Raw genomic sequence first — 46,736 nt, 5'->3', positions numbered from 1 at the left:
CAGTCGATGGCGCTGTAGTCGTTGTAGGCGATGCGTTGAAACGCCGGGGCGGCGTAGAGCTCGGCATACAAGGTGGCGAGCTGGTCGATCAGCTGTTGGCGGTTGTGCAGTTCGGTCTCGTAGGCGCTGGCGAAGGCGCTGCGCTCACCTTCGTCGTAGCGTTCCTCGAAGCGTTCCCGTGCCTCCTGCTGCTTGCGTTCGATCCGGCGCGGCAACTGGGCCTCGACATCCACGGCGGGGAGGGGGGCCTTGGCGGCGAGCAGGGGGCTGCTGTTCCAGCGCTCCACCTCCCGTGCTTCTCGTTCGACTTCGGCGGCGGCCTCGCCAGCGGCCAGCGTGGCGTTCAGCTCGCGAATGCCGAGCAGGGCCAGGGAGGTGAAATGCTCGAAGTGCCGTTGCGGCTCGGCGCGCCAGGCCTGCAGGGCCTGGACCCAGGCGAGGCGTTGCGCGTTGCACTCCTGGACCATGCCGACGGGGTCTGGCACCGTCAGCGCGAGCACGCCATCGGCGAGCTCTTCGCGTTGTATCAGGGCAGCGATGTACGTGCGTGTGGCCGCCAGGCGCTCGAGGCGAGGGTAGAAGCCATGGACGCTGGTGAAGGGGCCGGTGCTTGGCACGGCGTATTCCAGGACCTCGTCGAGTTGCAGGCGGTCTGCGTGCATGGCCCGGCCCACGCTGCCGGGCGCTTCGCGGGCCGCTTTCAGGTCGAGAGCCTGGAAGCGGCTGGTGAGCTCGGGGTCGTTGTTCGCGATGGCGTGCTTGTACTGGTCCAGCACGGGCTTGGGCCAGGGATCGTTGGCGAAGGCGATCCAGGCGGTCGAGTACAGCAGGGTGTTGATGTTGATGAACGACGCGATGACATCGTGATGTTCTTGCCGGCAGGCCGTGGACAAGGGCTTGCCGGCTTGCGGGGGAGGCTGGAAGGCTGGGAACTGGCGCAGGGCCCCTTCGGGGGTGACCTGGTAGGCGTGCCAGACCCGTTGATCGAGCAGCACGTAGACATAGCCCTGGCGCAGGATGCGCAACTGTTCGTTGTGCATGGGGATGCCGGCGATACCGTTGTAGTTGGGCAGGTTGCGCGTGCTCAGGGTCTTGGGGCTGGGGGCGTAGGCGGTACGTAATAGGAGGATGGGCAGGCCTATACGCTGGCAGGCGGAACAGCGGGGCTTGGGGACGGGGATGGCTTGGCGTTGTGCGTCCAGGATGGATTGACTGAGGCTGAGGGTCATGGATAGCTCCGAGACTGGGGCAGCGCGGCGACAACTTTGGACCAGTCGTGCGGGATGGCCGGTTTGTCGAGCTGATGGCCGAGGGCCGCGTCGGGGCTGTTGATTACCTGCTGAAGTGTTCCGGGGGAATTTCGCATAAGGTCCTCGCTGGCAATGGCCGTACCGTCGTGCAGGCCCATGGCTGGCTGTTGCAGCCAGCCACGGGCGACGTTACGCAGACCTGAAACACTAGCGAGGAACGGATTGTGGGTGGTCAGCAGGGCTTCCCAAATCCGCGTAGGACGTTTCTCTGATTTTCCTTTTCAGCGCTTATTGGCACTATTCAGTTACATCTCACCGGCGAATCCGCGCGGGCAGGCGATCCGCCGCCAAGGTTCAGAGATCCAGCACCAACCGCGCCGAGCGCGCCCGCGAGACGCACAGCATCATGGTCTGCTGCGAGGCTTTCTCCTCGTCGCTCAGGTACTGGTCGAAATGCTCGGCCTCGCCTTCGAGGATCGCCGTCTCGCAGGTGCCGCACACGCCTTCGCGGCACAGGCACTCGACCTTGGCGGCCTTGGATTTCTCGATGGCCTGGAGAATGGTCATGCCTTGCTCGACTTCCAGTTCGGTGCCGGAGCGCGCCAGTACCACGGTGAACGCCGAGCCTGCGGCCGGCGCGGCGGCGGCGAACTGTTCCCAATGCACGCGGGACTCGGCGATGCCGGCGGCGGCGGCGCTGGCGATCACCGCGTCGATCAGCGGCTTGGGCCCGCACACATAGAGATGGGCGTCATCGGCCAGCCCCGCGCACAGCGCGGCGAGGTCGAGCTTGCGCTCCAGGCTGTCGATATAGAAGCGGGTGTTGCCGGCATGCGGGCCTTGCGCCAGGTCGCCCTGGAAGGCGCCGTGCTCGGGGGCGCGGAAGGCGTAGTGCAGCTCGTAGGGGGTGCTGCCGCCTTCGAGCTCGTGCAGCTGCGCCAGGAACGGGGTGATGCCGATGCCGCCGGCGATCAGCACATGGCGCCCGGCGCTTGGGTCGAGGGCGAACAGGTTGTTGGGGGTGGAAATGGTCAGCTCGCTGCCCACCTCGACCTGCTGGTGCATGAACGCCGAACCGCCCTTGGACTGCTCCTCCAGGCGCACGCCGATCTGGTAGCTGTGCAACTGGCGCGGGTCGCTCATCAGCGAGTAGGCATTGCTGAACTGGCTGCCGCAGGCCGACTGCATCTGCACGATGACGTGGCTGCCGCCGCTGAAGGCGGGCAGGGCGGCGCCGTCGGCGCGGGCCAGGGTGAAGCGCTTGATCTGCGGCGTGGCCTGTTCCACGTCGGTCACGCGCACCTTGAACATTTCGTATTGCTTGGCCATGGCGTACCTCGACAACGAAGCCCCGCGCCAGGCCCTGGCGCGGGGCGGGGAGCGTGTTCAGTCGTCCAGGTGGGCGACGGCGATCAGGTTGTGGAAGTGGGCGATGCCGTGCTCGCTCACGCCGCTGCGCTGCGAATCGACCATGATCCGGCCCTGGCCGCGGTAGCCGCGGGACTTCAGGCCCTTCTGCACGCTTTCGACCAGGCGCAGGTCCTCGGGACGGAACACCTCGCGGTACCAGTCGATCAGCTTGTGCTGCTCCTCGCTGAGGTCCTTGTTGAGGAAGTAGATGTCGTAGTGCTGCAGGGTGGTTTCGGCATCGACCGGGAACTCGTAGATCACGGTCATGAAGTTGGCCCCTGGCGGTACGTTGAACATGGTGCACGGCCAGGCCCAGAAGCCGGCGAAGGACGGATCCTTGACCGTTTCATCGAACTTGAACGACTGCTCCGACGGCTTGGCCAGGCCGTACTGCAAGGTCCAGTTGCCGTGCAGGCTATGGCTGTACTGGCCGACGTCCACCGAGTCGGAGAAGCCGGGGTGGGCCGGGGCGCAGTGGTAGCACTCGAGGTAGTTGTCGACGATCGACTTCCAGTTGGCCGGGGTGTCGCTGACGAAGCGTGCGGCCAGGTGCAGGTCGTCGATCACCGCGCAGGCCTCGCGCATGCGTTTTTGCATGCCGGGCAGCTGGTCTTCGACGGAACCGGCGTCGTTGTCCATGTTGATGAAGATGAAGCCGGCGTACTCTTCGACGCGCAGCTGCACCAGGGTGGAGTTGTCCTTGTCGAAGTTGGCCACGTTCTCGCAGTTGCGCGCATGGGCCAGTTCGCCGTCGAGCTTGAAGGTCCAGGCGTGGTACGGGCAGGTGATGACGTTCTTGGCCTTGCCGCTGCCTTCGAGCAGCTGGTGGCCGCGGTGCGGGCAGACGTTGTAGAACGCGCGCAGCACGTCGTCGCGGCCACGCACGACGATGATGCTTTCGCCGATCACCTGGCGGGTGATGTAGGCGTTTTTTTCGGCGACTTCGCTGCGGTGGCCGACGCAGATCCAACTGCGGGCGAAGATCGCTTCCTTCTCGTGCTCGAAGACGGCGGCCTGGGTGTAGAACTTTGCCGGGAGGGTGAAGGCCTCTTCGGGGTTGGCGCAGAAGTCGGCGGGCAGGCGTTTGAAATCGTTCATGGCTCTATCTCGGTTCTTATTGGTTAACACGTATCTGTTGGTTAACAAGTTGGGTAAATTTTTTTGTACTGCTGCGTGACGCTGCTTCCTGTAGGAGCGGCCTTGTGCCGCGAAAGGGCTGCGCAGCAGCCCCTGCAAATCCGAGGTAGACCCCAGATCCTGGGGGCCGCTTCGCGCCCCTTTCGCGCCCCTTTCGCGGCACAAGGCCGCTCCTACATGGTCAGTGCACCGCCGCTGCGCTGCGCGGCGCCTGCTGCTGCGGCTCTTCGCCGGCCAGGCGGGTGGCCTCTTCCTCGATGCGGTACGCCGGCACCTGGCCGTAGTCGGCCGCCAGCCACTTGAAGAAGCCGTAGATCTTCACCAGCAGGATCACCATGAACGGGATCGCGGTGAGCACCACGGCGGTCTTCATGGTCGACAGCGAGGCCTTGGCGAACAGCATGGCCAGCGGCACCAGGGTCAGTACCACGCACCAGAACAGGCGCAGGGTCGGGCTCGGGTCCTCGCCCTCGCGCAGGTTGCGGGTGCTGGTGGCGGCCACGGCGTAGGCGGCGGCGTCCATGTGCGAGGCGCAGAATACCGCCATGATGAACAGGTACGCGGCGAGGAACAGCGTGCCCCATGGCAGGGCCAGCAAGAGATCGGTCACCGCCGCTTCGCCACCGAGGGTACCGAGCAGCTTGGGCACGTCGATCTGGCCGTTGATGAACTGGTGCATGCTGTAGCTTTCCAGCGCGCCGAAGAAGAACCAGCAACCGAAGCTGCCGCCCAGCAGCAGGGCGAACACCACTTCCTTGATCAGCCGGCCACGCGAGACGCGGGCGACGAACATGGCCACGCCCGGCGCGTAGGACACCCACCACAGCCAGTAGAACACCGTCCAGTTGCGGGTGAAGGCGCCATCGCCGGCCGGGTCGGTGAACAGGCTCATCTGCACGTAATGTTGCAGCATCAGGCCGATGGAGTTGGCGGTGTTGTTCAGGGTGAACTGGGTCGGGCCGACCAGCAGGACAATGGCCGCGAATACCAGGGCGCCGATGCAGACCATCTTCGACAGGCGCTGCAGGCCGCCGTCGATGCCGATGTACGAACTCAGCGAGAACAGCAGCGCCACCGCGCCGATCACCAGCAGTTGCACGGTGAAGGTGTTGGGGGTGCCGGCCAGGTCGGCAAGGCCACGGGTCAGGGTCGAGGCGGTGAGCGCCAGCGACACGGTCAGCGCGCCCATCATGGTCAGCAGGAAGATCAGGTCGACGGCGCGCCCGACGGGGCCGGTGGCCTTGAAACCGGTGACCGCCTCGATGATCGAGGCCAGGTTCAGGCCGCTCTTCTTGCGCACATGGAAGTGATAGGCCATGGCCAGCGAGGCCAGGGCGTAGATCGACCAGGCGCTGATGCCCCAGTGGAAGAACGAGTAGCTAACGCTGTACTCCAGGGCCTTGGCCGACATCGGCGCGATGTTCAGGCCCGGGGTCTGGTAGTAGTAGGCCCACTCCATCACGCCCCAGTACAGGGTCGAGGAACCCATGCCGGCGCAGATGAACATGAACACCCAGGTGGTGGTGGAATACTCCGGCTTGCCGGCGCCCAGGCGGATGTTGCCGTACTTGCTGAAGGCCAGGTACAGCACGGCCAGGGAACTGCCGAACACCAGGACCTGGACGCTGGTGCCGAAGGTGCGGGTGGCCACCTCGAACAGCTGGTTGGCCAGGCTTTCGGCCTGGGCCGGGAAGGCAGCAAGGCCGATCACGGTGAGCAGCACGGCCAACAGGCTCACGGCGATCAGGAACACGTCGATCTTTTTGTTATTGGGGGACATCAATTGTCTCCTGGAGCATTTTTTTTGTAGTAGGCGTCAGGCGTTGGGGAAGTCCGTATCGAGGCTGGGTTTTCCTTTCTGTTAACCGATGGATAACAAGTATCTTTTGGTTTACAGATTCTGCATTGAATCGAAGTGGGTGGCAATAGGATCGTCGGACAATCCGGATGGTTGGTTTCACCCTTTTCGCGGGTAAACCCGCTCCCACAGGGTTTGCATCCATCCTGTGGGAGCGGGTTTACCCGCGAAGCAAGCGCCGCCGACTCAGGCCCCGAGCAGCTCTGCAATGGCCTTGCCCACTTCCTGGGTCGAGCGGCTGCCGCCCATGTCGCGGGTGGTGTCGCCGTTGGCGATCACTGTCTCGATGGCCTTGAGGATGTCGTCATGGGCCGCCTGGTAGCGGGCGTCATTGTCGGCCTGGCCGAGGAACTCGAGCATCAGCGCGCCGGACCAGATCATCGCGATCGGGTTGGCAATGTTCTGGCCATGGATGTCCGGCGCCGAACCGTGCACCGGCTCGAACAGCGACGGGAACTTGCGCTCGGGGTTGAGGTTGGCCGACGGCGCGATGCCGATGGTGCCGGCGCAGGCCGGGCCGAGGTCCGAGAGGATGTCGCCGAACAGGTTGGAGGCCACCACCACGTCGAAGCGCTCCGGCTGCAGCACGAAACGGGCGCAGAGAATGTCGATGTGCTGCTTGTCCCAGCTGATCTCGGGGTAGTGGGCGCCCATGGCGGCGGTGCGCTCGTCCCAGTAGGGCATGCTCACGGCCATGCCGTTGGACTTGGTCGCCGAGGTGACGTGCTTGCGCTCGCGGGTCTGGGCCACGTCGAAGGCGTACTTGAGGATGCGGTCCACGCCACGGCGGGTGAACACCGACTCCTGCAGCACGAACTCGTTGTCGGTGCCTTCGAACATGCGCCCGCCCAGGGACGAATATTCACCTTCGGTGTTCTCGCGGATCACCACGAAGTCGATGTCGCCGGGCTGCTTGTTTGCCAGCGGGCAGGGCACGCCGGGGAACAGGCGTACCGGGCGGATGTTCACGTACTGGTCGAAATCGCGGCGGAATTTCAGCAGCGAACCCCACAGCGAGATATGGTCCGGGACCTTGTCCGGCCAGCCGACGGCGCCGAAGTACAGGGCGTCGAAGCCCTTGAGCTGGTCGAACCAGTCGTCGGGCATCATCTTGCCGTGGGCCAGGTAGTAGTCGCAGCTGGCCCACTCGAAGAACTCGAACTCAAGGTTCAGGCCGTGCTTGCGGGCGGCGGCCTCGACCACGCGCAGGCCTTCGGGGAGGACTTCGTTGCCGATGCCGTCACCGGGGATGGCGGCGATCTTGAAGGTCTTGGTCATGGGGCGCCTCTCGTGTTCAGGGAAGATGCGGCCATGCTATAAGGCTGTGCTTCGGAGATAATCCGGCAATCTATCAATTCTTGGTGCACGAATCGTGAATAATCTGCCGAACCTGGATGACCTCGATATCTTCCTGCAGGTGGCCCGTCGCGCCAGCTTTGCCGCGGTGGCCGACGAGCGCGGCATGTCGGCGGCGTTCGTCAGCAAGCGCATCCGCCTGTTGGAGGACAGCCTCGGCGTGCGCCTGCTGCACCGCACCACCCGGCGGGTGACGGTGAGCGAGGAGGGCGAGCGGGTGTACCAGTGGGCGCAGCAGATCTTCGAGACCCTGCAACGCATGGGCGACGACCTCAACGCCGGCCAGCGCGAGCCGGTCGGGCAGTTGCGTATCGCCAGCAGCCTTGGCCTGGGCCGACGCTTCGTGGCGCCGGCGCTGTCGGAACTGGCGGCGCGCTATCCGCGCCTGGACATCCGCCTGGATGTGCACGACCGCCTGGTGGACTTGATCGCCGAAGGGGTCGACCTGGATATCCGCGTGGGTAACGTGATCGCCCCGCACCTGATCGCCAAGCCCCTGGCGCGCAACCGTCGGGTGTTGTGCGCGGCGCCTGCGTACCTGGCCGAGCATGGCACGCCGCGGGTGCTGGCGGACCTGGCCAGCCATGACTGCCTGGTGATCAAGGAGCGTGACCACCCGTTCGGGCTATGGCACCTGGAAGGGCCGCAGGGCGAGGAGAGCGTGCGGGTGACCGGCGGGCTGTCGAGCAACCATGGCGAGGTGGCGCACCAGTGGTGCCTGGACGGGCGGGGTATCCTGCTGCGCTCGTGGTGGGACGTGCACGACAGCATCGCCGAGGGGCGGCTGGTGCAGGTGCTGCCGGACTACCAGCAGGCGGCGGACATCTGGGCGGTGTACACCGCGCCCTTGGCCGGCTCGGCCAAGGTGCGGGTGGCGGTGGAGTTCTTTCGGCAGTATTTTACCGAGCGGTATCGGTTGCCTGATTGAAGGCAGGGAGCCGTGTAGCGACCCCACCGCCTTCAATGACTTGGCAGGTTCGAACTCCGTTTAATTGGGTGGAGAAATATTGAACCTGAAGCGGTGAACATTACCGTTCATGGCACCGCCTGTCTGAGTCCTCTCGATAGTGTTTGGAATACCGTTGGGGGAATCGAAGTCAGCTATCCCGAATTTACCGTATAGCTGACCTTTGAAATTCAATGTCCGGCTACGGTCTTCGTTATAGAACGTCCAATAGCTAGTGGGGGGGCTGCCTGCTGAATGCGAGAAGATTCGCGCTGAACGTGCCTTGCCGCCCGCGTCGTGAGGGCAGCCTACTTCTTCAGTGATCAGGTATTCGGAAAAGGAAGTGCTAAAGCCACACATCGGGCTTTTGAAGTTTTTCTCAGCAAACAGCAGGACAGCATTACCTCCATGCAGGGCATCTACAACGGCGCCATTCAGTGCTCCGCCTTTCTGCTCACGAATGTAGCCTGCGGGTACATCTTTTGAGTCGTCAATATTCTTGACCTCGACATCATCTGCACCTTCGGCGGTTCTCGTGTAGCACACATGACGTTCTCCCGGTCCGTCATAGAGGCAAAGGCGCTGTGCGATGCCGATATTGGTCAGCCAGAAGGACCGCACAGGTTGCTCATTGCACGCGCTGGAAATATTCACTGGTTGCCCGGAACGAATCTGAAGGTAGCATTCCTTTCCCTGGGAGTCCGGTTGTTCATATAGCGACAGACTGAGTGCATTGAGCGGGCCGTAGAAACTGCTCACATACTCGGCCCTCTTGTCCTCAATGAACTGCGCCATGTCATGCAGCGCGTCACCCATGGGCTTGCCCTGATATTCCACCCTGGGGTTGGAGAAGTTGGGCAGGGCGCCGTGGGCGGTGACCATCTGGGTATGGAACTCAGGGGCGGTCTCGCGTTTGTAGCCATGGTTGAGTGGATTGGTAGGCGCGGGGTCCCAGCCAACGCTGCCGCCATAGTTCTGGCCAAGTACATGGGCCAGTGACGAAGGGCAACTGATGGCGCTGTACGCGGTCTCCTTGGTCGACCAGCTGTACGCGACCCCACAGGACTCGGTGAAGGTGCCATACAGCGAGACCAGGTGTGCGCCCAGCGCGCCGCGGTATTTCCAGACCATCTTGCCCAGCTCGGTGTCCTTGCTTTTCAGCTCGTTCAGGTCACTACCGTCGCCTTCGTAGTTGGAGTCGTAGATAGCGGCAAGGTAATAGATGACTTTGATCTTGCTATTGACGAAGTACTGGTTGGCATCCTGCAAGGCACCAATCAATTCTTCCTTATAGTTTGGCTTACTCTCGCGAACGGGCTTGGTTGATACCAGCAGCACATTTATCTCGTAGAAGTCAGGCCGTTTGGCGTTGTCGGACGGGGTGATCTTGTCAGTGGCGTCTGTGTCCCGTAACGGCCTGGCTTCCGCAGGCAGTTTCGACTCATCCACCTTGATCAGTGCGTGCTGGCCAGGGCCTATGTAGTCAAGACGATAGAGCTGCCCATCGACGATCAGTCTACCGACGACCTTGTCCTGTTGGCGTACAAGGGAAAGATAGTAGCGCGGATCGTAATCGATTTCGTTCTTCGCTTGGCTGGCGTGTTTTTTCTTCCACTCGGAGGCCTTGTAACCTACCCAACTGTCAAATCCGCTGGCCAGGGGCTTGGAGGGGCGCAAGTGGAACTCTACGGTTTTGCCATCAGGTGTCGAGACGGCGATAGCCTGAGTCTGTGGATTGACCAACTTCGCATCCACCTTGACCAGCTTGATCTCGACGTTGGCAGGTTCAGCTAACAACCTGGCCAGGTAACCTGTCGCGGTCTTCTTCAACTGGGCGGTATCCTGCCCGGTTTCTACAGTAAACAGTGGCGTGGCCGCTTGCGCGGAAATTACCGTGACCATCGCCAGTAATACCCCCGCCCACGCTGTTTTCCAATTGCGCACTTTCATCGGATTGCTCCTGTGGTTTAACCCTCGCCCACAGCAGAGCAGTTTGTGAAATACCAGTCACCTGGCAATAATGTCAGGTGACTGGCCGGGCCCTCAGTAGCTCATCACTTTCGCGGTGGCCTTGCGGCCGGATTCATAGACCTCGCGATCCATCGGCCGCGCCTGTGGGTTGCCCAGGTCTTCCATGGCCAGTCGATGGGTCTCCGGCGCCAGGTACGCGGCGAACGCGCACACGCAGGTGACCAGGAACGCCAGCCCGCCGACCACCAGCCAGATATGCTCCGAACCCGGTGGCGCCACGGCGGCGAACAGCGCCGGCAGCATGGCGGTGATCATGGTGCCGATGTTCTGCGCGATGGCCATGGCCGAGACGCGGTAGCGGGTGTGGAACAGCTCGGGGTAGAAGCTTGGGAACACCGCGTTGTAGCCCTGGTAGACCATGCCCCACATCAGGATCGAAGCGGTAAAGGCCAGCGGCACGTTCTGGATGCTGATCGCGTACAGGTAGGCGAAGGCCAGCAGGCCCGAGCCCAGGCAGCCGGCGATCATGGTCGGGCGACGGCCGATCCGATCGGACAGGTTGCCGACGAAGGGGATCACCAGCACCGCGACGATGTTGCCCACCACCGGGATCCACAGGTACACGCTCTTGTCGAAGCCGATGCCGTAGGCCGGCTGCACCGCGTAGGCCGCGCCGAAGATGGTGGCGACCACCGGAATCACGTTCATCAGCGCCATGAACATCACCAGCACCATGTGCTTCCAGCTGTGGCGGAAGGCTTCGCTGATCGGCGACTTGGCGACCTTGTCCTGTTTCTCCTCCTGGACGAAAGCCGGGGTCTCGTGCACTTCCTTGCGGATGATGAAACCGGCGATCAGCACTACCGCGCTCATCAGGAACGGGATGCGCCAGCCCCACTCGTTGAAGGCCTCGCTGGGCATGAAGTAGGCCAGCGGCAGGAACACTGCCGCCGCCATCACCTGGCCGGCCTGCACGCCTTGCAGGGTGTAGCTGGCGTAGTAGCCGCGGCGGCCGAACGGCGAGTGCTCCATGATCATCGAGCTGGCTCCGGAGATTTCGCCGGCCACGGCGAAGCCCTGGACCAGGCGCAGCACCACCAGCAGCGCCGGGGCCAGCAGGCCGATGTCGTGGTAGGTGGGCAGCAGGCCCACGGCCATGGTCGACAGGCCCATCAGGAACATGCACAGCAGCAGCACGTTCTTGCGCCCGCGAGTGTCGCCCCAGTGGCCGAGCACGCAGGCGCCGATCGGGCGCGCCAGGTAACCCACGCCGTAGGTGGCCAGCGAGGCGATGATGGCCATTTTCGGGTCGGCGGAGGGGAAGAAGATCTGCGGGAAGATCAGCGCCGCGGCCTGGGCGTAGATGAAGAAGTCGTAGTACTCGAGGGCAGAGCCGATCCATCCGCTGGCGGTGGCTTTCTTGGCTTGGGAGCTTGAGCGGGCCATGTTGTCTCCGTTGTTCTTGTCAGGGGCCGGATGGTCAGCGCGCGCGGGGCACGGCAACGGGGCTGTAGGGAGAAGACGAACGCGGCGGCGCGGATCGCAGGGCGAGCAAGGTATGCATAGGTCGGTACCCGTTTTCTTGAACTTATTATGTGGTGACGTTGGGCGTTGCAGCGCAGGGTCCGCCGAACGACCGGCGTGGCAGCGAGAAGGGCCGGCGGGGCCTGCGACTGGTGTTCATGGTTGTTCACGGGGGTGGGTGAATCAATTCGCCGGAACGGGTTTTGTTCGGTAATCGAACGAAAACTAACTGTTTCGTACAAAGTGCGTTGCCGGGGCGACTTTACCTGCGAATAATCGATCGTGCCAGACAGATGCTGTCGGGACTGGCCCTTTCGCGGGGCAAGCCCGCTCCTACAGGGAACAACGCAACACCTGTGGGAGCGGGCTTGCCCCGCGATAGGGCCGGACCTGCCCAGGCCTCCCTCAATAACAAGGAACACCCGCCATGCACCGTTCGATCGCCACTGTTTCCTTGAGCGGCACCCTGCCGGAAAAACTCGAAGCCATCGCCGCCGCGGGTTTCGACGGCGTCGAGATCTTCGAGAACGACCTGCTGTACTACGCCGGCAGCCCCCGCGAGATCCGCCAGCTTTGCGCGGACCTGGGGTTGGCGATCACCCTGTTCCAGCCGTTTCGCGACTTTGAAGGCTGCCGCCGCGACCGCCTGCACAAGAACCTCGACCGCGCCGAGCGCAAGTTCGACCTGATGCAGGAGCTGGGCACCGACCTGGTGCTGGTGTGCAGCAACGTCCAGCCCGACGCCCTGGGCGATGAGCAACTGCTGGTGGACGACCTGCGCCTGCTCGCCGAGCACGCTGGTGACCGCGGCCTGCGCATCGGCTACGAGGCCTTGGCCTGGGGCCGCCACGTCAACACCTGGCAGCAGGTGTGGAGCCTGGTGCGCCAGGCGGATCATCCGGCGCTGGGGGTGATCCTCGACAGCTTCCACACCCTGTCGGTCAAGGGTGATCCCAGCGGCATCCGCGATATCCCTGGCGAGAAGATCTTCTTCGTGCAGATGGCCGACGCACCGATCCTGGCCATGGACGTGCTGGAGTGGAGTCGCCACTTCCGCTGCTTCCCGGGGCAGGGCGAGATGGACCTGGCGGGTTTCCTCGCGCCGATTCTGGCCACCGGCTATCGCGGTCCGCTGTCGCTGGAGATCTTCAACGACGGTTTCCGTGCGGCACCGCCCCGGCAGAATGCCGCCGACGGCTTGCGTTCGCTGCTGTATCTGGAGGAGAAGACCCGCCTTCAGTTGGAGCGTGAGGCGCGGGCTGCCGAGCCTGGCGTGCTGTTCGCGCCGCCGCCCGCGAGCCGCTACGACGGCGTGGAGTTCCTTGAATTCGCCGTCGACGAGGCGGTAGGCGCGCGCCTGGGTGTGTGGCTCAAGCGCCTGGGCTTCGCCGAGGTCGGCGAACACCGCAGCAAGGCGGTGCGCCTGCTGCGCCAGGGCGATATCAATATCGTGCTCAACGCCGAGCCTTACTCGTTCGCCCACAACTTCTTCGAGGCCCATGGCCCGTCGTTGTGTGCCACGGCCCTGCGGGTGAACGACGGCCAGGCCGCGCTGCGGCGCGCCACCGCCTACCGTGGCCAGCCGTTCCGTGGCCTGGTCGGCCCCAATGAGCGCGAGATCCCGGCGGTGCGCGCCCCCGATGGCAGCCTGTTGTACCTGGTAGAGCCGGACAGCGATGGCCCGACCCTCTACGACACCGACTTCCACCTGGACCGGAACGCCCAGGCCAGCGGCGGGCTCAAGCGCATCGACCACATGGCCCTGGCGCTGCCGGCCGAGGCGCTGGACAGCTGGGTGCTGTTCTACAAGAGCCTGTTCGATTTCACCGCCGACGACGAGGTGGTGCTGCCCGACCCCTATGGCCTGGTCAAGAGCCGTGCCCTGCGCAGTCAGTGCGGCAGCCTGCGCCTGCCGTTGAACATTTCGGAGAACCGCAACACCGCCATCGCCCATGCCCTGGACAGTTATCGCGGCTCGGGCGTGCACCATGTCGCCTTCGACTGCGACGATATCTTCCGCGAGGTGGCCAGGGCCAAGGAGGCCGGCGTGCCGTTGCTGGAGATCCCGCTGAACTACTACGACGACCTGGCGGCGCGCTTCGACTTCGATGACGAGTTCCTCAGCGAGCTGGCGTACTACAACGTGCTGTACGACCGCGATGCCCAGGGCGGCGAGCTGTTCCATGTGTACACCGAACCGTTCGAGGGGCGCTTCTTCTTCGAGATCCTGCAGCGCAAGGGCGGTTACGCCGGGTATGGCGCGGCCAATGTGGCGGTGCGCCTGGCGGCGATGGCCAAGGCGCGCAAGTCGGTGCTGTAGCTGTAGGAGCGGCCTTGTGCCGCGAATGGGCTGCGTAGCAGCCCCAGGATTTCAGCGTTCAAGCAAGGATCGCCGGGGCCGCTTTGCGGCCCTTTCGCGGCACAAGGCCGCTCCTACAGGGACTGCGCACTCTCGCGCAACACCACGCTTCCCTGCATCGCCTGGCTCACGGATAATCGCCCGGATTCCTATAACGAGCCTGTGAGTCGGTATGAGTGATTCGGTAGCCAAGCCTGAAGTCGAAGGGCTGCGCAGATCGCGCAAGAACAACCCGGAAAAGACCCGCGAGAACATTCTCCAGGCCGCCATCACCGAGTTTGTCCAGCAGGGCCTGGCCGGCGCCCGGGTCGACGCCATTGCCGAGCGCACCGCCACCTCCAAGCGCATGATCTACTACTACTTCGGCAGCAAGGAGCAGCTCTACGTCGAATGCCTGGTCAAGCTCTACGGCGACATCCGCAAGACCGAGCACAGCCTGGACCTCGACTCGCTTGCGCCCGAGCAGGCGATCCAGCGCCTGGTGGAGTTCACCTTCGACCACCACGCCAACAACGTCGACTTCGTGCGCATCGTCTGCACCGAGAACATCCATTACGGCGAGTACGTCAAGCAGTCGCCGGTGATCCGCGAAATGAGCAGCATGGTGCTCGATGCGCTGGGCAAGATCCTCGCCCGTGGCGTGGAGCAGGGCGTGTTCCGCCCGGGGATCGAGGTGATCGACCTGCACATGCTGATGAGCTCGTTCTGCTTCTATCGGGTATCGAATCGCCATACCTTCGGCGATATCTTCCAGATCGACCTGGCCGACGAACAGGTCAAGCAGCGTCACAAGCAGGTGATCTGCGAAGCGGTGATGCGCTACATCAAGGCCTGACGGGCGATCGCGGGCAAGTCGACAGGCCCGCGATGGACCTCCTGGTGGTCAGAAGCTGGCGAAGTGCGCCTGCATGCGCTCGGCATCGGCCGGGCGGCCGCTGAACAGCTCGAAGGCCTTGACCGCCTGGAACACCGCCATGGTGCCGCCATCCAGGGTGCGGCAGCCCAAGGCGCGGGCATGGCGCAACAGCTCGGTCTGCAGGGGGAAGTAGATGATCTCCGCCACCCATAGTCGAGGGTGCAGCAGTGCGGGCGGCAACGGGGTGCCGGGTAGCTTGGCCATGCCCACGGGCGTGGTGTTGACCAGGCCATCGGCGTCGGCCACCGCGCCAGCCAGGTCTTCGCCGAGCACGGCACGACCGGCGCCGAAACGCTGGGTGAGATTGTCCACCAGTGCCCGGGCGCGGGCCGGGTCCACCTCGAACAGCTGCAACCGCTCGACGCCTTCGGCCAGCAGCGCATGGGCCACTGCCGCGCCGGCGCCGCCAGCACCCATCTGTACGACGCGTTGCCGCGCGACCCCAGGCAGGCCGCGCCGCAAGCCCTCGGCGAAACCCAGGCAGTCGGTGTTGTGGCCCACCCGCCGGCCATCGCACAGTACCACGGTGTTCACCGCGCCAATGCCACGGGCTTCGTCCGACAGCTCGTCGAGCAGCGGCAGGACCGCCTGCTTGAACGGGAAGGTGATGTTGAGCCCGGTGAAACCGGTGCGCTCGGCGGCATCGAGCAGGGCGGGCAGGGCGCTGTCGTCCAGGCCCAGCTGGTCGGCGTCGATCAGCCGGTACAGGTAGCGCAGCGCCTGGGCGTCGCCTTCATGCTCGTGCAGCGCCGGGGTGCGCGAGGCCTGGATGCCACGGCCGATGAGGCCGGCGAGGATACCCGCGCCGTTCATGCCGCGTGCTCGCGCAGGTATTTGCTGAAGTAGCCCAGGGCCATGCAATAGCCCTGGCTGCCGAGGCCGCAGATCACCCCCACGGCGATGCTGGAGACGAACGACAGATGGCGGAACGGCTCGCGCTTGTGCACGTTGGACAGGTGCACCTCGATCACCGGCAGTTCGCTGGCCACCAGGGCGTCGCGGATGGCCACCGAGGTGTGGGTCCAGGCGGCGGGGTTGATCAGGATGCCGTGGCAGCGGCCACGGGCGGCATGGATCCAGTCGAGCAGCTCGCCTTCGTGGTTGGTCTGGCGAAACTCCAGTTCCAGGCCCAGCTCGGCGGCGCTGGCGGCGCACAGACGGGCCAGGTCGGCAAGGGTTTCGTGGCCGTATTGGGCGGGTTCGCGGGTGCCCAGCAGGTTGAGGTTGGGGCCGTTGAGCACGAGGATTCGAGGTGTCATGACGGGGCATCGCTTTGTTGTTTTTGGATGTTTCGATAATTGTACTATCTGGTTAGTTTGGTCAAATGATTGGCTGTATAAAGCGGGCGATTATCGGCTGCCTGTACCGGCCCTATCGCGGCACAAGGCCGCTCCTACAGGCGACCGCGCCCCCCCTGTAGGAGCGGCCTTGTGCCGCGAAAGGGCTGCAAAGCAGCCCCGGCAAGTCCAAGCCGGACGTCAATACCTTAAAAGTGCTGGGTTTAAAGGCGACAACAAGCATCCTGACCATGCCCGAGCAAATCAGTCGGCTAAGCTTGATTCCGCAGACGCACGGAACGACCAACACGGGAGAGCACATGAACATCAGCAAAACGCCCAGGTGGGCAGTCGCGGCACTGGTCCTGGCCCTGGGCCTTCACGCCCACGCCGCCGAAGGCAAGCGGGTCGATGTGCTGCTGGTGGGCGGCGGCATCATGAGTTCCACGCTGGCGGTCTGGCTCAACGAGCTGGAGCCGGGCTGGTCGATGGAGATGGTCGAGCGCCTGGACAAGGTCGCCGAGGAAAGCTCCAACGGCTGGAACAACGCCGGTACCGGCCACTCGGCGCTGGCCGAACTCAACTACACCCCGGAGAAGGACGGCAAGATCGACATCAGCAAGGCGGTGGAGATCAACGAGTCGTTTCAGGTCACCCGCCAGTTCCTCGCCTGGCAAGTGAAGCAGGGGGTGCTGAAGAATCCGCGCTCGTTCATCAACACCACACCGCACATGAGCTTCGTCTGGGGCGACGACAACATCCGCTTCCTCAAGAAGCGCTACGAGGCGCTGCAGGCCAGCCCATTGTTCAAACCCATGCAGTATTCCGAGGACCATGCGCAGATCGCCAAGTGGGTGCCGCTGATGATGGAGGGGCGCGACCCGAACCAGAAGCTCGCCGTCACCTGGACGCCCATCGGCACCGACGTCAACTTCGGCGAGATCACCCGCCAGTACGTCGGCTACCTGCAGACCCGGCCCAACTTCGACCTCAAGCTGTCCAGCGAGGTGCAGGACATCACCCGCAACGACGACGGCAGTTGGCACGTCGAGTACAAGAACCTCAAGGACGGCAGCACCTCGACCACCGACGCCAAGTTCCTGTTCATCGGCGCCGGCGGCGCGGCCCTGCCGTTGCTGCAGAAGTCCGGCATCGACGAGGCCAAGGACTATGCCGGCTTCCCGGTGGGCGGCTCGTTCCTGGTTACCGACAACCCGGCCATCGCCCAGCGCCACATGGCCAAGGCCTACGGCATCGCCGCCACCGGCGCGCCGCCGATGTCGGTGCCGCACCTGGACACCCGGGTGCTCGACGGCAAGCGCATGATCCTGTTCGGGCCGTTCGCCACCTTCTCCACCAAGTTCCTCAAGGAAGGTTCGCTGCTTGACCTGTTCGCCAGCATGTCGTTGCACAACACCTGGCCGATGGTGCGGGTCGGGGTGCGCGAGTTCGACCTGGTGCAGTACCTGATCGGCCAGCTGATGCAGTCCGACGATGACCGCTTCGCCGCGCTGCAGACCTACTTCCCCGAGGCGAAGAAGGCCGACTGGCGCCTGTGGCAGGCCGGCCAGCGGGTGCAGATCATCAAGAAGGACGAGAACCAGGGCGGGGTGCTGAAGCTGGGCACCGAAGTGGTGACATCCAAGGATGGCAGCATCGCCGGGCTGCTCGGCGCCTCGCCGGGCGCCTCGACCGCGCCGCCGATCATGCTCGACCTGCTGAACAAGGTGTTCAAGGACAAGGTGGCCACGCCCGAGTGGCAGGCGAAGATCAAGCAGATCATCCCGTCCTACGGCATCCGCCTGAACGAGCACCCGGACAAGGTCCAGCAAGAGTGGGCCTACACCAGCGAGATCCTGCAACTGGCGACGCCCAGCGAGGTCGCCGCGCCCTAAGTGATCGCTCCCGCAGCCGGGCGCTGCGGGAGCGGGTTCCCCCCAGCATGAGCCACCGGCCACTGTGAAGTGGTCGCACTGGCAGAATCTTTTTTCTCACCTGCTACAAACTCCCGAGTGCCTGATCCGCCATCCTCCTGATCGATCCCTCCGGTACCGTTTGCCCTGTTCCCTGTCTGCCCAGCCGCGAGCGCAAAAAACGCCCCCCGACACCCGAGCTTTTCCCCGCCGAACTCCCGATGTTTTTTCCTCTGCCTGTCACCACAAGCTGCGAATGTTGCCTCCGTGGACAGGCCGCCAGCCCCTCTGGATCAGGGGATGCGGCCTGTGGCCACAGCAATGCGCGACCCACTCAACGTACGAACACGACGATAGGAGATTGCTTCATGTTTAAGCGTACTGTGATCGCCGCCTCCCTGGTGGCTGCTACCCTGGCTTCGGCCCAATCCATGGCTGCTGTTGTCGGTGGCGGCGCCACCCTGCCTGAGCCGCTGTACAACGGCAACGCCACCTGGGAAGGCATCCTGCCAAGCGGCTTCAGCTACACCGGCGTGGGCAGCGGCGGTGGCAAGACCGCTTTCCTGACCAACGCCCCTGCGTCGATCAACCAGCCGGCCGGCACCAACGTCGACTTCGCCGGTTCCGACTCGGTGCTCAGCGCCAGCGAACTGTCGACCTACGACACCAACCGCGCCGCCACCTGGGGCAAGCTGATCCAGATCCCGGCCGTCGGCACCACCGTCACCATCCCTTACCACCGCAACGGTGTCAGCGATCTGCAGGTCAACGCTTCGCAGCTGTGCGGCGTGTTCTCCGGCAGCATCTCCACCTGGGGCCAACTGCTCGGCACCGCCGACACCACCCCGATCAAGGTGATCTACCGCAACGGCAGCAGCGGCACCACCGAGCTGCTTGCGCGCTTCCTCAACGACAGCTGCCCGACCGCCTTCTCGGTCAGCAGCACCTTCACCAGCGCCAACGTCGGCACCGAGCCGAGCACCTGGCAGGGCGTGGCCGGCAGCGCTGACGTGATCAACGCAGTCAATGCCACCGACGGCGCCATCGGCTACGTCAGCCCCGACTTCGTCGATACCGCCAACAACGCCCAGGTTGCCCGTGTCAGCAAGCTGGCCAGCGGCACCGCCGTGCTGCCGACCGTCGACAACGCCCAGGCCGCCCTGGCCAGCGCCACCGCGCCGACCGCCAACCGCGCCAACCCGGCCAGCTGGGCTGTCACCTTCGGCCGTGGCGCCAGCGACAAGCCGGTCCCAACCACTGGCTACCCGATCGTCGGCTACACCAACCTGCTGGTTGGCCAGTGCTACAAGGACGCCGCCGACGCCACCGCTGTTCGTGGCTTCCTCAACGACCTGTACAGCGGCAACCACGACCTGGCCATCGGTATCCACTCGTTCGTACCCGTGCCCGCCGCCTTCGCCGATGAAATCAAGAAGGCCTTCCTGACCAACGCAGGCAACGAAGGCCTGGATATCGCCAACACCAACGTGTGCAACGGTATCGGTCGCTCGTAACAGGCAAAACCCCGGTGGCCCGCGTCCTCGGACGTGGGCATGGGCCCTGGCGGCACCCGTGGGTGACGCCGGGGCTTTTTTCATTTTGCGTCGACCTGGCAGCACGAGCACCGGCATTGCGCCGGGTGCAGGCGTTCGCCATACCCCAGCCCCATGAACTTTGCATGACAAAGCTTCGGTCCCCCGGTCGCCGGAGCGCCTTATGGCAAAGCGGCATCACGACCGCCATCCCCTGATCTCGAGAACCAGCACAAGGAACCCTGCGATGTCGCGCGGCATGCCCAAGCCAGCCCTTTCAGCCTCCGCCATCCAGCGTCGCGGCGAGCCGCCGCGGCTCAAGCCACTGGCCCAGGCCATCGCCTTGCTGATGCTGGCGGGCAGCGCCCACGCGGCGCAGCCGTTCAGCTCGGGCTGGTTCGCCGCCAAGGGCGCCTCCAATGCCCCGAGCGGCGCCGCTGGCGCCGGCGGGGCGGGGCAGGTGCTGCCGGGATCGCCACCACCGCTGGCCCAGCAGCAGCGCCTGAACCAGCAGTTCCAGCGTTCGGTGAACAACCTCAACAACACGGTGGCGGCCATCGCTGCCCAGCAGGCGGCCCAGGCCAATGGCCGGACCCTGGCCCAGGTGCAGCCGCAGGTTGTGCCCAACGGCCTGGGCGAGGGTGGCCTGAAGGTCGACGAGAACCCGCTGACCCAGGGCTGGCTCAATGCCAAGGCACCGCAGCAGAGCCAGGCCGATGGCAAGACCCAGGTGCGCATCGAACAGACCGCCGACAAGGCCATCCTCAACTGGGAGACCTTCAACGTCGGGCGCGACACCACCGTGCGTTTCGAGCAGCAGGCGGACTGGGCCGTGCTCAACCGGGTCAACGACCCCGCCGCCCGTCCGAGCCAGATCCATGGTCAGATCGAGGCGCCCGGCACGGTGATGCTGATCAACCGCAACGGTGTGGTGTTCAACGGCACCAGCCAGGTCAACGTGCGCAACCTGGTGGCCGCCGCCGCCCAGGTCAGTGACGAGCAGTTCACCCAGCGCGGGCTCTACGTCGACAGCAGCGCCAGCCAGGCCACCTTCACCAATGCCGCCGGCAAGGTGCTGGTCGAGCGCGGCGCGCAGATTCGTACCCAGGCGCCGAGCAGCTCCACCAGCGGTGGCGGCTACGTGCTGTTGCTGGGCAGCGAGGTGGGCAACGACGGCCAGATCATCGCCGGCAAGGGCCAGGCGACCCTGGCGGCGGCGGACGATTTCTATATCCGTCGCGGCCAGGGCACCGAGGCCAACCGTTACTCGACCACCCGTGGCAACGAAGTGGCGGGTAGCCTGAAGCCCGGCAGCAGTGCCGGCACGGTGAGCAACAGCGGGCTGATCCAGGCCAGTGGCGGCGATGTCACCCTGACCGGTCACCAGGTGCGCCAGCAGGGTGTGGTCCTGGTCAGCACCTCGGTGGATCGGCGCGGCAGCATCCACCTGCTCAACGCCGCCAGCGATGCCACCGGCAGCGTCAGCTTCGAGCGCGGCAGCGTTACCGCCGTGCTGCTCGACGACAGCGCGGCGCTCGACAGCCAGCGCGAAGCCTCGAGGGCGGTGGTCAACGGCAGCAACGGTAACCTGGCCACGGGGCGCTTCGACAACCTCAGCACGGTCATCGACCGCCCCGAGCAGTCGCGGGTGGAAGTGGTCAGCGGCGGCACCGTGCACTTCCAGGACGGTTCGCTGACCCTGGCCACCGGTGGCCAGGTGGCGGTCAGCGCCGGCCGGCGCAGCCTGGTCGACGATGGCGCGCGCCTCGATGTGGCTGGCGCGCTTGGGGTCAAGGTGGCGATGGAAAGCAATGCCATCAAGATCAATGTCCAGGGCAACGAGCAGCGCGATGCCGCCGGCAACCGCGACAAGGGCGGGCTGATCAACAGCGATGTGTGGGTCGACGTGCGTGAGCTGGTGCACGTCGCGGCCGGCGTCAATGGTCATGCCGGCGACCGCTGGTACACCGCGGGTGGCCTGCTGGAGGTGGGCGGCTACCTGGGCACGCGCAGCCACGGCGTGGGTGAATGGATGGCCCAGGGCGGCACCGTGACCTTCACCGGCCAGGACCTGGTCACCCGCGCCGGCGCCGAGATCAACCTGTCCGGCGGCACCCTGGCGGTGCAGGACGGCTATGTGCGCCAGAGCTGGCTGCGTGGCGAGGACGGGCGCCTGTACGAGCTGTCGCGGGCGCCTGGCGACCTGCTCTACAGCGGCCTGTACCAGGGCTTCGAGGACCATTCGGCGCGCTGGGCCCAGACCCGTGTGTTCTACAACCCGCTGATCGCGCCGCAGCAGCGCTTCGAGCAGGGTTATACCGTCGGGCGCGACGCCGGCAGCCTGGTGGTGGCCACCCAGGGCGCATTGCTCGACGGTCGGCTGGTCGGCGATACCTGGCAGGACGAGCGCCAGGTGCAGGCGCCGGTGGCCGGGCTGGATGGCTACAAGCAGGTCCATAGTGCTCGCGCCCGAGGCGCCCAGCTGGTCATCGGCCAGCAGCTGCTGGGCTACCTCACCGCCAGCAAGGACCTGGCCTTCAGCCTGACCCCGGTGCTGCGCCAGGTGACGTTGGCTGGCGGCAACCGTGGGGCCAGTGCCGATGTGCAGTTGCAGGCGCCGTTGGACGAGCAGCGGCGCGGGCGACTGGTGCTGGACAGCGAATTGCTCAACGGCTTCGCGCTGGGCGGCCTGAGCATTGCCGCCAGCGAGTCGGTGCAGGTCGACCAGGCGCTGCACCTGGCCGACGGCGGGCAACTGACCCTGTACGCGCCGCAGGTGCGGGTCGCGGCCGACCTTACCGCCAAGGGCGGGCAGATGATGTTGGGCGATGTGCTGCGCCAGCGTGACGGCGCCGACCTGCGCGATATCGCCCTGGCCACGCCGGCCGGATTGCGTGCGCAGGTGCTGGTTGGCGAAGGTGTGCGCCTGGATGTCGGTGGTGCGCGCAGCGACCGCGAAGACGCAGGGGCCATGGCCTGGCGCAACGGCGGCAGCCTGTCGCTGCGCAGCTCAGGCGATGTGCTGCTCGGGCAGGCCAGCGTGCTGGATGTTTCCGGCGGGGTGGTGCGCGGTGAGCGCAATCAGCTGCGCGGTGGCAGTGGCGGCAACCTGACGTTGCAGGCCGGCGTGTTCAACGCCAGCGGTGACGGGCGCCTGCGCCTTGATGGCGAGCTGCGCGGCCATGGCAGCAACGGCGCCGGGACCCTCGACCTGCAGGCCGAGCGCGTGCGGATCGGCGGCGTGGCCGACGCCAGCGCCTTGTCCCTCGGCGCGGATTTCTTCAACCGCGGCTTCGCCCAGTACAATGTCCGTGGCACGCGACAGTTGATCGTGGCCGAAGGCGCCCAGGTGCAGGTCACCCGACCCGTGGAACTGCTCGACGCCAGCCTGTCGGTCGCTGACCAGGCCACCCTGTGGTTGCCGCCGCAGGTGCGTGAAAACGCGATCAAGGGCGAGCTGGGCCTGCGTGCCGGTGCTAGCATGAGCCTCGCCGCCGGCGATACCCGCCTGGCCCAGGCGGACCGCGAGGCCGCGCTGCTGGAGGTGCGCCGTGGCGCCAGCATCGGTGTCGACCCGTTGCAGTCGATCGCCCTGAGCAGTACCGCGCAATTGAATCTGGACGGTTCGCTGCTGGCCGCCGGTGGCAAGGTGAGCCTGTTGCAGGCATTGCCCGAAACGGTGGTGAGCGGGGTGCAGGAAAGCCTGCACAACCGTGCGATCCGCCTGGGCAGCGAGGCGTTGATCGATGTCTCCGGCCAGGCGCTTACCGCCCTCGACAGCCAGGGCCGGCGCTATGGGCGGGTCACCGCCGGCGGCAACATCGTCATTGGTGGGCAGATCGACCACGCCAAGGGGACCAGCGACGGCGCCTACCTCTTTGTCGACATCGCCCGTGGCGCCCGCTTGCGCGCCGATGGCGCCAGCGCCGTGCTGGACATCCGTGGTCAGGGCCCACTGGCAATGGCCAGCGCCGGTGGCAGCATCAGCCTGGCCTCCAGCTATGGCCTGCGCCTGGACGGCACGCTCAGCGCCAGGTCCGGCGGTGTCGGCGCGGCGGGCGGCAGCCTCGGCGTGGCCCTCGATACCGGTCTGTACCGCAAGGATGGCCTGGAGGATGGCCTGAATGTGCCGCGCGAGCTGGTACTCGGCCGTGGGGCCGGGACCGACGAGCGCTTGCGCTATGGCCATGCGCGCCTGGATGTGGACACCGTCGAGCGCGGTGGCTTCACCAACCTGGCCCTGCTCAGCGACGGTGTGCTGGCCTTCGATGGCTCACTGGCACTGGACCTGGCCCAGGGGCTGCAACTGTACGCCGGCTCCCTGGTGCTCGCCGACGGCAGTGCCGACGACAGCCGCATCCGCCTGCGTGCGCCCTACGTGCGACTGGCAGGCAGCAACCACCTGGGCGGCGACCAGACCGTGCGCCCGACGGTCAAGGGCGGGCTGTCGCAGCAGGCGTCGCACGCACTGTTGCAGGTCGAGGCCAACCTGCTTGAAATACGCGACGAACTGAGCCTGGGCGCCCACGGCAACCTGGCCCTCAGTGGCGGGCAACAGCTTGAGTTCGACCGTCGGGGCTTTGCCCTGACGCGTCTGCGCAGTGAAGGGGATATCCGCTTCCTCGGCCGCGACATCCCCTCGATGCCGACCCAGCTGAGCAGCAATGCCGATATTGAACTGTTGGCCGCGCAACTGTACCCCGTGAGCGGTGCCTACGCCCGCGTGCTGAGCACCCGCGACGCCACCCTGCGGATCGGACGGGTCGGTGAGGCCACGCCAGGCGTGCCGCTGTCGGTGTTCGGCCGCCTGCACCTGGGCGCTGGCACGGTGGAGCAGGGTGGGGTGGTGCGGGCGCCGCTTGGCCAGGTGCTGCTGGGGGATACCGGCGAGAACGGCCAGGATGTGCGCCTGCTGCCCGGCAGCATCACTTCGGTCAGCGCGGCGGGGCTGCGCATGCCTTACGGCGGCACGGTCGATGGCCTGAGCTACCTGTACGACGGCAAGCCGGTGAACCTGATCGGCGGCACCGGCGATAGCGATCACGGGGTGGTCCTGGCCGGCAAGCGCATCGATGTGCAGGCCGGGGCGCTGATCGACCTGGCCGGCGGCGGCGAACTGACCGGCGCCGGCTTCGTCTCCGGGCGCGGCGGCTCCACCGACGCCCGCTACCATCCGTTGATGCAGCTCGATGCCGATGGCCGCCTGGTACTGCCGTCGCTGTCGAGCAACCCGGTCTATGCCATCGTCCCAGGCCTGGCCGGCGACTACGCGCCGCTGGCCGGGGAGGCCGGCGTGGCGGACCCGGCCATCGGCCAGCGCATCACCCTCGACCAGGGCGTGCCGGGGCTGGCGGCGGGTACCTACACCTTGCTGCCGGCCAGCTACGCGCTGTTGCCGGGCGCCTTCCGCGTCGAGCTCAACGGCTTGGCCATGGCCGGCCAGCGAGGCATCAGCCAGGTCATGCGCAATGGTTCCTGGACCACCTCGGGCAGCCTGTCGGTGGCCAACACCGATATCCGCCAGCCGTTGTCGGGGCAGGTGATCCTCACCGCCGCCGACACCCTGCGCCGCTACAGCCAGTACAACGAAATGTCCTACGCCGCCTTCGTCAGGGCCGACGCCTTGGCCAAGGGTGTTCCGCGGGCGGCGCTCGAGGCCGATGGCAAGTGGCTGACCCTGCGCCTGAAGCCCAATGCCGATCCCGAGACCGCGTTCCGCTTTACCGGTCAGGCGCGCTTCGACGCCGCCCGCGACGGACGTGGCGGCAGCGTGGCGGTACTGGGCGTGGAGGCCATCGAGATCCTCGCCGACGGTCAGGCCAGCGACTGGTTGCAACCCAACCGGGTCGCGCTGCGCGCCAGCGACCTGAGCGCGCTCAAGGCGCCGCGGCTGAGCATCGGCGCCCGTCCGGAGGTGCTCTACGGCCAGGGTGGCAACATGATGCGCTTCAAGGAGTCGACCGCTGACATCCTCGTGCGCAGTGGTGCCGAACTGCGCGCCGGCGAGGTGTTCCTGGCTACCGACAGGGCGCGTGGCGCCATCGTCGTCGAGCAGGGGGCCGGTATCATTACCCTGGGCCAGGGGGCGGTGCCGTTCGATGCCAATGACGGTTTCCTCATCGACCCCAATGCCCACGGCTTGCTGGCGCTGTCCAACGGCCGCCTGGACGTGCTGCCGTCGGTGGCCGGCGATGTCTTCGCGCCCGGCAGCATCCTCATTGGCGATTGCCCCTCGGGCAACTGCGCGGGGGTGACCCGCCTGTACTCGGACGGCTCGCTGTTCGCCGCGACCGACCGCACCTTCAACCTCGACGACCAGGTCAGCTTCGGCACCCGCCACCTGGGCCTGGCGGTAGGGCGGATCAACGTCGGCTCCGCCGCCGCGCTGGCCGCCGCGGCCAACGCCGGGGTGCTGGGCCAGGGGCTGACGCTCAACCAGCAAGTGCTCGACCGTCTGTTCCAGGGCAGCACCGAGGGCGGCATTCCCGCCCTGGAGACCCTGTCGCTGACGGCGGCCGACTCGCTGAACTTCTTCGGCAACAGCGTGCTCGACACCTATGATCCTTTGACCGGGCGCAACCGCGTGCAGCAACTGATCCTCGGCACGCCGGCCATCTACGGCCTCGGCCAGGCCAGCGAACGGGCGACCATCCACACCGGCAACCTGGTGTGGAACGGCGCCCGTACGTTGCCTGGCGCACCCATCGCCGGTGGCGCGGGCAGTGGCGACGGCGTGCTCGAGCTGCGGGTGGAAAACCTGACCTTCGGCTACGGGCCGGCCAGCCAGCCCGACGGCACCGCCAGCATGAGCCGCCAGACCCTGGGCTTCAGCCAGGTCGACATCCGCGCCAGCCGCCAGGTCAGCGCCAATCACAGCGGGGCGTTGCAGGTGTACCACCAGCGCGGCGCCTGGCAGGGCGAGGGCGGCTTCCAGTACAGCGGTGGCGATTTGCTGGTGGAGACGCCGCTGTGGACCGGCGGCGCCGGTTCGATCAACCGCATCAGCGCCGGTGGTCTGTTGCGCGTGACCGGTGGCGGTGGCGCGCTGGCCAGCGGCCGCGATGGCGTGGGCGCGGAGCTCGCGCTCAGTGGCCAGCAGGTGCTGCTCGACGGTACCTTCAGCCTGCCCAGCGGCAAGCTGAGCGTTTCGGCGCAACAGGCGCTGGTCCTGGGGGAGCGTTCGCGTATCGACCTGGCCGGGCGCAGCCTGACCTTCAACGACGTGACCCAGTACAGCTGGGGCGGTGAGCTGCTGCTGGCCAGCGCTGCCGGTGACATCCGCCAGGCCAGTGGCAGCCTGGTTGACCTCAGTGCCCGCAACAATCGCGCCGGCCGCCTGAGCGCCACTGCCCTGGGCGGGCAGGTCAGCCTGCAGGGCCAGCTCCTTGGCGCCGCCAGCGGTGATCATGACGCCGGTGGCACGCGAGTGCCGTACGACCAGGGAGCGGTGGCGATCCGTGCCCGCCAGGTGGATGATTTCGCCGGCCTCAACCAGCGCCTGAACCGTGACCAGGTGTTCGGCGCGCGCAGCTTCCAGATCACCCAGGGCGACCTGGTCATCGGCAGCGAGCTCAAGGCGCGGGAAATCAGCCTCTCGCTGGACAACGGCCAGCTGACCGTGGCCGGCACCGTCGATGCCAGCGGCGCCCAGGTCGGCAGCATCCGCCTGGCGGCCGGGCATGGCCTGACCCTGGCCGCCGGGGCGGTGCTCGATGCCCATGGCAGCCTGCTGCGGGTCGACAGCAACGGTGCGATCATCGATGCGCCGAACCGGGCGCAGATCGAGCTGGCCAGCGGCGACGGCGTGCTGACCCTGAGCCCCGGCGCTCGCCTGGACCTGCGCCACGGCACCGCCGCCGCGCAACACGACGGCCGTGCCCGCGGCTCGCTGGTATTGACGGCGCCGCGCGTGGGCGGCGACATCGCCGGTGATATCGCCATCGATGCCCGTGGCAGGCTGGACATCCAGGGTGCGCAGTCCATCGCCGTGGTCGGCCAGCAGCGCTACACCGACGCGCTGAATGGCGGCACGGCGGCCAGTGGTCGGCCGTACCAGTACATCGACCAGGCTTATCTCGACGCCAAGCATGCGCGCAGCGTGCTGTTCGTCAATGCCGCGCTGGCCAACCGCGACCTGCTCGACAACCGCCTGGCCGGGCTGAACAACGCTGCCTACGCCAAGGCCCTGCACCTGCGCCCCGGCGTGGAGATCGCCAGCCGCGATGGCCAGACCGACCTGGTGGTGCGCGGCGACCTCGACCTGTCCGGTCATCGCTACGCCAGTATTAACCCGGCCACGGCGCAGACTGCGCTGCGCGGTTCCGGCGAAGTCGGCCACTTGGCCCTGCGCGCCGGCGGCAACCTGGAAGTCCATGGCAGCATCAGCGACGGCTTCCTGCCGCCGGAGCTGGCCACCGGCAGCGAACGCATGGATGGCCGTGGCTGGATCCTGATTCCCGGCAAGCAGCCATTCGACAGTGACCTGGTGATTCCACGCAGCGGCGTCGAACTGGCCGCCGGCACGCGCTACCCCGCGGGCAGCACGTTGAATTTCGACCTGCCGTTCGCCGACACCTCGCTGCCGGCCAACACCCGGCTGCCCGCTGTGCTGACCCTGGCAAGCGCCGTGACCCTGCCGGCCGGTACCGTGCTTGATGCCGCCGTGCGTGATGCTTCCGGCAATCTCCTGTATGCCGCCGGCACCTTGCTCGAGCAGGCGGTGACTCTGGCCGCCGATACCCGGCTGGATGCCGGCAGCCGCCTGCCGGTAAGCGTGGCGGTGCGCGGTGGGGTCTGGCGCAAGGGCGCTGCCCTGCCTGTGGGAGGGCTGACCCAGCGTGGCGCCCTGGCCCTGGCAGTGGGCGCGCTGCTGCCGGCCGGCACCGACGTCAAGCTGCCCACAGGTGTGTTCTGGGTCGACCTGCGCCAGGAGGTCGCCGGCCAGCAGGGACGCAACTGGGCGCTCGGGCAGATGCTGCCGGAGGGCTCGCAATCCTGGTCGATGCGCCTGGTGGCCGGCGCCGACCTGGGCGCCGCCGACAGCCGCATCACCCGCCCGGAGCCTGACGCCGGCGCATTGCGCCTGGCCGACCAGCACTACATCGCCACGCGGGTGATCGAGACTTCCAAACCCATCATCAGCTATTTCTGGACCAACCTGGCGGTTGGGCGGGTGCCCGGCCAACCGGTACCCTCCAACCTGCTGGCGCTGTGTACCGCCCGGCCGACCTGGTGCCTGAAGGTCGAAACGCCGGGCGGCGTCACCAAGGCCGAGATCACCCCGCAGACCCAGCTGTACAGCGTCTTGCGCACCGGAACCGGCGACCTTGAACTGCTCAGCGCCGGCGACTGGCGCATGGACTCGCTGTATGGGGTCTACACCGCCGGTACCCAGGCACCGGCCCTGCTCGAGCAGGGCATCGATGCGCATCAGCTGGCCCGCGGTCGCCAGGCCGATGGCAGCGTGCTTGGCGCCCTGGGCGCGGCCTACGAATCGACCACCGGCCAGTACCGGGCCTGGTATCCGCAGCAGGGCGGCAACCTGTTGATCGCCGCTGGCGGCGACCTGACCGGCAACCTGGTCGGGCCCAAGGCTACCGAGCAGCAGACGCGCCGTCAGACCGCTTCGGCGGCTGTCGGCAACTGGCTGTGGCGCCAAGGGCAGACCGACGCTGGCACGCCAGGTGCCTGGTGGCTCAATTTCGGCAGTTTCGCCCAGGACCCGGCCAGCGCACCCGGCTTGCCGTACCTGGTCGGTTTCACCGGCATCGGCACCCTGGGTGGCGGCAATCTGGATGTGCGGGTGGCGGGCGCGGCCGGCCTGTTGCAGGCCAGCGGCGCCGACCTTTCCAGCGTCGAGCGCAGCCAGGGCCTGAACCTGGTGGTCGCCAGCAGCGGCCGGGTGGACGCCGATGGGCGCCTGGTGCAGACCGGCGGGGGCGACCTCGACCTGCGTGTCGGTGGCGGACTCAACCCGGGGCTGGCCGCGATCACGGCCGCGGACGCCCAGATGGACCTGCAGGGAACGCTGGTCAACCTGCGCGGCGCCTTGCAGGTGGAGGCGGCCAATATCGGGCTGTTGCAGTCGATCTACGGCAGCTACGGCATCGAGCAGGACAACAGCGAATCGCGCGCCTACGACCCCTACAGCGCAACCCGGGCCAAGGCCTGGGGCGGCGTCATGCTGATGCCGGGTGACAGCGGCGTGCGCCTGCTCAGCCGCGGCGACCTGGTGCTGCAGGGGGTAGGCGATCCGGGCCGGGTGCCGACGTTCAACAGCACGCCGTTCACTGCCGACGATGGCACGCGGATGAGCGGGCGCGGCAACAGCTGGTTCTCGCTGTGGACCCCGCAGACCTCCATCGAACTGGTCAGCCTGGGTGGCGACCTGGCACCGAACGTTCACAACCGTGCCAGTGTCGCGACCCGCAACCTGGCGATCCATGGCGGCCGCGTGTTCTATCCGACCGCGCTCAGCGCCACCGCCGTCAATGGCAGCCTGTACTATGGCGACTCGGTGCGCAGCTCGGCGAGCCAGGCCTCGGCGGAGAGCCTGATGACCGCGCCGTCGGCCAACACGCGCTTGCAGTTGCTCGCGGGGGACTCGATCTATGCCGGCGGCTACACAGTCAGCCAGGCGGGCACCGACGCCTCGGCGCTACCAACACCGTGGCGCCCCGCATTCCTGGGCAGCAGTACCGGCAACCTCGTGCTGTCGACCAACCTGCACGGCGACCTGCCGCGCAATGTCTGGGAAAGTCCGCTCTACAGTTTCGGCGTCAACACCTATGTCGATAGCCGGATGCAGCCTGCGCAGCCAGTGCGGTTCTATGCGCTGGACGGCGATATCGTCGGGCTGAACACCGGCGAGGTCATCGATTATCCCGTGCTGGGGCTCAGGCTCTATCAGGGCAGCGGGCCGCTGCGCATCATGGCCGGTCGCGACATCGTCAACGCCGGCACCGTGCTGGGCAGCCAGCGCCAGGCAGCCGGCGGCCTGGTGGCCGGTGGCGAGGGTGGCAACAACCTGTCCCGCGGCAACCTCATCATCCATGGCGACAGCCGCGATGTCTCGCTGGTCAGCGCCGGTCGCGACATCCGCCTGAGCACCTTCAATGTTGCCGGCCCCGGCCAGCTCGAGGTGGTCGCCGGGCGCAACCTGTACCAGTCCGGATCGGGCGTCGACTCGGCCTATCAGGAGGCGGCGATCACCAGTATCGGTCGGGTCGGTGGCAGTGGCGCCGGTAACGATGGCGCGGCCATCGCCATCATCGTCGGGGCCGGCAAGCAGGGACCGGACTACGCCGGCCTGCTGGCACGCTACCTGGATCCGCAGCACCTGGCCGATCCTTCCCGGTCGTTGGCGGGGCAACCGGGCCAGGTCGTCAAGGTCTACGACCAGGACCTGCTGGCCTGGCTGCGCGCGCGCTTTGCCTTCGAGGGGGACGCCGAGGCGGGCAGGGCATTCCTCGCCACGCTGCCTGCCGAGCAGCAGCGGATCTTCGCCCGGCAGGTGTACTTCAGCGAACTGCGCGAGGGTGGCCGCGAATACAACGACGTCAGCGGTCCGCGCACCGGTAGCTACCTGCGCGGTCGCCAGGCGATCGCCGCGCTGTTCCCCGAGCGGGACGTGGCCGGCAACCCGATCAGCTATGGCGGTAGCGCCACCTTCTACGGCGGGGCGGGCATCCACACCGACTTCGGCGGCGATATCCAGGTACTGACGCCGGGAGGCCAGCAAGTGTTCGGCATCGAAGGCGAGGCCCCGCCGTCCACCGCCGGGGTGATCACCCAGGGCAGCGGCAACATCCAGCTGTATTCGCAAGGCAGCATCCTGCTCGGCCAGAGCCGGATCATGACCACCTTCGGCGGCTCGATTCTCGGCTGGTCGGCCCAGGGCGACATCAACGCCGGTCGCGGCTCGAAGACCACCGTGGTCTACACCCCGCCCAAGCGTACCTACGACCGCTGGGGCAACGTCGGCCTGGCGCCGAGCGTGCCGAGCACCGGCGCCGGCATCGCCACGCTCAATCCGATCGCCGAGGTGCCACCGGGGGATATCGACCTGATCGCGCCGCTGGGCACCATCGATGCCGGCGAGGCCGGGATCCGCGTGTCGGGCAACGTCAACATCGCCGCGCTGCAGGTGGTCAACGCCGCCAACATCCAGGTCCAGGGCGATGCCAAGGGCATGCCGGTGGTGGCCTCGGTGAACACCGGTGCGATCGCCTCGGCCAGTGCCGCGGCATCGTCGGCCAGCCAGGCTGCCGAAGAGGCGGGCCGCCAGCAGCAGGCTGCGTCCAGGCAGCGCCAGCCTTCGGTGATCACCGTGCAGGTGCTGGGTTTCGGCGGCGAGCGGCTGGTGCCGGGGCAGGACGGGGCGAGCCTCAATCCCCAGTACAACCGCCAGAGCCCGGTGCAGGTGCTGGGCGCGGGGACGCTGGACGAACGGGCGAAGGCGCAGTTGACCGAGGAGGAGCGGGGCAACCTGTTGCTATGAGAGCAAAACCGCCCAACGGCAGGCTTTTCCTGTGGTTTCTTGATCCCGCTCATGGTTTCGGCGAGTGGCCCTCGTCGCGGCTTCGTGGCTGTGCTTTTCTTGCGCTGCATTTCAGACACGGAGTATCGAGCGCAATGCGAATCAGGGAAGAGACCTACTGGCAGTGGGCCGATGCGCAGTTGCACAGTCGCTGCCATGACGAGGAACTGAGCGACGGCACCAGCATCGATGTGCAGGTGCGCCTGTCCAGGGTCGGTGCCACGCAACTGTTTCTCGGGCTCTATGCCCGAGGTGGCAAGGCCTTGCTGGAGGAGTACTACCCCTCGCGGCCAGGCGAGACCATGACCCGGGCGCTGGTCTGGGGCGTGGACCGCGCTCGCGCCCTGGCCACCGGCGCCCTGCCGCTGCCGGAACAGGTGCCGCGCAGACGCCAGGCCTGAGCGTGACGGATGTGGCTGGGCGATGACCAGCGACAGGCAGGCGTCAGTGCGGACTGTCGATGCAGACCCGGTTGCGACCCTTCTGCTTGGCCCGGTACAGCGCCCTGTCGGCGTTGCTTAACACGTCAGCGGGTTCGCTGCCGTCCCCAGGCCGCCAGCTGGCCACGCCCAGTGACAGGGTGACGCCGCCAGTTGGCGCGAAAGGGGCGTGCTCGACGGTCAGGCGCAGGTGACCGGCGATCGCGGTCGCCACCTCCAGGCTCGCCCCCGGCAGCAGTATCAGGAACTCTTCGCCGCCGGTGCGGCACAGCAGGTCCCCCTCGCGACAGCTTCCACGCATCAAGCCTGCCAGCTGCTGCAGGACCTGATCGCCGATATCGTGGCCATGGCCGTCGTTGATCCGCTTGAAGTGATCGATGTCCAGCACCACCACGGCGAAGCCGCGCTTTTCGGCCTGTAACAGGCGCAGCGCCTGTTGCAGGCCACGACGATTGACCAGCCCGGTGAGCGGGTCGGTCTGGGCATCACGGTTGAGTCGGCCGATACGTTCCTGCAGCAGGTTGACGCCGAACAGCAGTGCGCGCTTGAGCTCGGCGGCCTCGGCGTACCAGGCGCGGACCTGATGGATGCGTTCGGTGGTCTGTTGCTGGCCCATGCCCCGGGCAACGTGGGTCAACTGTCGCAGCGGGTGGGCGATGACCTGTGTCAGCCAGTACAACAGCAGGCAGCCGAGCAGGGCCAGCGGCGCGGAGATGGCAACCACATTGAGGACCAGTTGGCGCAGCGGGGCTACGGTGTTACGCAGTGGCTGCTGGGTGACGATGGTCCAGCCGGCGCTGGGCACCGTGGCGAAGCCGGCCAGCATCTCGACGCCCTGGCTGTTGACCAGGCGCCGGGTGCCATGGTCGAGGTTCGGCAGGTCGTCGAGCAGCGCGTTGTCGCCGACCAGGGTGCCGACCCGTTTGCTGTCAGGGTGAAACAGCAGCCGGCGGTTGCGATCGACCACATAGAGGTACGAGCCGTTCTGGTAGAAGTGCGTGCCCAGCAGGCTGTTGAGCAGGTTGCGCTCGCGCAGGTAGAGGCTGCCGCCGATGTAGCCGTGGTAGTGGCCGCTGGCGTCGAAGATCGGTTGCGAGAGCACCACGAGCAGGTTGTCGGCCGCCGACAGGAAAGGTGTGGAGACCAGCGTGCGGTGTTCGCGCAGTGCTTGCTGGGCGCCGGGTGAAGTCGCCTGGCTGCCGGCCAGGTGCTGCAGCGAGGCGGGCGAGAGCGAACGCACGGTCCCCTGGGCATCGACCCGCAAGGTGGAATTGAACAGGTTGCCCTGCTGTTGCAGGCGGTCGATCTCATCCTGCACCAGGCTGTCGTCGTTCGGGTGCAGGCCACTTTGCCGGGCGCTGTAGGCCAGTTGCTGCAGGGCACTGACCAAGGTGGTTTCGGTCACGGCCGCCAGCTTGGCGGCATAGGCTCGGTTGGCCTCCAGGGCGCTGTCGATCAGCAGTTGCCGTTGTACCCGGTAGCTGGCGAAGTAGCTGGCCAGCAGCATGACCAGGGCCGTGGTGGCGCACAGGGCGAGTATGAGGGTGCGCAGGTCGGGGCGCGGTCCGTGCGGGGTGAAATATCGCAATCCTTGGCCTCGTCGGATACAGCGGAAAACGCACCTTACGCGCTTGGCGCAAGGTGGACCATGCTTGTGCGCAATTGCAGGATTGGAGGACAAGGGGAGCTCCGGTTTCCCACAAAGCTCTCGGAATTATCCTCCCTTGTTATCCAGGGTCAGGGCGCAGTCTGCTCCAGCGCCTGCAGGTCATCCTCGACCTGTTGCATGCGCTCCTGCACCAGGGCCTGGACCTTGGCGTCGCTGGCGCTTTCACGCATCAGCGTGGTGAGCTTCTCGCTCAGGCGCTTGCCTTCCTCGCTCTGGCCAAGCTCCCTGGCCTTGGCCGGGTCGCGGGTAGCCTGAACGATGAGGTCGAACTCGGCATCGCTGAAGTGCTCCTCGCTGTAGAGCCTGAACAGGTCCTGGCGCTGGTCGTCGACGGTCAGGTGCTTGCGCAGCACGTCCTTGATCTTGTCCTCGGGCACCTGCGCGTGGGTCATGGCCAACAGGCCTGCCATGCGCTCGATGTTGTGGTCGTAGGCTTCCTGCAGGGGCAGGTTGGCGAGGATCTTTTCCTCGCGGCTGGGTTTCTGGTCGCAGGCGGCGAGGGCGCCGAGCAGCAACACGGGCAGCAGTAGACGAGACAGGCGGCGGGGCATGGTGGGGCCTTGAGCACGGTAAGGCCTGGGAGTGTACTGCAAACCCGTGGTGGTGGAATCAGCGTTGCAGCGGATTGCGCAGGCGCACCCAGAGGATCGCCGGCAGGGCCATCAGCAGCCATTTCAGGTAGCGGTTGACTTCGTAGTGTTCGCAGGCGACGCCGATGAGGGTGCAGACCACCACCACGGCCACGAACTGGATCATTCTTTCCATCAGCAGGTTTCCATCATTGCAGGGGCCGGAAGGGCCGCGGGGAGCACTGTAGCAGGCGACGCAGGCAGGGCAGGTCGGCATGCCACACGGCGTAACACTTTTGCGCCACTGGTAGGCGCGAGGTTGGCTATTGTGCGGCAATCCCGGCAGCCAAGGAAGGTAACCCCATGACCCGCTACAAAGGTGGCTGCCTGTGCGGCCGTATCCGGTTCTCCGCCAGCGGCGAGCCGCGTTTTCCGCATACCTGCTCGTGCGGGCAGTGCCAGCGACATTCCGGCAGCCTGACCCTGTGCTGGGTGGAGTTCGACAAGGCAGCGGTCGCCTGGACCGGGGAGGGTGGATTGCCTGCGCTGTACCGCTCGTCCGAGGGCTCCTGCCGTGCGTTCTGTGCCACCTGCGGCAGTTCCCTCGGGGCCATTGACGATGCGCCGACGGTGGCCTTGCTGCTGGGCTGCTTCGATGCCAAGGGCGACCAGGCCCTGCGGCCGAGTTCGCATTCGTTTCGGGCTTGTCGGCCGCGTTGGTGGAGGGTGGGGTGAAGGTTGGGGATTGGGGGGAGGCTGACAGGTGTTCGGCGAGGGCCTTGCAGCGCCTGTGAGATCGAGCGCCGCCCGCGCGGCGCATCGCGGGACAAGCCCGCTCCTACATCTATTGCAACGTGCCGAACCTGTTGGGCCATGGTTGCCCGCCTTGGCGCACGACTTGAGATTGAGTAAGGGATATCATGTGCGCCACTTTCCCATGCCGCTCAAGGACGATTGCATGCTGCAGCGCAACAAGATGGTGCCCGAACTGATCGTCAGTGACCTCGATCGCAGTCTGGATTTCTGGGTTTCGTTGTTGGGGTTCGAGATTGCCTATCAGCGCCCGGAGCAGCGCTTTGCCTACCTTGACCTGCAGGGCGCGCAGGTCATGCTCGAGCAGTTCGACGCCGAGGATCACTGGCTTACCGGGCCCCTGGAAAAACCCTTGGGGCGGGGGATCAACCTGCAGATCGACGTCGCGGCGGTCGCGCCGCTGGTCGAGCGGCTCGAGCGCCAGCGCTGGCCGCTGTTCCAGGCGTGCGAGGACGTCTGGTATCGCGCCGACGCCATCGAGGTGGGGCTGCGTCAGTTTCTGGTCCAGGACCCGGATGGTTATCTGCTGAGGCTCGCGCAACGGATGGGCGAGCGTCCGGCACAGTCGAATATGCGGTAGAGTCCGCGTCCTGCTCATTTGCGCTGTCGCGCTGCAAGCAACCTTACCAGCATTACCAACGTGGGAGCGGGCTTGCCCCGCGATCACGGTGCTCCACGGTCTTGGGGCCAGTCCTTTCAAGGTTTGGACGCGGGTGGTTATTGACTGCATTAGGGCTACTAGGTGCTTGCCACGAGCTTTGCAGCGCCTATGAGATCGAGCGCCGCCCGCGCGGCGCATCGCGGGACAAGCCCGCTCCTACATCTGTTTCGGGCCAGTCACTCCTGTGAGGTTATCGCTGTCCGCCTTGGCTCATGCCTCAAGTCGTGCGGGGCGGCAGTGATGCCCACGCTGAAACCGCGTCGTACCAACAGGGCGGACCAGGTAATGGCACAGGAGAAATTGGCCCGAAACAGATGTAGGAGCGGGCTTGTCCCGCGATGCGCCGCGCAGGCGGCGCTCGATCTCATAGGCGCTGCAAGGTGCGCGGCGAGCACCTGGTGGCCTTGATACAATCAATAACCCCGCCTCCAAAGACCTTGATAGGGTTGTAAAGCACCCCCAGCCGTTTCAGGCACGAAACCGCAGCACCCGCGCCCCATCATACGGATCGACCAGGTAATGAGCCTGAACCCCAAACGTCCCCAATAACCGCTCCGGCGTCAGCACCATTTCAGGCTTCCCCAAGGCCACCAACCGCCCTTGATCCAGGACAGCCAACCGGTCACAGGTCAACGCCTGGTTCAGATCATGCAAGGCCACCAGGGTAGTCACCGGCAACGCCTGCACCTGCCGCAACAGGCTCAACTGATGCTGGATATCAAGATGATTGGTCGGCTCGTCCAGCAGCAACACCTGCGGCCGCTGGGCCAGGGCCCGGGCGATGTGCACGCGCTGGCGTTCGCCGCCGGACAGCTCGCCCCACAGGCGCCGACGCAGGTGGCCGGCATCGGCGTCGGCCAGCGCCTGCTCGACGATCGCACGGTCATCCGCGCCGAACGGCGCCAGGGCCGACAACCACGGCGTGCGGCCGAGGGCCACGGCGTCATACACGCTGATGGCGTCCAGGGTGTCGGCCTGCTGTTCGACCAGTGCCAGGCTTTGCGCCACGCGCCGACGCGGCATGCGCTCCAGCGCCTCGCCCAGCAAACGCACGCCGCCACTGCTCGGCGTGCGCAGGCCGGCGAGCAGCTTGAGCAGGGTGGACTTGCCCGAGCCGTTGGGGCCGACCACGCCGAGGGTCTCGCCGGGCATCACGCTCAGGTCGATTCCCTGCAGCACGTCGCGGTCGCCCAGGCGCAGGCTTAGGCCCTCGCAGGCAAGCGGGGCGTGGGCGATGGCGGTCATCACGGTCATGGACGCACCCGGCGGCTGACCAGGATCAACGCGAACACCGGCGCGCCGATCAAGGCGGTGACCACGCCCACCGGGATCACCTGGCCGGCGATCAGGGTGCGCGAGAGGATGTCGGCGACGATCAGGAACAACGCGCCGCCCAGGGCGCTGGCCGGCAGCAGGCGGCTGTGCCCAGGGCCGAGCAGCAGGCGCAGGGCGTGGGGGATGACCAGGCCGACGAAGCCGATGGCACCGACGATCGAGACCATCACCGCGGTCACCAGCGCTGTGCAGCTGATCAGCAACCATTGCGTGCGCCGCACCGGCACGCCCAGCGAGGCCGCCGAGTCGGCGCCGAAGGTGAAGGCGTCCAGCGCCCGGCGGTGCCACAGGCACACCGCCAGCCCGACCACGGCCACCGGCAGCGCCAGCCACACCGCTGGCCAGCGCACGCCGCTGAGGTTGCCCAGCAGCCAGAACAGGATGCCTCGGGCCTGTTCGGCGGTTGCCGACTTGGTGATCAGAAAGGCCGTCAGCGCGTTGAATAGCTGCGAGCCGGCGATGCCGGCGAGGATCACCTGCGCATTGTCCTGTCGGCTGCCGCTGGCCCGCGACAGCACCAGCACCAGGGCGAACGCGGCCAGCGCGCCAATGAAGGCGCCGGCCGACAGCGACAGCACCGCGCCACCGAGGCCGAACAGGCCCACCGCCACGGCGCCGGTCGAGGCGCCCGCCGACAGGCCCAGCAGGTACGGCTCGGCCAGCGGGTTGCGCAGCAGCGCCTGGAGGATCACCCCGCAGGTCGCCAGCCCCGCGCCGCAGGCGGCGGCCACCAGGGTGCGCGGCAGGCGGTAGTTCCAGACGATGCCGGCGTCGATCGGATCGAGCGCATGACCGGCCTGCCACAGCTGGTTGGCCAGCACCTGCCAGACCACCTCGGCGCTGATCCGTGTCTCGCCGATGGCGATCCCGGCGAGCATGGCCAGGCACAGGGCGAGCAGCGCGAAGGCGCTGATGGGCAGCAAGCGGCTCATGGTTGTGGCGCTTTACCGCTGGCAAAGGCGCTGGACAGCACCTCCAGGCCACGGAACAGGCGGATGCCGGCCTGCATGGCGTCGGCGTCGAGGACGATGATCCGGCCTTGCCTGACCGCGTCCATGTTGCGGGTCACCGGGTCGCTGCGCAGGAACTCGAGTTTTTTCCGGTAGTCGTCGGCGGGGTAGCGGCGGCGGTCCATGCGGGCGACGATCAGCCAGGTGGGGTTGGCCCTGGCCAGGGTTTCCCAGCCCACCGCCGGCCATTCTTCGCTGGATTCGACCACGTTGCGCACGCCGAGGGTCTGCAGCATGAAGTCGGCCACGCCCTGGCGACCGGCGACGTAAGGATCGACCTTGAGGTCGGCGCTGGAGAACCAGAACAATGCGCTGGTGTGGCTCAGGTCCTGGCCGGCCAGGCGTTGCCGGGCCTGGTCCAGCTGGCCCTTGAGCTCGGCATTGAGGCGTTCGCCGCGATCCTGCACGTCGAAGATCTCGGCCAGTTGGCTGACGCTCTTGTAGATGGTGTCGATCCTGAACGGCTGCAGGCGGGTACCGTCGGCGCCCACCAGGTTGTCCTTGCCTTCGCAATCCGAGGGCAGCAGGTAGGTGGGAATGCCCAGTTCCGCGAACTGTTCGCGGGTGCCGACCGCGCCCTGGGCGCCGACCATCCATTCGAACTGCGCCGTCACCAACTGCGGGCGCTTGCCGACCACCGCCTCGAAGCCCGGTTCGTTGTCGGCCAGGCGCTCGACCTTGTCGTTCTGCGCCTTGAACTCGGGCAGCACGTTGTTGAACCACAGCGAAGTGCCCGCCAGCCGCTCGCCCAGGCCCAGGGCATAGAGCAGCTCGGTGCCGGCCTGGCCGATGGTCACCGCGCGCTGCGGAGCCTGGGCGAAGGTCTGCGGCAGGCCGCAGTTGTCGATGGTCAGCGGATAGCGGGTGGCGTCGGCGTGGGCCAGGCCCGCCAGTGACAGGCCGGCGAGCAGGGTGGCGAGGCGGTGCGGCATGGTGGGGCGATCTCCTGTCGGGTGGTGCACGGAATGGCCCACGGACAGGCATCGCCAGGCGTCGTGCGGCAAGCACGCGGCCAGGGGCGGATGACCATCCCGGACACCCCGCCGGTTGGTGAATGCGTGCCGGCAGGTCTCCTGACTGGTGCGTCCTGGCCGGCGCCGGCCTTCCCGGGTCGGCAGACCCAGTGGCATCGATGGCGCAGGCTCGGCACCTACAGTTGCGGGGGCAGTTCCCTTTGGCCCGCCCTCGGCGCGCCCGGGATTCCCTTTTGATTCCGTGTGGAAACCGGCGGGCGGCATGGTAGACCATCGGGCCATCGGCTGAAAACGCTTTTACAGGTACTTGAGCCAGGCGATGTCGCGCCGCCGCGCCTTGAGCCGGGCGAAGCCGCGCACCGGCAGGTACAGGGCGATCGCCAGCAGTACCGCGACCAGCCACACCGCGCCGATGCCGTCGAAGCCGAAATGGCTGCCCTGGTTCAGGCCGAACAGCGCCACGCAGGCCACATACAGCAGCTTGAGCACATACAGGTGCAGCAGGTAGAAGAACATCGGCGCTGCGCCGAACACCGCCAGCGGGCCGATCCAGCGGGCCTCGCCGGCACGCTCGAACGCGCGTAGCAGCAACAGGCCGACGCCCAGGGTAATGGCCAGGAACAGCAGTGACGGCGGGTACTTGGTGATGTTGAAGAAGCTCATCAGCGTTTGGCCGACGCTGGCGTAGAAGGTCCACGGCGCCTCGCCATAGCCGTTGAAAAGACGCAATACGACGAAGCCGAGCAGCAGCATCACACCGCCGAGCAGCAAGCGCTGCTGGCGCTCGCCGGCGTCGCTGCCGCGTCTGAACCAGGGGCCGAGCCCGTAGCCCAGGGCGATCACGCCGATCCATGGCAGCACCGGATAGGAGGTACGCAGGCGCAGGCTGTCGGACAGCTCCAGCCAGCTGCGCTCGTGCAGGATCGCCCAGGGTACATGCAGCGCCGAGTGCGGCGCGAAATGCAGGCCATCGAGCAGGTTGTGGCCGGCGACGATCAGCGCGCCCAGGGCCAGCAGCAGCGGGCGTGGCAGCCACACCAGCAGCGACAGGGCGATCATGCTCAGGCCGATGGCCCAGATCACCTGCAGGTAGATCACGCCCGGCGGCAACTGGAAGGTCCAGGCGAAGTTGACCAGGGTGAGCTCCAGCAACACCAGGAACAGGCCGCGCTTGAACAGGAATGCCGCTACATCGCCCCGGCCCTGGTGCTTTTCACCGTAGAGCCAGGCCGACAACCCGGTGAGTAGCACGAACACCGGCGCGCACAGGTGCGCCAGGGTGCGGCTGACGAACAGGCTGGGTTCGGTGGCGTCGATCGCGTCGATGGTCATCGGGTCGCTGACTTGACGGTGCAGGAAGAAGGTTTCGCGCACGTGGTCCAGCAGCATGAACAGGATCACCAGGCCGCGCAGGGCGTCGATGCTGTGCAGGCGTTGGCTGGGGAGGGTGGTCGGGAGGCTGGTCATCGAGGCGGGTCGCAGGCAGGGATAGCATTCAAATGAAATGTTATTTTATTTCATTTAATTGTGCCTGGATACAGGCATGCGCTGGCACTCCACTTGAATCAGCCCTGAATCAGCGGCCCCAGCCGCTCGGCCAGGGCCTGGACCGTCGCGCTTACCTTGGGCAGATGCCCGCGGTTGCGGCGCCAGGCCAGGTTGATCGGCAACCCCTCCATCGCGTACTCCGGCAGCACCAGCTGCAAGGTCCCGGCGTCGAGCTGGCGCTGCACCAGCCAGGTCGGCAGCTGGGCGATGCCGTGCCCGGCGCTGATGGCCAGGGCCTGCCCCTCGGCATCGCCGATGGCCAGGCGGCCCGGCATCGGCCGCAGCTGCGCCAGGCCCGGACGGGCGCCGGCGAAATGCAGGGCCGGCGTGCTGCCGTCGGCGCAGGCGTAGAGCACGCAGCCCTGGGCCTGCAACTGCTGCAGGTCGCGGGGCGTGCCGTGCCGGGCGAGGTAGGCGGGGGCGGCGCAGAACGCCAGGCGCTGGCTGCCCAGGTAGCGGTGTTCAATACCCGGTTGCCAAGTCTGTGGCCCACCGATGCGCACGACGATGTCGATGCCGTCCTCGGCCAGGTCGACGAAGCGGTCGGAGAGGGTGATGTGCGGTTGCAGGCGCGGATGCAGGGCGGCGAAGTCGAGCACGGCGGGCAGCCCATGCAGGCGGCCGAAGGTGGCCGGCAGGTCGATGCGCAGCTTGCCGCAGGGGGTCTTGTGCTCGTCGTTGAGGGCCAGTTCGGCCTCTTCGATTTCCGCCAGCACGCGGGTGCAGGTGCGGTAGTAGTCGGCGCCGCTGTCGGTCAGGGCCAGGCGTCGGGTGGTGCGCTCGAACAGGCGCACCTGCAGGCGTTTCTCCAGGCGGGCCACGCCCTTGCTCACGGCGGAGCTGGTGAGGTTCATGCGCTCGGCGGCGGCGATGAAGCTGCCGGCGTTGGCCACGCTGACGAAGAAGTCGAGGTCTTTCAGGCGTTCCGAGGCGGACATGGCGGGGGCTCGCGATTACTGAATCTGGTTCACTTGATAAGGGAGTATCTACCAGTAATCGGAACAAGATTCCAGATTATGCTGGCCTGCCATTCATCGAGGATTGCAGTAGATGTCCACCTCCAGCTTGACCCATGCCACCTTGACGCGGCCGGCACCGCGCGTGGGGCTGTCGATCGGCCTGTTCGCCGTCGGCGGCTTTGCGGTGCTGACCACCGAGTTCCTGATTCTTGGCCTGCTGCCCGCGCTGGCCCGCGACCTTGTACTGTCGGTGGCAGGCGCGGGCCAGTTGGTCACCCTGTTCGCGGTGACCGTGATGCTGTTCGGGCCGCCGCTCACCGCCTGGCTGTCGGCCCTGCCACGCAAGGGGCTGTTCATCGCCATCCTGCTGCTGTTCGCCGCTTCCAATGCGCTGTCGGCGCTGGCGCCGAACGTCTGGGTACTGGCCCTGGCGCGGTTCCTCGCCGCACTGGCCCTGCCGGTGTACTGGGGCACCGCCAGCGAAAGCGCCGGGCAACTGGCCGGCCAGGGGCGCGAGGGCTGGGCGGTGGCGCGGGTCTACCTGGGGATCACCGCGGCATTCGTCTTCGGTATCCCGCTGGGCACCCTGGCCGCCGGGCTGGTCGGCTGGCGCGGCAGCTTCTGGTTGCTCGCCGGGCTGTGCCTGCTGGTGGCGCTGCTGATGTGGGTCTGGCTGCCGCCTCTGCCGAAGGTTCCGGCCCGCGTCGCAGGGGAGCGGCAGACGGTGATTCTCAAGGACCGTCGTTTCATCGCCCATGTGCTGCTTTCGGCGCTGGTGTTCACCGCCATGTTTACTGCCTACACCTACCTGGCCGAGATCCTCGAGCAGCTTGCCGCCGTGCCGGCCAACGCGGTCGGTTGGTGGCTGATGGGCTTTGGCCTGGTGGGCATGCTCGGCAACGCCCTGGCCGGACGGATCGTCGATCGCAGCCCGCTGCGGGCCACGCTGCTGCTGTTGGCGATGCTGGCCTTGGGCATGGGCCTGGTCACCCCGGTGATCGGCAACCCGCTGCTGCTGGTGGGCGCCCTGGCACTGTGGGGCATCGCCTACACGGCGCTGTTCCCGGTGTGCCAAGTGCGGGTGATGCGGGCCGGCGCCAAGGCCCAGGCCCTGGCCGGAACCCTCAACGTGTCGGCGGCCAACGCGGGCATCGCCGCCGGTGCCGCGCTGGGGGGCGCGGCGATCCAGGGGCTTGGTCTGGCTGCGCTGGGGTATGTGGCTTGTGGGTTTGCGGTGGTGGCGTTGATGGCCACGTTGGTGCTGCAACGGAGCGAGTGAGGTCTGTTCCACCGTCCAGCCAAGGCGCGTTCATACCTTGGATGGGACGGTTGCCGGGTTTGAGATGACTGCAGGGCGGCTTGTTGCAATCCTGCCGATCCTTATTCGATCAGCCAGGCAGGGTCGCCTTCGATCAGAACACCGCCATGGCTGGTCTTGTCTCCCTGGCGCGCCGCAGGGCTGCCCTCAATTAGCGTATGCGCGGCACCGGTCTCGATGACCGCACCGCAGCTGAGCTCATCCCCAATGCGTGCAATTGCACGACCATTCACTGTGGCATTGGCCGCGCCACTGATGACAGTGCCTTCCCCGTGGCGAGGGCAAAGGTGGCGATGGCCGACGAGGACGACAGGCTTCATGGCGACGCCACCTGTGCAAGTGGAGCGGTTTGTGGGGCCGTTCGCGATTCGTGGTCTATTGCTTCTGGCCACTTGACCTCTGGTGCCAGACGCATGGCGAATTGGCACCAGAGGAGATCGTTGTGATCTCTATTGAGAGGGACTGGTGGAACAGCGGAGAGGCCATGTTGCATGTAAGTACATATATAGGCCCAAACTGACTCTTCACCCACCAGGTTGGTCAAAGGGAATCGGTCGATGACTGTGTTTGTGCCCGGCTTCACGATTGACAGCATGATCCCGACTTTTACGACGTGCGAACCCTGATGCGTGACGCCCTGTTTTTTCCAGCGCTCAGCGCGTACATCTTTCCATTCGTAGCTGACTGTTTTTACTGGCCATGGAATGAAGGGGTTCCACCAACAGTAAGAAAAGTTGTAAGCATAGATTTTTTGTCGGGCACAGTTGAAGCGTATAGGCTCATCTCTAGGTGTTAGAAAAAACAGCCGGAAAAACAAGGTTGTCTGCCATATCGTTATAAGTAGTGCAGTAAGTTCTGCTGGGAAGAAGCTATATTCTTTGTGTGTTATGCTTTCTATTGTCAGGGTTATAATTATAGCAAGAGGGATGGTGCTGCCTAGCAGGCATGGAAGTAGCAGCCATCGTAAGTTGAGTGAGCTCCTAAAGGTTTCTAGATATATCTCGTCTTGATGGTTTGCACTGAGTAATACTGGTGATGGTTCGACATTGGGAGGGTCGTTTGGACGGTTGAAATCCTCTTTCCAGCCTGGGCATGGAGGAGTTAAGGTAGGTCTATTCTTCATGACTGTCTCGTCGTGTTCAGTTGTTCTTGTCTTTCGCAGAGCTGACTAGGTTTGGGGCATTACCCTTATCGGGCCAGTAACTGAAAGCCAGGTCAAAAACTTGTATCATGACAACGCCACCTTTTCAGGTGGAGCAGACTTTGGACTGGTTCGCGACTCATGGTCGATCACCTCAGGCCACTTGACCTCTGGCGCCAGGCGAATGGCGAATTGGCACCAGAGGATATCGTTGTGATTTCTATTGAGCGGGGCGGGAGGGACAGCGGAGAGGCCATGTTGCATGTAAGTACATATATAGGCCCAAATTGATGCTTCACCGTATTCGTTGTTCAATGGGAATCGGTCGATAACGTTATTGGTGCCTGGTTCCACGATGGACAGCATGATCCCTGTCTTTACGAGGTGCGAGCCTTGGTGGGTTACGGCTTGTTTTCTCCAGCGTTCTGCGCGTACATCCTTCCAGTCGTAGCTGACGATTTTTATTGGCCATGGAATGAAGGGGTTCCACCAACAGAAAGTGAAGTTGTAGGCGTAAATTTTTTGGCGGACACGGTTGAAGCGTATTGGTTCATCGCGCGGAGTGAGAAGGATTGCGCGGATGAATGATGCCGCCTGCCATATCCCTGTTAATGTTGCAATAACTACAATTAAAAATAATTCATGTTGACGATGTGCTACGGTATCTATTAGCGTATATATGGATAGGATGAGCACTGGGATGCTGGCTAGTGCTAGTAAAAGCAGTAGCTCTCGCATGAAAATTGAGTGTCGGGATATTTCCAGGTAGATGCTGTCTTGGTAGTTTGCATTTAATAATCCGGGTGATGGTTCTATCTTGGTAGGTTCGCTTGGAAGATTGAAGTCTTCTTTCCAGCCTGAACATGGAGGAGTCAGGGTAGGTCGTTTCATTTTTATCCCCTTGTGTCCAGTTTGTCTTGTTTTTTTATTAGTCTCGCTAGGTTTGTGGTGTCGTCCTTGTCGGGCCAATAGCTGACTGTTAACTCAAACGCATCGATAGTGTTGAGGTCTGCGGTTGGTATGCTGCCTTCTATTTTTAGGGTTTCTCCTCGGCTGGAACTATCCTCTGGGCTGGCGGTGCTCTCATGTAGCCCTGTTCTTGTCTTGTCGCTGTCTCCGGAGTGCACGGTCGGCACAGTGTTTCTTCCCGGTGAGTAAATTACCAGTGTCCATTCGTATCTTGCCCGTTCTTGAATGAAGTTTGGAATGGTGATTGTGTAGTCCAGGCGTGTCTCGAGTGGGATGGAAAAGTTGTCCCTGACCGTGACGAACGGTTCTATCGTTTTTGGAGGGTGGGTTTCTTTGAACTTTATGTCTATTGAGACGTGCGCAGTAATTCCCAATAAAGCAGCGTTGAGAGCACCTATGGTGTTATCGTTGTCTCCTGCGATCTGCCATTCGCGATGCGAAGCCGGTAATCCCCATCTGGACTGGCGTGCCCAGACTTCCAATGGGGAGGATTCTTTCTTCTTGGCAGTCGTCGCTAGTACATAAGATGAGAGTGCAAATATTATGGCTATCCCTACTGGCCCCAGAAAGGCAGTGCCAAATAACAGTGTACTTGCCCCTGCAATTGCTGAAACAAACGCAAATATACCAGATGCGTAGTAGGAGGTTTTGGATGGGTGGTCTCCCTGAGAGGCTGTTCGTTGAGCTGCTAATAAATAATTAGCCCCATCTGCAATACCGGCCACGGCAGCAATGGCACCACCGTACCTCACAAGTTGCGTCCCCTGCATCAATGTCGAGCCCGCCGTCACGGCAACCCGAGCAGGCCGCAATATCTCGATCGCTTTCCCTGTCGCCTCAATACTCAAGCCCAAAACCCCAATGGACGACGACCACACCGCTGCCAGCGCTTCGGCCTCCGCATTGCCTGGGGTCGCGATCAGCGCGTCATGATTCCTGCGCAGGCTGTCCTGCTGGAACCACAACCCACCCAGGCTCAACACCAAGTCCGCGCGGCCCGACCCCAGGCCAGATAAACCACTGCGCAGGTTGCCCATGGCCTCACGGGCCAGGGCGCGGGTCTGCTCCGCGCTCAGGCTGAGCAGGCGCAGGCTGTGGGCAGCCTGGTATTGCAGGCTGTCTGCCCCTATGCGCACGCTGCGCAACGCCTCGCCAGCGCCGGTACCCGCGCTGGCCTGTAGGTGCTGCAACCGGGCCTGCAGGTCCTCGGCGCTTTCCATGGTCCAGAGCACCAGTTCCACAACCTTGCCGTGCTTGCCGGACACTGCCGCGGTGATGGCGCCGCTGAGCAGCATGGCGTTGACCTTGTGCGCGGCGGGTTTGCGAAAGGCCTGGTCCAGTTG

General features: G+C 65.6%; 31 protein-coding genes, 1 pseudogene and 1 riboswitch. Of the genes and pseudogenes, 10 read left to right on the top strand and 22 right to left on the bottom strand.

Annotated elements, in window-relative coordinates:
• The 6 genes from LU671_RS26850 to LU671_RS26825 all read right to left on the bottom strand — a co-directional run.
• A partial coding sequence (locus LU671_RS26850) for a T6SS effector BTH_I2691 family protein (RefSeq protein ID WP_332880098.1) occupies positions 1-1,229 on the bottom strand: 1,229 nt, incomplete at its 3' end.
• Positions 1,226-1,408: a hypothetical protein gene (locus tag LU671_RS26845; protein WP_203647173.1), complete on the bottom strand. Its 183-nt coding sequence runs from the start codon at positions 1,406-1,408 to the stop codon at positions 1,226-1,228. The genes LU671_RS26850 and LU671_RS26845, both read right to left, overlap by 4 nt.
• A 196-nt stretch (positions 1,409-1,604) precedes the next feature.
• Positions 1,605-2,579: a PDR/VanB family oxidoreductase gene (locus tag LU671_RS26840; protein ID WP_232857449.1), complete on the bottom strand. Its 975-nt coding sequence runs from the start codon at positions 2,577-2,579 to the stop codon at positions 1,605-1,607.
• Between the two features lie 57 nt (positions 2,580-2,636).
• Positions 2,637-3,758 carry an aromatic ring-hydroxylating oxygenase subunit alpha gene (locus LU671_RS26835; RefSeq protein ID WP_050706148.1) on the bottom strand — a complete coding sequence of 374 codons (1,122 nt, stop codon included), beginning with the start codon at positions 3,756-3,758 and terminating at the stop codon, positions 2,637-2,639.
• 220 nt (positions 3,759-3,978) lie between these two features.
• Entirely contained in the window at positions 3,979-5,577 is a 1,599-nt protein-coding gene (locus LU671_RS26830) for a BCCT family transporter (protein ID WP_198744704.1), read from the bottom strand.
• Between the two features lie 264 nt (positions 5,578-5,841).
• Positions 5,842-6,933 (bottom strand): tartrate dehydrogenase, encoded by a 1,092-nt coding sequence (locus LU671_RS26825; RefSeq protein ID WP_232857447.1) that lies wholly within the window; start codon positions 6,931-6,933, stop codon positions 5,842-5,844.
• A gap of 94 nt (positions 6,934-7,027) precedes the next feature.
• Here LU671_RS26825 and LU671_RS26820 point away from each other — a divergent pair, with 94 nt between their 5' ends.
• Positions 7,028-7,939: a LysR substrate-binding domain-containing protein gene (locus LU671_RS26820; protein WP_203647171.1), complete on the top strand. Its 912-nt coding sequence runs from the start codon at positions 7,028-7,030 to the stop codon at positions 7,937-7,939.
• Between the two features lie 60 nt (positions 7,940-7,999).
• Here LU671_RS26820 and LU671_RS26815 read toward each other — a convergent pair whose 3' ends face one another.
• Entirely contained in the window at positions 8,000-9,907 is a 1,908-nt protein-coding gene (locus LU671_RS26815) for a hypothetical protein (RefSeq protein ID WP_232857441.1), read from the bottom strand.
• Positions 9,908-10,000: 93 nt separating this feature from the next.
• Positions 10,001-11,374 carry an MFS transporter gene (locus tag LU671_RS26810; protein WP_232857439.1) on the bottom strand — a complete coding sequence of 458 codons (1,374 nt, stop codon included), beginning with the start codon at positions 11,372-11,374 and terminating at the stop codon, positions 10,001-10,003.
• A gap of 505 nt (positions 11,375-11,879) precedes the next feature.
• Here LU671_RS26810 and quiC point away from each other — a divergent pair.
• Both quiC and LU671_RS26800 read left to right on the top strand, forming a co-directional pair.
• On the top strand, positions 11,880-13,772 hold the full coding sequence (quiC, locus tag LU671_RS26805) for a 3-dehydroshikimate dehydratase QuiC (protein WP_232857437.1): 1,893 nt from the start codon (positions 11,880-11,882) through the stop codon (positions 13,770-13,772).
• Between the two features lie 211 nt (positions 13,773-13,983).
• Positions 13,984-14,646, top strand: coding sequence for a TetR/AcrR family transcriptional regulator (locus LU671_RS26800; RefSeq protein ID WP_203647163.1), 663 nt, complete (start codon positions 13,984-13,986; stop codon positions 14,644-14,646).
• Between the two features lie 48 nt (positions 14,647-14,694).
• On the opposite strand, the gene LU671_RS26795 is transcribed toward LU671_RS26800, so the two are convergent.
• Together LU671_RS26795 and aroQ are read right to left on the bottom strand one after the other, a co-directional pair.
• Complete coding sequence (locus tag LU671_RS26795) at positions 14,695-15,540, bottom strand: shikimate dehydrogenase (RefSeq protein ID WP_232857435.1); 846 nt, start codon at positions 15,538-15,540, stop codon at positions 14,695-14,697.
• A complete protein-coding gene (aroQ, locus tag LU671_RS26790) occupies positions 15,537-15,986 on the bottom strand; it encodes a type II 3-dehydroquinate dehydratase (RefSeq protein WP_232857433.1) in 450 nt (149 codons plus the stop codon). Before aroQ ends, LU671_RS26795 begins: the two co-directional genes overlap by 4 nt.
• A gap of 338 nt (positions 15,987-16,324) precedes the next feature.
• Here aroQ and mqo point away from each other — a divergent pair, with 338 nt between their 5' ends.
• The 4 genes from mqo (at position 16,325) to LU671_RS26770 (ending at position 32,388) form a co-directional block, all read left to right on the top strand.
• Positions 16,325-17,899, top strand: coding sequence for a malate dehydrogenase (quinone) (gene mqo / locus LU671_RS26785; RefSeq protein ID WP_203647160.1), 1,575 nt, complete (start codon positions 16,325-16,327; stop codon positions 17,897-17,899).
• A gap of 386 nt (positions 17,900-18,285) precedes the next feature.
• Positions 18,286-19,431 (top strand): substrate-binding domain-containing protein, encoded by a 1,146-nt coding sequence (locus tag LU671_RS26780; protein WP_232857432.1) that lies wholly within the window; start codon positions 18,286-18,288, stop codon positions 19,429-19,431.
• 277 nt (positions 19,432-19,708) lie between these two features.
• Positions 19,709-31,948, top strand: a complete 12,240-nt coding sequence (locus LU671_RS26775) for a filamentous haemagglutinin family protein (protein ID WP_442964152.1) — start codon at positions 19,709-19,711, stop codon at positions 31,946-31,948.
• A 134-nt stretch (positions 31,949-32,082) separates the two neighbouring features.
• The gene (locus LU671_RS26770) at positions 32,083-32,388 is read left to right on the top strand and encodes a hypothetical protein (protein ID WP_186734798.1); all 306 of its coding nucleotides are present in this window, start codon (positions 32,083-32,085) and stop codon (positions 32,386-32,388) included.
• A gap of 43 nt (positions 32,389-32,431) precedes the next feature.
• Here the strand turns inward: LU671_RS26770 and LU671_RS26765 are convergent, their stop codons facing one another.
• The 3 genes from LU671_RS26765 to LU671_RS26755 form a co-directional block, all read right to left on the bottom strand.
• Positions 32,432-33,934, bottom strand: coding sequence for a sensor domain-containing diguanylate cyclase (locus tag LU671_RS26765; RefSeq protein WP_442964151.1), 1,503 nt, complete (start codon positions 33,932-33,934; stop codon positions 32,432-32,434).
• Between the two features lie 230 nt (positions 33,935-34,164).
• On the bottom strand, positions 34,165-34,647 hold the full coding sequence (locus LU671_RS26760) for a hypothetical protein (RefSeq protein ID WP_232857426.1): 483 nt from the start codon (positions 34,645-34,647) through the stop codon (positions 34,165-34,167).
• Between the two features lie 58 nt (positions 34,648-34,705).
• Positions 34,706-34,861, bottom strand: coding sequence for a hypothetical protein (locus LU671_RS26755; protein ID WP_155952705.1), 156 nt, complete (start codon positions 34,859-34,861; stop codon positions 34,706-34,708).
• A gap of 167 nt (positions 34,862-35,028) precedes the next feature.
• On the opposite strand from LU671_RS26755, the gene LU671_RS26750 reads away from it, so the two are divergent.
• On the top strand, positions 35,029-35,400 hold the full coding sequence (locus tag LU671_RS26750) for a GFA family protein (protein WP_232857425.1): 372 nt from the start codon (positions 35,029-35,031) through the stop codon (positions 35,398-35,400).
• A gap of 223 nt (positions 35,401-35,623) precedes the next feature.
• Positions 35,624-36,058 (top strand): bleomycin resistance protein, encoded by a 435-nt coding sequence (locus tag LU671_RS26745; protein ID WP_232857424.1) that lies wholly within the window; start codon positions 35,624-35,626, stop codon positions 36,056-36,058.
• 549 nt (positions 36,059-36,607) lie between these two features.
• On the opposite strand, the gene LU671_RS26740 is transcribed toward LU671_RS26745, so the two are convergent.
• The 5 genes from LU671_RS26740 to LU671_RS26720 form a co-directional block, all read right to left on the bottom strand.
• Positions 36,608-37,393 carry an ABC transporter ATP-binding protein gene (locus LU671_RS26740; protein ID WP_232857423.1) on the bottom strand — a complete coding sequence of 262 codons (786 nt, stop codon included), beginning with the start codon at positions 37,391-37,393 and terminating at the stop codon, positions 36,608-36,610.
• Entirely contained in the window at positions 37,390-38,406 is a 1,017-nt protein-coding gene (locus tag LU671_RS26735; protein ID WP_232857422.1) for a FecCD family ABC transporter permease, read from the bottom strand. The genes LU671_RS26740 and LU671_RS26735 overlap by 4 nt, the downstream gene beginning before the upstream one ends.
• A complete protein-coding gene (locus LU671_RS26730; RefSeq protein WP_232857421.1) occupies positions 38,403-39,416 on the bottom strand; it encodes an ABC transporter substrate-binding protein in 1,014 nt (337 codons plus the stop codon). The genes LU671_RS26735 and LU671_RS26730 overlap by 4 nt, the downstream gene beginning before the upstream one ends.
• Positions 39,417-39,530: 114 nt before the next feature.
• Positions 39,531-39,728, bottom strand: a riboswitch (cobalamin riboswitch).
• 27 nt (positions 39,729-39,755) lie between these two features.
• On the bottom strand, positions 39,756-40,925 hold the full coding sequence (locus LU671_RS26725; protein WP_232857420.1) for a DUF1624 domain-containing protein: 1,170 nt from the start codon (positions 40,923-40,925) through the stop codon (positions 39,756-39,758).
• 98 nt (positions 40,926-41,023) lie between these two features.
• Entirely contained in the window at positions 41,024-41,944 is a 921-nt protein-coding gene (locus LU671_RS26720) for a LysR family transcriptional regulator (RefSeq protein WP_232857419.1), read from the bottom strand.
• Positions 41,945-42,056: 112 nt separating this feature from the next.
• Here LU671_RS26720 and LU671_RS26715 point away from each other — a divergent pair, with 112 nt between their 5' ends.
• Positions 42,057-43,244: an MFS transporter gene (locus LU671_RS26715; RefSeq protein ID WP_232857418.1), complete on the top strand. Its 1,188-nt coding sequence runs from the start codon at positions 42,057-42,059 to the stop codon at positions 43,242-43,244.
• Positions 43,245-43,345: 101 nt separating this feature from the next.
• Here the strand turns inward: LU671_RS26715 and LU671_RS26710 are convergent, their stop codons facing one another.
• The 4 genes and pseudogenes from LU671_RS26710 to LU671_RS26695 form a co-directional block, all read right to left on the bottom strand.
• Entirely contained in the window at positions 43,346-43,603 is a 258-nt protein-coding gene (locus LU671_RS26710; RefSeq protein WP_232857417.1) for a PAAR domain-containing protein, read from the bottom strand.
• The gene (locus tag LU671_RS26705; protein WP_232857416.1) at positions 43,600-44,406 is read right to left on the bottom strand and encodes a DUF6708 domain-containing protein; all 807 of its coding nucleotides are present in this window, start codon (positions 44,404-44,406) and stop codon (positions 43,600-43,602) included. The genes LU671_RS26710 and LU671_RS26705 overlap by 4 nt, the downstream gene beginning before the upstream one ends.
• 105 nt (positions 44,407-44,511) lie before the next feature.
• The gene (locus LU671_RS26700) at positions 44,512-45,315 is read right to left on the bottom strand and encodes a DUF6708 domain-containing protein (protein WP_232857414.1); all 804 of its coding nucleotides are present in this window, start codon (positions 45,313-45,315) and stop codon (positions 44,512-44,514) included.
• Between the two features lie 2 nt (positions 45,316-45,317).
• Positions 45,318-46,736 (bottom strand): annotated as a pseudogene (locus LU671_RS26695) (hypothetical protein); the annotation flags it as partial.

The sequence above is a fragment of the Pseudomonas sp. NMI760_13 genome (assembly GCF_021283245.1).
GTDB lineage: Bacteria > Pseudomonadota > Gammaproteobacteria > Pseudomonadales > Pseudomonadaceae > Aquipseudomonas > Aquipseudomonas peradeniyensis.
The sequence above is the reverse complement of the archived record's forward strand: the minus strand, read 5'-3'. Positions and strand labels throughout refer to the sequence as shown.

Bases quoted from the DNA above. Each gene is read 5' to 3' on its own strand.
- LU671_RS26800 (WP_203647163.1), top strand. From the start codon at position 13,984: ATGAGTGATTCGGTAGCCAAGCCTGAAGTCGAAGGGCTGCGCAGATCG.
- LU671_RS26725 (WP_232857420.1), bottom strand. From the start codon at position 40,925: ATGACCAGCCTCCCGACCACCCTCCCCAGCCAACGCCTGCACAGCATC.
- LU671_RS26705 (WP_232857416.1), bottom strand. From the start codon at position 44,406: ATGAAGAATAGACCTACCTTAACTCCTCCATGCCCAGGCTGGAAAGAG.
- LU671_RS26835 (WP_050706148.1), bottom strand. From the start codon at position 3,758: ATGAACGATTTCAAACGCCTGCCCGCCGACTTCTGCGCCAACCCCGAA.
- LU671_RS26760 (WP_232857426.1), bottom strand. From the start codon at position 34,647: ATGCCCCGCCGCCTGTCTCGTCTACTGCTGCCCGTGTTGCTGCTCGGC.
- LU671_RS26740 (WP_232857423.1), bottom strand. From the start codon at position 37,393: ATGACCGTGATGACCGCCATCGCCCACGCCCCGCTTGCCTGCGAGGGC.
- LU671_RS26780 (WP_232857432.1), top strand. From the start codon at position 18,286: ATGTTTAAGCGTACTGTGATCGCCGCCTCCCTGGTGGCTGCTACCCTG.
- LU671_RS26720 (WP_232857419.1), bottom strand. From the start codon at position 41,944: ATGTCCGCCTCGGAACGCCTGAAAGACCTCGACTTCTTCGTCAGCGTG.
- LU671_RS26700 (WP_232857414.1), bottom strand. From the start codon at position 45,315: ATGAAACGACCTACCCTGACTCCTCCATGTTCAGGCTGGAAAGAAGAC.
- LU671_RS26715 (WP_232857418.1), top strand. From the start codon at position 42,057: ATGTCCACCTCCAGCTTGACCCATGCCACCTTGACGCGGCCGGCACCG.
- LU671_RS26770 (WP_186734798.1), top strand. From the start codon at position 32,083: ATGCGAATCAGGGAAGAGACCTACTGGCAGTGGGCCGATGCGCAGTTG.
- aroQ (WP_232857433.1), bottom strand. From the start codon at position 15,986: ATGACACCTCGAATCCTCGTGCTCAACGGCCCCAACCTCAACCTGCTG.
- LU671_RS26735 (WP_232857422.1), bottom strand. From the start codon at position 38,406: ATGAGCCGCTTGCTGCCCATCAGCGCCTTCGCGCTGCTCGCCCTGTGC.
- LU671_RS26765 (WP_442964151.1), bottom strand. From the start codon at position 33,934: ATGCTGCTGGCCAGCTACTTCGCCAGCTACCGGGTACAACGGCAACTG.
- LU671_RS26825 (WP_232857447.1), bottom strand. From the start codon at position 6,933: ATGACCAAGACCTTCAAGATCGCCGCCATCCCCGGTGACGGCATCGGC.
- LU671_RS26795 (WP_232857435.1), bottom strand. From the start codon at position 15,540: ATGAACGGCGCGGGTATCCTCGCCGGCCTCATCGGCCGTGGCATCCAG.
- mqo (WP_203647160.1), top strand. From the start codon at position 16,325: ATGAACATCAGCAAAACGCCCAGGTGGGCAGTCGCGGCACTGGTCCTG.
- LU671_RS26710 (WP_232857417.1), bottom strand. From the start codon at position 43,603: ATGAAGCCTGTCGTCCTCGTCGGCCATCGCCACCTTTGCCCTCGCCAC.
- LU671_RS26730 (WP_232857421.1), bottom strand. From the start codon at position 39,416: ATGCCGCACCGCCTCGCCACCCTGCTCGCCGGCCTGTCACTGGCGGGC.
- LU671_RS26810 (WP_232857439.1), bottom strand. From the start codon at position 11,374: ATGGCCCGCTCAAGCTCCCAAGCCAAGAAAGCCACCGCCAGCGGATGG.
- LU671_RS26845 (WP_203647173.1), bottom strand. From the start codon at position 1,408: ATGGGCCTGCACGACGGTACGGCCATTGCCAGCGAGGACCTTATGCGA.
- LU671_RS26815 (WP_232857441.1), bottom strand. From the start codon at position 9,907: ATGAAAGTGCGCAATTGGAAAACAGCGTGGGCGGGGGTATTACTGGCG.
- LU671_RS26775 (WP_442964152.1), top strand. From the start codon at position 19,709: ATGCCCAAGCCAGCCCTTTCAGCCTCCGCCATCCAGCGTCGCGGCGAG.
- quiC (WP_232857437.1), top strand. From the start codon at position 11,880: ATGCACCGTTCGATCGCCACTGTTTCCTTGAGCGGCACCCTGCCGGAA.
- LU671_RS26830 (WP_198744704.1), bottom strand. From the start codon at position 5,577: ATGTCCCCCAATAACAAAAAGATCGACGTGTTCCTGATCGCCGTGAGC.
- LU671_RS26745 (WP_232857424.1), top strand. From the start codon at position 35,624: ATGCTGCAGCGCAACAAGATGGTGCCCGAACTGATCGTCAGTGACCTC.
- LU671_RS26750 (WP_232857425.1), top strand. From the start codon at position 35,029: ATGACCCGCTACAAAGGTGGCTGCCTGTGCGGCCGTATCCGGTTCTCC.
- LU671_RS26755 (WP_155952705.1), bottom strand. From the start codon at position 34,861: ATGGAAAGAATGATCCAGTTCGTGGCCGTGGTGGTGGTCTGCACCCTC.
- LU671_RS26840 (WP_232857449.1), bottom strand. From the start codon at position 2,579: ATGGCCAAGCAATACGAAATGTTCAAGGTGCGCGTGACCGACGTGGAA.